Here is a 57,671-nt window from a genome sequence, read left to right as displayed (position 1 = left end):
TGAAGGAGGAATTGGGGAATTATATCTTTCAAGAATGCGTGTTATAGCTGCTTCTTGGAAAGAGTTTTTATGAATAAAAGAGACAATGTAATGGATAAGAGCAGAAGCTTCTTTTTCTAGTCCTAAAATGCCATGTTTACCGAGGAGTTCTACCTCTGTTGAGGAAAAGAATTCTGATAAAAAGCTGATAAATTCGTTGATTGAGTAGATGGAAGACCAGGTATTAGGGTGGCTTCTTCCATGGGTAAATAGTATGCGAAACCCTGCAGGAGAATCCGCATACAGGTGCGAGAATTCTTGGATAAAGGCATCATAGGAACTACGGAAATATTGAGGGATTATCTTTGTGTAGAAGGAGAGTAAAAAATTCGGAAGGGCAAAAAGTTTCTTTGCCTTTTCTTGAGCAGTATCCCAATCATAAAGAGCTGAGTTTAGCTCTTGTCGAAACCGCATGTGATCCATAATTAAGATCTTATTATCTTGTTCATTTAGCGGATTCCTCATGCGACTTTCTATATATTCTAGTTGAGCACGGGCTTCGTGATATGTCTGTTCGCATTGTTGTATATGATCACGAGTCTTATCGATTTCTTCTTGTGCGAAAGTTTGGATAACACGAGCTAAACTATTAGGATCATCAGCATCCCATCCTAAAGCTACGCGAATATGATTTAGAGTTGATGAATCATTAGCATCAGAGAGAGTAGCTAACGTATATTCCCAAGATTTTAGTAAGGGGTTTTGCGTGTCACGTATAAACGCAGATTTAGCTAGTTCATAAGCAGAGAGATAACTATACACTTTTTGTGTTTGAGAGAGCTTATGAGAATGTTCTATAGAGAAAAACACTTGTTCTTTGCTGTAGAACCCTTCCTGAAATAAAGTTGCTCGTACAGAGTGCTCGGTAATTTGGTAATGATGTAGTAATGTACTTTGAATGACTTCATTAGCTGTTAAAGTGTCATCGACATGCTGAAGCTTGCTCAATAGATATTCGTGAGCAAGGATTTGCTGTAAACGCACTTCTGGATCATCTAAAGTATCTATAATGCCAACTGCTGTAAATGCTTTTTGTAAACCTGGAGATGCCGAAAGTTTGGCAATAGGGTCTGGGTATAAGTCCAATACTCGTAACGGTTTAAACAGTTCGCCAATACAGCCTGACAAATTCATAGGCACAGAGATTTCTTGTGTGCCTATGATTCTTGTAAGCTTCCCCGAGGTAAGCAAATCATCGAGATCTTTGATAAACAGAGTGGGATATTCTTGATGAATGATAATAGCAAAAGATGTTGCAAAACAAGACCCGACGTCTTGGCGTAAATAGGAAAACATTGCTGCGAGAGCTGCCTGACGCACATGAATAGGAGTTAGCTCTATTTCAGTAGGGAGAGCTAGGGTATTGCGAATAAGATCTTGAATAACCCTATAAGAGGGAACAAAAAGTTTTTTGATCCTTTCTCTAATTTCTGATTTTTGTTTAATGGCTTGCAGTGTTTTTAATAGGTGCTCTCTAGGTTTAGCTTCATTATGTCTATGAGGACCTAAAGGATAGAGACACTTTGTTAGGTGATCGATAGCGGAGACAACTCTTGTGATATCGATTTCTCCGTTTTCCGTAAGGACATACCGTGCAGCATTTCTTGCTATGGTGAGATTTTTTGCTGCTAGGGGAGACTGTAGAGAAGTTGTCTGATAAGCACGAAACAGATCGTCATTTTCTGAGCAGAAAATCTTTTCTAACTCATTATGCTTTTGCTTAAGAACTAAAGAATCAAAAACAAAAAAATCCAGTCGTGACATAGGAAATACGAGGAAAACTTTGGGCTTTTTCTACTTCTTATCATGAATTCTAGGTTTCTGTCAGCAAGCGATTCCCTGAAGAAAATTTCAGAATAAGGTAACTTTAAAGCAGTAGGAGCACTAGTGCTCACAGGATGAGAAAGATGGAATGCAATGCGATTTATAAAACAAAAAAAGCTCTTAAGCATATTGAAAATAGGTTTTTATCATTTGGTAAGAAAAGGCGTACATGAATAAGATGTTTCGTTTAAATTTGTGGCCTGCTGAGTAAAAAGAATGAGTATACAGGAATACCTAAAATCGTACTGCCCTACAATTACACAGTTTGGGCAAAGTCACAAATCCACGTTATCAAAAATCAGTAAAAGTTCCGTAGCGCTTGTGATTGTCGGTATAGCTTTAGTTTTTATCAGTCTTACTGTTACTTCTCCGGCATATGTAATCATCGTCTCTGGATTCACCATAATAGGTGTCATTGCTCTTGTAATTTCAAGAATGCTGTTATGGTTAGGCAAAGAACCTGGGTTAATTGAAGAGCCTGGAAGTGAAAGCATAACCATTAGGAATCTTCATTTAGGTGAAAGATAGGAAGCTTAAGGTTCCATCTATTTTTGATAGAGTTTCTTTGTTTAGCATTTCTGTAAGAATTTCTATAAAGTTGTCTGAATTTAGAGGTGCTAGAGGGTCTCTAATCAAATCTTCTATTGGTAAGCGCATAAGATATTCGGTGAGTTCTGTATTTCCTGTAATACACACAAGGACATCACCAGGTTGTATATTTCGGACCGAAGGCGAAATAAGACGAGAAAACGTTTCTTGTCTTTTTAAAAAGGCGACAGGAGGTGTTTCTCCTGCTGATAATATCGATAAATTCCTATCAGCTGCACAGTAGCGGATAAATGTCATGGAGACGGTAGCTTCGTCTCCTTCCGTAGTTTTACCAAAAGCTTCGAAAGTATCAGAGCAAATTTTTTCTAGAGAAGAAGAAAGATTCGCGTAAGCAAGGAATAAACTGCGTGCTGATAGAGCATAAAGATAAGAAGGAAGTCCTATATCTCCAGCAAGGCCTATAACACCTATTAAACTTTGGTCAGAACTTGAGGTTTCCCAGCCGTAAAAATGACCTGATCTTTGCATGCCTTGGAGATGTTTTGAGGTAAAAGAAACATTAGGAAAGTCTGGGAAATCGGGACTCAGTAATGTTTCTTGCAGTGAAGCAAGAATGGCTAATTCTTTTTGTAGCTTATCTCCAGACAGATGTTCGATTTCAGCTTTTTCTCTTGAGTTGAGTAATAACAATAGCGTGCAGTTAAAAATGTTCCCTAACTCGTTAATTTCATATCCGTAAGGTTGAGGTTCGTAACGGATATTATGATTTCCCCTCCATGCCGCTTCCATGCATGTTGTAAGTTCTTGAATAGGTTGATTTAATCGTTTGTTAATTTTAGAAAGTATCCACCCCATTAAGATAAAAGCTAGCGAATAAAAGAAAATTACATTTAGGGGGAGGCGTATAGCTTTAAAAATAAACCAAGAGAGCGGAATGATGGATAGAGTGTAAGTTCCTTGAATAGGAAGTTTGTTTAAAACGATTCCTAAATAGTGTTTATTTTTTATTTTTACACTTATGAGTTTTTGTTCGCGGAGAATTTTAGGCGCGACTTTCAAGGGGATTGCTTGTTTCCTAGTAGTGATTTTAGGAAGATCAGCAATATCTATTGAAAATGTTTCCGAGGAGAATTTGGGATCTGATGCGAAGAGGACCTCCCCGTATTTGTTGAGCAGGCAGATGACTTCCTCTTTTAAGTGTAGGGATTTAAAAAGATCTCTTTGTAAAAAATCCATAGGATAGAAACTGACAAGTAGACCCGAACTTATCGGCGAGTTCCATACTTCGATATTTTCAGTAATCACCAGATAATTTTTAGGATAAGTGTCGGTTTCTGGCGTGATAGTAATGATACATGCCTTTCCTACAGACATGCTGAGCTTCTTTTTTATCTCAGGGTGCTCTTTTAAATAATAGATAAAAGGATCGTGGGGTGTTTTTGTTTTTATATTTCCTTCTAATAGAGGAATGAGACACAGCGAGAAATCTATGTTGGATAGGGCAAACATTTCGTTATAAGCTTGAGAATAGAAATCTTCCGAAGATGAAGAGTAGGCTTTTAATGCTAGGGTGTTGGCAAGACGTTTCAGAAAAATTTTATGGATAGTAAGTTTCTTTTCAAATTCTAAGCTAAAATTTGTCGCATGGGTATGGAGGTTTTCCATAAGATTACTTTTTGCTGCTGAAAAAGAAAATAACGATAGGACTACCAGATTCAAAATCAAAGGAATCGGAATTACCAAAAAAAGAAACAGCAAAATGCGTTTGGTAAAAGTTTGTTTCATGAGTCCGATATTTTAAGGATCAGTAGGGTAATATCATCATGTTGATGGCAATTCCCTACGAAGGTTTTCACAGATAGTATTAAAGAATGCATAGCATCTTCTGCGCTTTTACCTACTAAGGTTTTCATAACGTCTTTTAGGCGTTCTTCCCCAAACATTTCAAAAGCTTTATTATGGGCTTCTGTAATTCCATCTGAATACAAGACAATTAGGGATCCCGGATCAGGCTTAAAGCTTTCTATGGGTGTGTCGGGAATATGGGGAAGGAATCCCAAAGCCATACCGCGATGAGATAGGAAAGAAACGGTGCCGTTCGGGGATAAATAACATGCAGGATTGTGACCACAGGAATAAAACTCTATGATGCCTGTTTTGTAATTGTAGCTATAGACGCATAGGGTGACAAACATCCCTGAATCAGCAGTATTTTTGTAAAATAGGGAGGAAGTTTGTTCTATGGCTTCTTTTATCGAAGGCATCTGCGCTAGAAATGAGCGCAGCATATTCTTAAGGAAAAGAGAGTACCCACAAGCCTGGACGCCTTTCCCAGAAGCATCAGCAACAATTAAAAATAGTTTCGCTTGGTCTCCTTCACCAACGATAAAGGCATCGAAAAAATCGCCGCCTACAGTAATGGCTGGGATGTAAGCTTTTGCTAATTCTGTATTTGGATAATTAGGAAGCGTATTAGGGAGGAGCCTTTGTTGTGCTTGTTCCCCAAGACGTAGGGCATTTTGTGCGCTTTCTTTTATTTCATAATTTTTTTCAGCAAGGCTTTGTTGTTGGTCTAAACTTTCCACCATGGCATTAAAAATATGCCCCAACCTATTAACCTCAAAGCCTAGGGAATCATCTTCATAGGGTTTGCGGATGTTTTCTCTCGTTTGTATGATGACTGTGGCAAGTTTGCGTATAGGCTGAGAGAGGCGCTTTGCGGCCAGATAGGCGATAACGCTTCCTAATACAACGCATAGAAAATAAGCGAAATAGATTAATGTCCGTTTCCAAAATGTGGAAAATAGTTCAGACTTTATTCCGTATGAAAGTACGCTTAGATCCATATTAGGAACATGGGCGAGGTAGCCCCAAGTTTCATGTTTCCCATTTTTAAAAGAGAAAAAGTTTGGTTCTATGGGTAATGGGGTTAACTGAATTGGCTTTAAAGAAATCTTTTTTGGGCAGGTGCTTTCGTCAAGAAAAGTATCACAGAATTGTTTTTCGGTAAGGTTAGAATAAATAGCGCGTAAATCTAAAGCAGGATCAGAGGCTTTTAAAATGATTCCGTCTTTAGATAGCAGGGCTGTTTTTACATTAAAGTATGCTTGAGTATTTACGAGAATGTCTTTGAGAAATTTTTCAATATTATGAGTTGTATAGAGAATACCTAAGAGTTCGTGAGTTTCATTATCAAAAATATTTGCCTGCATGACTGAGAATACTTCATGATTATCAGCAGACTGTTTGAATGTTGCTGAAAAAGCTGCTTGGGTAGAAATATCTATTTTATTTTGGTAGTTTTCTCCAAGGCGTTGAGGAACACTAGAGGCAACGACGATTTTTTCTCCATTAGGAAGCAACTTAATTAAAGAGATCTCGTCATATGATAAGCTAAACATTCTTTGCATCTCGTTGCTAAGTTCAACGTTAGGTGCTGAGGGAATTCCTTCATCGAGATCTAAGACTTCTGAAAATAGAGCTAAAACATCAGCATTGAGTGGAACGATTTGCATGAGAGTATCCACTTTAAATGTAGCATTTTCTTTAAATGCTAAGGTGACTGATGAAACTGTAGTACGGTATTGCCTGAGGTTGAGTAGAACAATGTTAATCCCTAAGGGAATTAATATTGCTGCTACGCACGCTAACCACAAACGATAACCTATCGTTTTTGTGAAAGGGATCATCTAAATTAAATTAGTAGTTATAAGACAACATTTTAGAAGATCTTAGGAGGCTACAAATGCTTCTCTATTGCCTATTTTCTTTATTTTTTAAGTATATAGAAAATTTTGCTTAAGCAGACATCTACTATTTAACATAAACAAGGAGTTTTTTATTTTTAGAAGGGTTCTAAACAACAGAACCACTAGTTTCATGGAAGGAAATCTTAAAAAGGTAATCGCTTCCTAGAAATAACAAGAAAGCGATTGATTTGATTCTATTCTCCAGAAAATGGATTGGAATCTTTAAATAAACCTTCAGAACCAAGTTCTTCTTCTATAGCCATGAGCCTATTGTACTTGGCAATACGTTCCGAACGTGATAAGGATCCAGTTTTAATTTGCCCAGTATTGAAAGCTACGGCAAGGTCTGCAATTGTTGTATCCTCGGTTTCTCCAGATCTATGAGAAAGGATAGTTGTATATCCTTGACTATGGGCAAGCTGTATCGCTTCTGAGGTTTCTGTTAACGTTCCAATTTGATTAGGCTTAATGAGTACCGCATTAGCTAACCCTTTGCTTATGCCATCTGCTATCAATTCTGGATTGGTCACAAAGAGGTCATCGCCTACGATTTGTATACTTTCTCCAAGTTCTGCGGTTAGCAGTTCCCAACCGTCGAAATCCTCTTCAGCAAGACCATCTTCTATAGAGTCAATAGGGTAACGATCACAAAGATCGGATAGCACACCTACTTGTTCTTGATAGCTTTTCCCTTCATAAGTTTCTGTTTTTGTATCGTAGAAAGAAGACGCAGCACAGTCAAGGGCTAGAGAAATCTCTGTCCCAGGTTGGAAGCCAGCTTTTTCAATAGCTAGCAAAAGAAGGTCTAAAGCTTCAGAGTTAGATTGTAATTGTGGAGCAAATCCACCTTCATCTCCAACTCCTGTAGCGAGATATTTATCATTAAGAATGTTTTTCAATGTATGGAAGACATCAGCACCCATACGTATCGCTTCTTTTAGAGAATGAGCTCCTATAGGACGAATCATAAATTCTTGAAATTGGAGTCCATTGTTTGCATGCATACCCCCATTAATGAGATTCATCATAGGGCAGGGAAGAACATGCGCGAAGCAACCCCCTACGTAACGGTAAAAAGATCGTCCTAAGGTTGCGGCTGCTGCTTTAGCAGCTGCTAAGGAAACTCCTAAGATAGCATTTGCTCCTAATTTCTCTTTATTTGGTGTGCCATCTGCTTCTACCATAATAGAGTCTATAAGGATTTGATCAAATATGCTGACTCCTTGTAAAACAGGAAGCAGAACTTCTTTCACGTTTTTTAAGGCTTGTAAAACACCTTTCCCTTGGTATCGAGAGGTATCTTGATCGCGAAGCTCTAAAGCTTCTTTAATTCCTGTGGAGGCCCCCGAAGGCACACAAGCTTCTCCAAAAGTGCCTGTGTTGGTAATTACTTTAACATATAGTGTGGGATATCCTCTGGAATCTAAAATTTCTCTGGCTTGGATATCGGAAATGACAACTTCTAGCATGAGTCTTTAATCTCTTTTGTCAAGGGGTTGGAAACTAGCTCCCAAAGATCTATTTAACACAATATGAGCCATACGGATCATATGATCACAATGAGGTTGCGGGGAGGTTAAGGCAATATTAGGTTCTGATTTTACAAAAAGCAAGCAGATTTCGTTTCGGTTTTTCTTAATGTTTTATGAGAGATAAAGAAGTTGTTCTTTAGCAGCTTTCATTTTGTCACGATATTTAGCAGCTTCATCAAATCTGAATGCGTTGGCAGCTTGCTGCATGAGATTTTCGTATTTTTTTATAAGCTTTTCTAATTCTTGTGTAGATAAAGGTTTTTGAAGGGTATCTTGAACTTCCTTTTTTCCCCCTTGCGGAATAGGATTGGCAAAGATCGCTTTGATGATTGGTTTTGGTGTAATTTTATTTGCTCTATTGTATTCCAACTGTATTTGTCGACGACGTTCTGTTTCTTTTAAGGTTTTTTCTATCGAGGGAGTTTTATGGTCAGCATAAAAAATTACTTTTCCATCAACATTTCTTGCCGCTCTTCCACAAAACTGTATTAAGGACGAGGTGCTACGTAGAAAACCTTCTTTATCGGCATCAAGAATAGCGACTAAAGAAACTTCAGGGAGATCTAATCCTTCACGGAGTAAGTTTACACCTATGAGCACGTCAATATTACCTAAACGCAAGTCAGATAGAATACGAGTGCGCTCTGCTGTTTCTATTCCAGAATGCAAATAGGCGGCAGCGATATCTAATTCTGAAAGGAAAGCCGCGATATCCTCGGCAAGCTTTTTGGTGATGGAGATTACTAGAATCTTTTCCTGAGATTTAGATAAGTGTTTGCGAATTTCTTCTAGGAGATCGTCTACTTGCCCTGTTGCCGGACGGATTTCTGGAATAGGGTCAGGAATTCCTGTAGGGCGGATAATTTGTTCAACAATATGACCTTGACTTTCGTTTAGTTCTGTCTCTCCAGGAGTTGCAGATACATAAATAACATTATGGAAATATTTCCTAGCTTCTTCATAGGTCAGAGGGCGGTTGTCATAAGCAGAGGGAAGACGAAAGCCATATTCTACTAAAGATTGTTTCCTAGAAAGGTCCCCGCGATACATAGCGCGTATCTGAGGTAGTGTTTGGTGTGATTCGTCAATAACCAGTAAAAAGTCATCAGGGAAATAATCTAATAGGCAGGCGGGAGGAGCTCCTGGAGGAGTTTTTGTAAAGTGGCGAGAATAGTTTTCTATTCCTTTACAAAATCCGGTTTCTTTGATCATTTCGATATCATGAGTAGTTCTATGAAATAAGCGGTCTTGTTCTATAGGACGATCTTGGAAGAATACTAAACGTTCTTCTAGCTCTTCTCGTATAGAACGTATTGCTTGTTCGCGAACAGCTTCAGGCGTGACATAGTGTGATCCCGGATATAAAATAACTGAGGTTACCGATTCCTTAGGAATCATAGTTAGAGGATCACTGTATTCTATGGAAGTTAATGTGTCATTGAAAAATTCTAAACGAATTGCGAGTTCGCTTTCATAAGCAGGGAAAATATCGATCACACTACCGCGTTCGCGAAAAGTTGAGCGTTGCGCTACTGAGGAAGCTTGATAATTCATTTTTACAAGCTGGGAGGCAAGTATTGCTCTTGGATATTCCGTTCCTACTTCGAGTTCTAATGTCATGGAAGTGTAGTTTTCGGGAGAGCCAATACCATAAATACAAGATACAGAAGAAACAATTAAAGTATCTCTGCGCTCTAGAATAGATCGCGTTGCGGATAAACGCAGTTTATCGATTTCACTATTGATTAAGAGACTTTTTTCTATGTAGGTATCATTACGGGCAATATATGCTTCGGGCTGGTAGTAATCATAGTAGGAGATAAAATATTCAACAGCATTATTAGGGAAGAATTCTTTGAATTCTTGATACAGCTGTGCGGCTAGTGTTTTATTATGTGCTAATACTAGTGTAGGGCGATTGACATTAGCAACAACATTAGCAATGGTAAATGTTTTTCCTGATCCTGTAGTGCCTAACAACACCTGAGATGGAATGTGATTACGTATGCCTTGAGTAAGTTTAGCAATAGCTTCGGGCTGATCCCCACAAGGCGAAAAAGCAGCTCGTAATTCAAAGGTCATAGGAGTGTATAACAATTAAGGTAGTAAACGAGAGCGCCATTTATGGCTTAACCTTAAGGTATCATGGACTTCTTCCATAGTTTCTTTTGCTACAGCACGCATTTTTTCTGTGCCCAGTTGCAATGCGTCTTGAAGGGCTTGAGGTTTTGCAAGTAGTTCGGCACGTTTTTCTTTAAAAGGTTGTAAAAAGAGAATAAGTTCTTCGGCAAGGCGTGCCTTTACCTCAACATCTTTTATACATCCTTGACGGTAGCGTGTTTTAAATTCTTCAACTTCTTCTTTATTAGGATTGAAAATATCATGATAGATGAATAAAGGGTTCCCTTCGACTCTCCCAGGGGTCGTAGCGTGAATCCGATTTGGGTCGGTATACATTTTTCTGATCTTGTCTTTGATAGTTGCATCATCATCAGAAAGGTAGATTGCGTTGTTTGCGGATTTACTCATTTTCCCTTGACCGTCAATGCCGACTAGAGAGGTAAGTTCTCCTTGTAGAGTCTCTGGTTCGGGGAATATCTCTCCATATAAACGATTAAAATTGCGAGCAATATCACGAGTTAGTTCTATATGGGCCTCATTATCCTTACCTACGGGAACGAGTTGCGCTTTGGCAAGAAGAATATCCGCGCTTTGTAAAACTGGATAGCCCACCAACCCAAAGGACAAACCACCCTCTTCTATAGAAGCGTTCTTTGCCATTTCCTTAAGACTCGGAATCCCCATGATTCGATTGATCGAAATTAACATGGAAAACAGTAGGTAGAGTTCGTAGATTTCAGGTACGGCTGACTGTAAATAGATGGTAGATTTATTCGGATCTATCCCCACACTTAACCAGTCTGCAAGAACTTCATAAATATGGTTATCAACATCTAGCACTTGTTCTTTACGTATTCTGGTTGTAAGAGTGTGGAGATCCGCAACGATGAAAAAGCAGTCGTACGCCGGGTTATTCTGTAAGTCTAAACGATTTTTTATAGAGCCTACCCAGTGACCTAAATGCAGCTTGCCTGTTGGTCGATCACCGGTAAGTACGCGCTTTTTTTTGTTCATATAATTTTATTTTATTGAAGAGATTTTTCTAGTTCTTCGAAGTGATTCTTCAATGATACGATATCTTCTTGAATTTCTAGGAGGTTTTTCTCCCCTATAGGATTCTTTTGTGCTTCCAAAAGTCGTGCTAATAGATGACGAATCAAATGGCAGGTATTTTGTACATCTGTCATTATTAGAAATTCTTGGCCGTCTACTCTAGACAAACGATTTAAAAACACGCAACGTTCTTGCTGAGAGAGCATATCCGATGTGATGAAGTTAATAAATTCACCACGTTCGTGAATGTCTTTAGCAACACGAATCAACATCATGAACTCGGCTATTAAGCTTTGAGATGCTTGTTTTTGTTCTGTAGGAAGATCATGGATGAGTTTCCCATTAATGAGCATTTCAAAAAAGAAATTTGCTATTTCCTGTTGGCCATTAGAGCAGTTAAAAACAACATTTTGAAATTCTCGGAATGTTGTGTAGCCAATAGCGGTGGCAAAAATTCTTTTTAAATTTCCTTCAAGAATAAGAAAAACATTATCTTCCAGTTCCAGTGTTTTTGATTTCGCTGCCATATTTAGACCTTTGTATTGGGAATGAAATTACTTTTAACTTTTTGAAGCTTTTTTATCAATTTTTCAAGGGCAGCCTGATCCTCAGGAGACAATTCTGAGCATTTTTTTAATAATTCTGAGCCTTTGGAAAGCATAGATAGTGCTTGTTTTGCTAAGCATATCTGACGACGATCTGTAGAAATTAGAGGAAATTCCCTTCTGATAATATCTAGGAGTTCTCCTTTACTTTCTCCGCGGTAATTCCGGATAATAGCTTCTTTTTTTTCTTGAGACCCTTGGCGAGAGGCTAATGTGTAAATAGCCTGCCTTGGCATTTTTTCAGCTTCTATTTTCAAGGGTTCGGGGAGAGTAGAAAAGAGTTCGTAATAGACAAGAAAATTATAAGGAGTTTGACGGTTGCCATAGGTAAGTAGTAGCCAAGCTGAAAAAGCCCCTTCTCGGTAAATTTTTAGTAAATCACGCACTTTTTTTATACGTTCGCCATGCAACAGTACTGCTTGATGGTGGATTTGTTTGATTTGGGCAGAGAGATTACAAAGACTCTTGAAATCTTCTTCGGAAATCTGATCCTCGAACGTGTAATGTTGTAACAATTGGCGGAATTTTTCTTCTTCTTGTGGGGATAATTTTACATCGGAAAATCTGCTTAAGAAAGGGGAGTGCTCGCCTTCCATACGTTTACGTGTAAGCGTTTCCATTTTATCTTGTGTATTTTTCTTGAAACGGCTCTCCAACAACGTTTTTAAATTTCCCATAGGATTACATATCCCTCAGTAAAATTAACAATTCTTTGGTTAGATTGAGATAATCTTCGGAAGCCCGTGCTGAAGGCGCGGTAGCAAAGACAGGTTTCCCGTGAATAGCGGCTTCAGAAATCGTAATGTCTCGACGAATCTTAGTATTTAAAAGTCTTCCAGGGAATGTCTTATGGATTAAGTCAGCAAAAGCGGCGTTATTTTTACCACGATAGTTCCAGAAGGAAAGAGCAACTCCAAGGATACTCAGCGGATGGCGTGACGAAATGCCTTGAATAAATGATGACAATCTTTCTAGACCCTTAACACTGTAAAATTCAGGAGTGGCACAAATTAAGGCATATTGTGCTGCAATTAATGCAGACTCTGTAAGCCAGCATAGAGAGGGGGGCGTATCAATGATCACATAGTCGTAGTCATTTCCTACAGAGGTTAGAATATGTTTTAGACGTTCGTGAGAATAACGGTCAGCGGCTAAATTTCCGGAAACTTCTATACGCTCTAACCAAGTATCAGCAGGAATTAAATCTAATCCTGTATCCTCGATGGGGCGAATAACTTCACGAATATTTTTTTCACCCTGAAGAACGACAGCTAAGCTGTCGTAACAATCGGGGTCAAGACCCAGTCCTGAAGTAAGATTTGCTTGAGCATCAAAATCAATGAGGAGCACGCGAGCGTTGTGGTATTGCGCTAAAGCTGCACCTAAATGTAGAGTTGTCGATGTTTTTGCTGTTCCACCTTTAAAGCTATTGACAGCGATGGTTTTCATTGGAGATGCTCTTCCTTGGATCTGGGTTTTCTACAATAGTGGAGTTAAACTCAAAGAGTTCTTTTCTTCAAGTATAGTATTTATGAATTTGTCCTCTGTCATGTCATTTAAAACTCGGTTGTCTCGGGTACGTATTGCTAAGGTGTTTTGCTCAATTTCCCGATCTCCCAAAGTAACCATATAGTTTACTTGCATATTTTGTGCGTTCCGTATTTTTTTACTTACAGATTCATTAGAATCGTCTACTGTAACTACAAAGCCTAATTTTTGCCACGCTGTAGCAAGCTTTTGAGCTCGAGGTTGATGGCGGTCTGCCACAGTAATTAATCTGATATGTTCAGGACTGAGCCATAAGGGGAATCTTCCTTTGAAATGCTCTATAAGAATACCTAAGAATCTTTCAATAGAACCAAACAAAGCGCGATGCAACATAACTGGAGTGCTTTTTTCTCCCTGAGCATTTGTGTATTCTAACTCAAATCGTTCGGGTAGGAACATATCGAGTTGGATTGTTCCACATTGCCACGTACGTTGGATGGCGTCCTTCACATGAATGTCAATTTTCGGTCCGTAAAAAGCTCCGTCTCCAGGATTGATAATGAAAGGAGTGTTTGAATTGACAAGAGCACGCTCCAAAGCTGCTGTCGCTAGCTCCCATAGTTCATCACTTCCAATTGTTGCTTTTTCTGGGCGTGTTGACAACTCTAAATGATATTCTAGTCCAAATGTTGAGTATAATTCAGAAACTAGGTGTAAAATATTTAATGTTTCCTCTTCTACTTGTTCGGGGGTTAGAAATACGTGAGCGTCATCTTGATGGAATGCACGTACTCGCATAAGTCCTGAAAGAGCTCCAGAGATTTCGTAGCGATGTACGTGACCAATCTCTGCAATTCTTAAGGGAAATTGCTTATAGCTATGCAGACGTGTTTTATAATACAACATGCATCCAGGGCAATTCATGGGCTTAATTGCGTAGTCTTCGTCCTCTATCTTTAGAGTATACATATTTTCTCTATAGTTACTCCAATGTCCAGAAACTTCCCAAAGGCTACGGTTCATAAGCTGAGGAGTTTGGATTTCCTTATATCCCGCAAGTTGATGTAAGCGTTTCCAATACCCTATAAGGGCGTCCCAAATAATCATTCCTCTCGGATGGAAAAAAGGCATTCCTGCTGAACACTCCTGTTGAGAAAAAAGATCGAGTTTGGTTCCTAAAACACGGTGATCGCGTTTTTTTGCCTCTTCCAACTGGTGTAGATGTTCTTTTAATTCTTTTGTTGTAGGGAAGGCCACGCCATAGATTCTTACTAAAGATTCTCTTTGAGGATCCCCCCTCCAATAGGCTGCTGATGTGCGTAAAAGCTTAAAAGCTTTTACAGGGGCGGTGGAGGGCAAGTGGGGACCCCGACAGAGATCCATAAATTCCCCTTGGGAGTAGGCGGTAATACTCTCTCCTTCTGGGAGCTCTTGTATGAGTTCTACTTTAAAGGGATTATGGGCGAATTCTTTTAGGGCCTCTTGTTTGTTGTGAAATGTTTTTTTCTGCACTACAAACTTTTCTTCAGATATTTGGCCCATCATATTTTCAATCATTAAGAAGTCGTCTTCGCTGATAGAAAGATTGGCGAAATCGTAGTAAAATCCCTGATCGATAACAGGACCTATAGTGGGGATAGCGTCTGGCCATAAACGTAGTATAGCCTGAGCTAGAATGTGAGCAGAAGTATGTAAAAAAATTTCTCTTCCTTCAGGGTCCATAAAGGTAACAAATCTTAAGGTGTCTCCTTTGTGTAGGGTTGTAGACAGATCTTTAATTTGATCGTTTATAACAACGCCAGCAAAGTAATGAGAATTTTTTATTTTGCTCGCGAAATCAGCAGCTGTGGTGCCCTCAGGCAGCTCATAAGTTTCATTGTTGCAAATTACGCGGATCATCTTCTCTCCATTAAGAGTTTTTCTAAGCCTGTTATTGTAACGTTTTTCTGGATCAAAGCAAGGGAGTTTTCTTAAAAAAACTGTGTATTTAAGTGGGGGAATCCTGAGTTTTTTAGAGATGTTTAATGATAAAAGTATATTTGAGTTGGAGCCAAAGTTTTATTCTTTTATAATAGCATGTTTTCTATTCCAGAAACTACTTCTTCATGTCTATTTTTTTAGTATTTTTTACTGCTTTTATCTGGTCCTCGTCTTTTGCCTTTAGCAAATTAGCAATGGAGGCTTCGGCTCCTTTATTTGTAACAGGCAGTCGCATGCTGATTGCTGGTTTAGTGTTGGTGGGAATCGTATTGTGGAAAAAAGGGTCGTTAAAACTACCAAAACAGGCGTATGTTCCCGTTTTGATTTTATCAATAGTTGGGTTTTATCTAACGAATGTTTGTGAGTTTCTAGGTTTGCAGAACTTATCTTCTTCAAAGGCTTGTTTTATCTATGGACTTTCTCCGTTTATTTCCGCATTGTTTTCTTATATCCAGTTGCGAGAGACTGTAACATTAAAGAAGTTGGGGGGATTGATTCTGGGGCTATTTGGTTATCTTTCCTACCTATTCTTTGGGGGTAGTGACACAAGTACGTGGAGCTGGCAGTTAGGTATTCCTGAAATTTTATTATTACTTGCGACGTGTTTTTCTGCTTTTGGGTGGACGTTGTTAAGAAAAATAGAAAAGAACTCCTCTCTGTCAGTAATGGCAATCAACGCTTACGCTATGCTTGTTTCCGGAGTTTTATCTTTGGGACACTCTATGGTTGTTGAAACTTGGAACCCTATTCCTGTCAGTAATGGCATTCTCTTTGTTCAAGCAATTTTCTTTCTTATACTGTTTTCTAATCTCATTAGCTACAATTTGTATGCTAAGTTGTTGAGGAAATATTCTTCAACGTTCCTTTCTTTTTGTAATCTTGTTATGCCTTTATTTTCTGCATTTTATGGCTGGGTGCTTTTAGGGGAAAGCCTGTCGGGAGCATTACTTCTTGCTGTGGTGTTTATGGTTGTAGGTTGTCGTTTAATCTATCATGAAGAATTTCGCCAAGGCTACATAGTTTCTTAATGTAAAGCGGATTTACATAAAAAGGGCTCAAATGAATATTGAGCCCTTTTTATTATCTTAAGAAGAAAAGCTATATTAGCTAAAGATTGCGGAAGTTGTTTGTGTTTGAGAATCAGCTATATTTTGCAGAGTTTGCAAAGCAGAGTTGAAGCTTTGTTGTGACTGCTCTTGAAGCTGTTGAGCTTGTCCTGCATATTGGCTTTGAATAGAAGATAATTGTTTTAATTCTTCAGCATGAGCTTCCGCCATACCTGCTTGTTTTTGGTGGTGAGCGATCTCGGCACCCATAACACCCCCAACGATCCCATCAATACCTGCGGTAAGCGCGTGAACCATCTGAGACATCTGCATAGACGTAGACAGGGCTCTACCAGCGAAAGCTGCAGCGCGACCCCCCTGAGTTTTTACTACGTTCATACCTCGGGCAATTTTGTCTTTCCATCCGGGGGTATTTAAAGCTTTACCAAACAGGCCACCGCTTTTTCCTGCAGCGCCTGCTGTAGCTTTTGCAGCAGCGCCTGCCATGTCGTCTACTAATCCTGCGGCTGCCTTTGCTGCGCTTTGAGCAGCAGAACCTGCAGCAGTGGAAGCAGCTGCTGTTGCTGTTTTAGTAGCAGCGCTAGTGGCATCTGCCGCAACTTTTGAAGCTTGAGACGCTGCAGAGCTGGCTGCGGATCCAGCAGCACCTGCGGTTTCTTTTGCAAAAGCTGCAGATTTTAATCCACCTAAGCTTTTTGCTGCAGAAAGGATACCGCCACCGACGGCAACGGCAAAACCTACGATATTTACAATACCAGAGATCATGCTTTGTTTAGCTTGCGCTTCTGTAGCAGCAGCTTGGTGATTCGCTTGAGTTCTAATAGCGTTCCCGATTTCTGGAGCCATAGCTACTTGGTTTTGGATAGCCTGGTTTTGTTGTTGGAACTGCGAAGACCAGGATTTTGCACTAGCTTGTGCAAGTAGTGTCATGATTAATCCCAATAGGGCAAGAGTTCCCATGCCTTTTTTAATCACAACACCGTTGACTTCTGTATTCTCAGGAATGGGAAGCTGTGGTAGCTCATAGTTATTTTGTTGAAGTCCTTTTGGCCCTTTTACAGCTTGAGCTGTAACAGTACTCGAGGCACTGGATACTGATGTAGAAGATGATGATTTTTCAGATTTATCAGTTTTAGAACTTTTTGATGTTTGCGAAGTAGCTTCTTTTTTAGAAGTTCCCTGAGCTTGAGTTTCCTGAATTAGATCCTCAAAACCTGCGGCGACCTCTTCTTGCGTACCTTGTGTACTCCCTGTTTTACCTTGTCCTTGAGCTTTAGCAGCTGCTAGACTGGCATTTTGTGCAAGCTGAGCAGCTAATGAAGGATCAGTATTGTTATTTCCACTAACTCCTGATGTCATAGCAAAAATGTCCCCTTAATAAATAATTTTTATACTGCTGATGCTAAGCCTGAGCTAATAGCTTGGAAGGCTTTAGCAATTTGAGCACCTAATTTAGTTGCTTGTTGCTGCATTTCGTTAGCACTGTCAGTTTGTTTCGCGGCGATTTTACTGGCTTGTTGCCAAAACATAGTGAACATCTTCATCATTTCTGATTGTGCTGTTAGCATTCCTGTTTTTTTCTGTATGTCGGCAAGTTCGGTTTGTAGTTCGGATAATTTGAGATCCCCAATACCTTTAACTAAAGCTGGCACAGCTACAACCAGACCCATGCCTGCAGCTACCCATTTGTTTCCTAAAGCATTGATTACTTTAGATAGTTTAGGGAAGGATTTAGAAAGAGCTTTTTGCCCTGTTTGGAAGATCTTAGACATGTTTTTCATAAGAGTCTTCACAGCAGCTTTCACAGCTTGTTTGATAATTTGTTTAATACCTTGTTTTACAGCTGTTTTTACAGCTTCCATGATTGCTTGCTTAACAGCTTGCACAATAGCTGTTTTTATGGCTTGCATCACTGCTTGCACAGTAACTTGTGTTGCCACAGTTGTTGCTACGGAAGTTGCGGCGGCAGCACCAGCAGTGGCTCCAGCAGTTGCGGCAGCTGCCGCTGCGGTGGCTCCAGCAGCAGCAGTTCCTATAAGACCCAAACCACAGGTGAATAAAGCTGCAACAACTGAGACTACGGTGATTGTTACTGAAACAGCTATCATCACAGTGTTTACTGTCTCGAGAGTCTTGTTGCTTCCTGCCTTACTTTGAATCTCTTGCATTTTTCGGTATTCTTCGCGTTCTGAGTCAATCTTGAGTCCTTGAGATTCCAAAGATAAGCGGTTCATAGTTGAGGCTTGCGCTTGTGTACTTTGATAATCGGAAAGAGCAGAAGCCGTTGCTTCTCCAAGGGAGGCGATAGCTTTTGCTAGAGCCATGCTGATTTCCATAACTTCCTGTCTAGGGGTTATGGAGGGTTTAGGAAGATCAGGAGTTTCCAGTGCTTGAATTGTGGAGTTAGATGTTCCGTTGACAGCAGAAGCTACTAATGCTTGGATTTCTTGTAATTGTGAAGAATCCACAGAAGATAAAGAAGAGAGAGTGGTCTCTAATGTTTTGTTAGTCTCTTCAATAGTAGACTGGAGGTTTACAGCCTGGAAAGCAGAAGCTCCGGCGGCTTGGTTAGCGCCGGCTGCAGCTTCTGCGGATACAGTCTCTTGTCCTGCGGCAATCCCTTGTCCTGCCATCAGATTCTCTGAAGATTGTGCTTCAGAAACAGCCCCAGTTTTTTCCTTGCCCTGAGTTCCAGCGATACTAGCATCGCTCTGCATTTCAGCGTTTTTTCCCTGGCGAGTATGCTGAATTTGCTTAGTTTCATTACCAGCGAGTTTGTCTGGGTTGGGTACTGCTTGTGGTGTAGAAGCTAGCACCTGAGCCAGGATATTTTTCTGATTGGAACTATCTGGACCTGAGGTAGAAAGAGACATCTTCTAATTACCCTATGTTATCTAAAATTATTGTAAAACTAACGTCTATCAGAGATATGTTTGTTTACTGTTGAAGATAAGTTTTTTAAACCATGAAGTACTGAGGCGAGATCTTTAGCAAACTTAGCATCTTCTTTAGGATTGTTAAACAAGCCTTCAGTTAAACTCTCGATAGGTAGAGAATCTAAAGTGCCGTTTAGAGCAGCCATTATCTGAGCTAGTTGTTTTTCATCTTGAATCCCAGAAAATGTCTGAGCCAAAGGTAAATCTTTATAGATCGAGGAAACTAAATTCTCTAAGTTTGAGATAGCTTTTTCTTGTTTGTCTGTTCCCTTAGAAACTAAGGCTGGAGAGGTGTTAGTGTGTTTTGTAGACGTCTTCTTAGCCGTAGTCGTAGTTTTTTTTGTTTTTCTAACTTTTTTATTCATATTGGAGTTCTCCTAACCCTAGGTTAATTTTTTTTCCCGGAGGTTTTTTTTGCCGGCGTTTTTGATTTAGCAGAGGTAGTTTTTTTCTTTTTTGGAGTTGTGTCCGAGCTCTTCCCTTTAAGAGAATCTTTCATGATGTTACAGCGTTCTTTTAAAATTCTGTACTCGGGTTTGTTAGCACAGATATCAATAGTGATATCTAAGAAATCTCTAGATTCTTCGGTTTGGTCGATCTTCATTAAACTGTCAGCTATGTAATAGGGAGGGATGGGGTTATTAGGCTCCGCATCAAAAGCAAGGAAGAAGCCAAAGGCCGCTTCATTGTACATTTTGAGTTGATGATAACATGAGCTTAAGCCTAGGATATACTTGTAGCACTGGGGTTTTGAGGCTGTAAGGATTTGGAAAAGGCCAATGGCTTCATTGTATTTCCCTTGGGAATAAAAGCTGTAAGCTATTGTATAGATCTCTTCTAATAAAACGTCGGATAACCCTAGGATTTGCTGGAGAGTTAATCCGGCATCAAGTCCCTGTAAAATTCCCATTAAAGCTTGTTTTGTTTCTTCTTCTGTTGGGACAGGATATTTCTGTTCTAAATCATTAGCCTTAGCTTTTTTTTGTGCAGCAAGCTCAGCGAGTCGGCTACGTGTTTTTTTATTAAACGAGGCTGATGGCTTTTTAGAATTATTTGAAGTAGGCTTGCTCATTAATATAATTCCTAAAATTAAAATTATTTAATTCATAAATCAATTTTAAAATTAATTATTTTGAAAAAACAAGTTATTAATTGGATATAATTCAAGCTCTTTACAGATTATCATTTGATAAGTTGTTCTTGTTTTGTCTCTTAAGGATTATAAAAATTACGTGTCTTGACATTAGTTTTTGGGTATTTTACTTTTTGCTTTCGCAAGATCCTTTATTAGAATTTTCTATGGCTGCAAGACCCCTTATCCAACTACTCGATACAATTACCATCAATCAGATAGCTGCGGGAGAGGTAATTGAAAATGCTATATCTGTTGTTAAAGAGTTGGTAGAGAATGCTTTAGATGCTGGGGCTGATGAGATAGAGGTAGAAACACTTGGGGGAGGTCAGGGCCTTATTGTTGTTAAAGACAACGGCTGTGGGATGAGCTCTGAGGAGGTGACTTTAGCTCTTAAGCGTCATGCTACCTCAAAGATAGAAGAGTTTTCTGATGTGTTTTCATTATCAAGTTTTGGCTTTCGAGGCGAAGCTCTCCCTGCAATAGCATCTATTTCTAAAATGGAGATCCTTTCCTGTCCTAAAGGAGGAGAAGGGTCTAGAACAATAATCCACGGAGGAGAAGTTATTGCTGCAGAGGCAAAACCACGTCAGCTAGGAACAACTATTTCCGTAGATTCCTTATTTTATAACGTTCCTGTGCGTCGAGGGTTTCAAAAAAGCCCTCAAACAGATCGGGTAGCCATGAGAAAGCTGTTAGAAAATAGGATTTTATCCATAGAGGGTGTGGGTTGGTCTTGGATAAGCGAAAGACAGCAGGAATTTCATATACTTAAGCATCAAGGCCTTGCTGAGCGTGTCGCGTTTGTTATGGGCGAGGGTTTCATGCAGGAGGCTTTTAGAGTAGATAGGGTAGAGGAACCTGTACGTCTTGTAGGTTTTTTAGGTTCGCCGTCTTTCCATCGCCCCACGCGTTTAGGACAGCGGATTTTTATCAATGATCGTCCTGTAGATTCAGCGCTGATATCCAAGCAAATCAGTGAGGCGTATGCTATGCTCTTGCCTCCACAAAGATATCCTGTTTTTGTTTTAAAACTTTATCTTCCTCCAAAGTGGTGTGATTTCAATGTGCATCCTCAAAAAACAGAAGTAAGAATTCTTAAGGAAGAATTTGTTAGAGAATTCCTTTCAGAGTCTATAGGGGAGGTGTTAGCACGCTCTCAAGAATCTTCAATTTGTGAAAAAACATCCTTTACTTTGCCTACGCTGCGATTTTTTGATGGGCAACTTCTCGAGACCTCTTTAGAACAACAACCTTGGGAGCCTATGAGCTTACCCGTGACACGATTAGCAACACCTTCCATACGATCTGTTTCTTCCCCTGATTGCCAGCAGGAGATCCCTTCTATAGACACGCAGACAGAAATAGTTTGGGGAGAATCTCAAGGAGTGCGTTTTTTAACTTCATTAGGAAAAATAGTTCTTGCAGAGGACTCTGAAGGAGTTCATGCTATTTTTACAGAAGCTGCGCGTAAACATTTATTTTACCTATCTTTGCTGGAGAGCCAACAAGAATGCTACAAGAGCCAGTATTTTTTGGTTCCGTTATGTTTGGAGGTTACGCCTCAAGAGAGAGTTTTTCTTTTATCTCACATCGAAGAATTTAAACAATTGGGAATAGAAATCTCTCAAATAGGCCCTTGTGTATTTGCTATTGAAAGTGCCCCGACGTTCATAGGTGAAGAAGAGTTGAAATCTTGGATACTTTCTTTAGCAGCAGAAAGTCATACAAAAGTTGATAAAAAAGCAATGGCTCTTTTGATCAAAGAGGCTTTAACTCAAACCATATTTTGTAAAACACTACGAACATTCGATATTTCTTGGCTATCTTTGCTCTGGCAGATAGGTAAGCCGGAAAAGGCGTTTGATGGGGCGTTAATACGTCGATTAATTTTAGACGAAGATTTTATTAAGGAGTAAATTATGTTCCGAGATCGTATTGAAAGAGCTCAGGCGGCTCTCGTAGATTATGGTATTGACGGATTTATCGTAGAAAGAAGCGAGGATCTTGCTTATTTTTTAGATGATAAAGTGACCTCAGGAACTCTTCTTATAGGGAAAAATGAAGTAGTGTTTTTTGTCTATCGTATGGATAAAGATCTCTATGCTGATCTTCAAGGTCCTTCTCTTGTATTTTGTGATAGAAACATAGCAGAATTTCTCCTTCCTTATCTTGAGACAACAACATATCAAATTTTAGGTTTTGATAGTTTTCATACTTCATTTCATAGGTATCAAGAAAGAGAAAACGCCTCATGTTCTTGGGTGCCCATTAATCTATTTACAGAAAAATTGCGCAGCATAAAATCTGCGGATGAAATTGAAAAGATGCGCCAGGCGGCGACCCTCGGTTCTGAAGGTTATGATCATGTTCTCTCTGTGCTGCAAGAGGGCATAACAGAGAAAGAAGTTGTAAGACTCCTTCGTGTATTTTGGGCAAAGGCTGGCGCTGAAGGTCCATCGTTTTCTCCCATTGTTGCTTTTGGTCATCATTCTGCCTTTCCTCACGCAGTTCCTACCGATAGAGCCCTACATAAAGGAGATATCGTACTTATTGATATAGGAGTTTTGTATCAGGGATATTGTTCAGATATGTCCCGCACAGTAGCGTGGGGGCGTCCTGATTCTCGTCTTGTAGAAAGTTATCCTGCAGTAGTAGAGGCACAGCAAGAGGCTATGAAATTATGCCGAGCGGGTGCTCTATGTCTAGATATTCACGAAGAGGCCGCTCGCATTCTTAGGAAATATGAGCTGGAGGACTATTTTTGTCACGGCGTAGGCCATGGTGTGGGAAGAAATATTCACGAATATCCTTTACTATCTCCAAAATCTGGTACAACTACTTTAGAGACAGGAATGACCGTTACAGTTGAGCCCGGAGTGTATTTCCCGGGGATTGGCGGTATACGCATTGAAGATACGGTGTTGATAGATGGAAATAAAAATTTTAGTTTAACCAATCGACCTGTATCTACAGAGTTAGTTTTCTTATAAAAGTATTCTCTCTTTGTTTAGTTGTTTTTTAATGTTAAATACAGATGCTTTTGTTTGTATAAATTGATTTTTTTTCTCTAATCGGTTATCTTTTAACTTTATTTTTAGTTTGTTTCTAATATGCACCAGCTTTTTTCGATCGGATACAGCCTGATGAGTATCGCTGCTTTGCTCTGGATGGTGTGTGGCGTTCCAGATCATTTGGAAAATTTATATAATATTTCTTTGAATTTTGATGGTGCGAAAGAGAAACAAGACATGTTCCCTCAAGCTCAAAATGTCTCTAAAGGGATTTGGTTTTTGGATTTCCCGGAACTTAGGGAAAAGTTGCCAGATCTTAGACGAGAGCTTGTGTTTTTAGGAAGCAACAAACGCCCTGACGCGTGTGGCGGTAAGTTTTTTTTGGAATTAGCTACTTCTAAGGACGCTTATGTTGCTAGCGCCAATGAAAAAATTTACTTGCAGGTTGTTCCTTCTCCTGAAGGGGGGGTGTTTACTTTTAGCCCCGAAGGAAAGCCTACGGACTTATGGTTAGAGTGCCGTCCTTTGAGTACGGATAACCGTATAGAGGTAAAAGTCCGTTTGATGGGTGTAAATAGAGAGATGATTACCTCTCCTAAAGAAAGAGAAACCCTGTTTTTAAATGCTCCTGCTAGGGGGATTGAATCTTGGGAAATTGGTGGTGTTCGTGTGGATGCGAGTTTCCCTGTGAAGCAAAAGATTCGTCGTATAGGCTGTGACAAGTTCCTTCTTATGCACGGTGGCCCAGCTTACGCCGATAAAGCTGTTAAAGAACGCGTGGATTTTGTGTCTTTGTCTGATGAGAACTACAGTCGTTACCTCGCTGTTGGTGATATTTTACTTTGGAATGGAAATTGTTGGCAGACATGCGGGGAATTTCGCGGAGAGAGTTCTGAAGTGCCTCTTTTAGAGGTAAAGAAGATAGATGAGAAAGTCATGGTCATAGAAGTATGGAATGTTGGGGGAACAGCCCGGCAGTCTATGAGTTTGGTAAAAACTATGAGTTCTCCTATAGAGGTTGTTGAGATTATTAAAGAATTTGAATTTGTTGGGATGCGTTCTTGGTCCCGTCCTATCATACAGGCTGGCGGGCAGAGAATGATTCTTTCTCCTGATGATTGGGTGGTATACACAGGAAAGTCTTGGGAAAAGATCACACGAAAAGAACAGTTGGAAGATTATCTTTCAGGAAAGACTCAAGGGCCGTTATTGGTTTTTGATAAATTAGAAAAAGACTCGAGGGAGTTTGTTTTGCACGCTCATGTATTTAATGCGCAAAGGACTTTAGTAGAGGCTGTGACACTGCCATTAAAGCAAGGTTTTGATACTGGGTATTCGACTTCCAAAGAAGAGGCAATTCCAGGAAGGCAAGCTCTTGTGGGCAGCGAGGGAACTAATCGTGGGGGATCGTAAATGCGTTTTTGGCGTACTCCTTTAGTTTATTTCTTTGGATTGTCGGGTTTAGCTTGTTGCACTCCCGGCCTAGCTCTAACCGTTGCGGAAAAAGCTGCATCTTTAGAAAAATCCAAAGACTCTATAGATAGTTCCTTGGGTTTGGCTTCATTTAACGCAGACATGAAGGAATATAACCTTCAATTAAAGAGTCTTTATGAAGAAGCCGCCGCTTTACGTGCATCAGGTTGTGAAGATGAAGCTCAATGGAAAGGGCTTTTAAATAAGCTAACTGATGTAAAAAATCAAATTAAGCGTATCGAAAATCTTTGGTCTGCGGAAATTCGAGAACGAGGAGAAAATCCCGAAGATTATGCTTTGTGGCATCACCCCGAGGCTACGATTTATAATTTGGTTTCAGACTATGGTGATGATAATGTTATTTATCTGGTGCCTCAAGATGTTGGTTCGATCAAAGTTTCTTCATTATCAAAATTCACTGTTCCCAAAGAAGGTTTTGAAGAGTGCTTGACGCAGTTGCTCTCTCGTCTTGGAATTGGTATACGTCAGATAAGCCCGTGGATTAAAGAGCTCTATACAACGCGCAAAGAGGGATGTGGAGTTGCCGGTGTTTTCTCTTCTAGGAAGGATTTAGATTTACTCCCCCCCACCTCTTATATTGGTTATGTATTAAATTCTAAGAATATTGATGTACGTGCGGATCAGCATATTTTAAGAAAATTTGCTAATCTTGATACCATGCATATTGATGCGTTTGGAGGGAAGTTATGGGTTTTTGGCTCTGTTGGAGAAATTAACGAGCTGCTTAAAATCTATGACTTTATTCAAGCAGATAGTGTGCGTCAGGAATATCGCGTTGTTCCTTTAACAAAGATAGAAGCTTCCGAAATGATTTCTATACTTAAAGCAGCATTTCGAGAAGATATTACCAGAGAGGGTGATGAAGAAGGATTAGGTCTTAAAGTTGTTCCCCTGCAACATCAAGGGCGTTCTCTATTTTTAAGTGGCACCGCAGCTTTAGTACACCAAGCTATAGATTTGATTAAGGATCTTGAAGAGGGAATAGAAAATCCTACAGATAAAACAGTCTTTTGGTATAGCGTTAAGCACTCTGATCCTCAAGAATTAGCGGTCTTATTATCACAAGTACACGATGTGTTCTCTGGTAAGGAGGGAGGAGCCCCCTCATCTTCTGAAGCTATCCTTCGGGAAGCTGCCTCTACAATAAGTATCGATACCACTTCAGTGGGTTCTGTAAAAGAGGGTTCTGTAAAATATGGCAATTTTATAGCAGATTCTAAAACAGGAACTTTGATCATGGTTGTAGAGAAAGAAGCTCTGCCCAGAATCAAGATGCTATTAAAAAAGCTGGACGTTCCTAAAAAAATGGTGCGTATAGAGGTTTTGCTGTTTGAAAGAAAGCTTTCTAGCCAACGTAAGGCCGGATTAAATCTTTTGCGCCTTGGAGAAGAAGTTTGTAAAAAAACCTCTTCTACTATCTCTTGGACCAGTTCTGGGATTTTAGAGTTTCTTTTTAAAGGGAACACAGGTTCTTCTTTAGTTCCTAGTTATGATCTTGCTTATCAGTTTCTAATGGCTCAAGAAGATGTGCGTATCAATGCCAGTCCTTCTGTAGTTACCATGAACCAAACTCCTGCAAGAATAGCGATTGTAGAAGAGATGTCAATAGCTGTTTCTGCGGATAAAGAAAAGGCCCAATACAACCGTGCGCAATATGGTATTATGATCAAAATGCTTCCCGTAATCAACATAGGGGAGGAAGACGGGAAAAGCTATATTACCTTAGAGACAGACATTACTTTTGACACAACTGGGAAAAACGCTAACGAGCGCCCTGATGTTACTCGACGTAATATTACCAACAAGGTACGTATTCCTGATGGAGAGACAGTAATTATCGGAGGATTGCGTTGTAAGCACGCTTCAGATTCTCAAGATGGCATTCCATTTCTTGGGGAGATCCCTGGTGTAGGGAAGCTGTTTGGTATGAACTCTACAGCAGATAGTCAAACAGAAATGTTTGTATTTATTACGCCGAAAATTTTAGATAATCCTATAGAAAAAAAAGAACGGCATGAAGAAGCGATTCTTTCTTCACGTCCTGGGGAAAATACGGAATTTCGCCAGGCACTGTTTGCTGGAGAAGAAGCTGCAAAGGCGGCTCATAAAAAATTAGAACTCATTTCTGCTATAGAATTACCCGCGTCTCAAGTACAGGGGCTAGAGTATGATGGTCGGTAAGTCTTTACTCTCTCAAGAGCTTCTTAACGCTCTACCCTATAGCTTTCTAAAAAAACATTGTTTACTGCCATTAGAAGAGCAGGAAAACGGCATAACGATGGCTTATGCAAACTCTACCTCTCTTATGGCGAAAGATGAGGTGCAGCTGCTTATAAAGAAGCCTGTGCTTTTTATCCTTAAGGATGAAACGGATATCTTAAAAAGTTTACAAAAGATCTATTCGAATTTAGAAGGGAAGGCTTCTGACATGCTGTTAAGCATGAAAGAGGGGGGGGTCTCTCAAGCAAGTGAAGAAGAAGATCTTTTAGAAAATACAGATGCTGTTCCTGTAGTGCGTTTTTTAAATCTCATTTTAAAAGAAGCTATAGAAGAACGTACCTCGGATATTCATTTTGAACCTTTGGAAGATTCTTTGCGCATACGCTATCGTATTGATGGAGTCTTACACGATCGTCTTTCTCCACCCGCACATCTACGTTCGGCTTTGATCACTAGGATTAAAGTTTTGGCAAAGATGGACATAGCAGAGCATCGTCTTCCTCAAGATGGAAGAATAAAAATCCAAATAGGCGGCCAGGAAATTGACATGCGTGTGAGTACAGTTCCTGTGATCCATGGAGAGCGTGTTGTTTTGAGGATTTTAGATAAGCGTAATGTGATTCTAGATATCTCTGGATTGCAAATGCCTAAGAATATCGAAAAGTCTTTTAAAGAGGTAATTGCTGTTCCTGAGGGCATCCTCTTGGTGACAGGGCCTACAGGAAGCGGAAAAACAACAACTCTGTATAGTGTGATACAGCATCTTTCCGGCCCCTTTGCCAACATTATGACAATAGAAGACCCTCCTGAATACAAGTTGGCAGGAATAGCTCAGATTGCTGTGAAGCCTAAAATCGGTTTGTCTTTTGCATGTGGTTTAAGACATTTGCTTCGTCAGGATCCCGATGTTTTAATGGTTGGGGAGATTCGTGATCAGGAGACAGCAGAAATAGCGATACAGGCGGCACTAACAGGACACCTTGTTGTTAGTACATTGCATACTAACGACGCTATTTCTGCAATCCCCCGTCTTTTAGATATGGGAGTAGAACCCTATTTACTTTCGGCAACAATTATAGGTGTTGTAGCGCAAAGGTTAGTAAGGAAAATTTGTCCCATCTGTAAGGAGCGTTGTGCAGCAAGTGTTCAGGAGCAGGCGTTTCTACACTCTATAGGTATCGATGCTGATGTGCCGTTATATTGTGGAAAGGGATGTGCTCAGTGTTTCCGTTCAGGATATAAGGGTCGTCAGGGAATTTACGAATTCTTACATCCTGATGCAGCCTTGCGTTCAGAAATAGCTATGCATAAGCCCTATCACGTGTTGCGAGAATATGCTGAACAGAAAGGATTTCAACCTTTATTACAACATGGTGTCGCTCTAGCTCTTTCAGGAGAGACGACTTTGTCGGAAGTTTTCCGTGTTACGAAACGGTATGACTAAGTAGGGGGATAAAGATATGCCAAGATATCGCTACACCTACCTCAATGCTAAAGAGCGACGTAAACAAGACTGGATAGAAGCACTACATCTTCAGGAAGCGAGAGAAAAACTCTCTCAACAGGGTGTACAACTTTTGTCTATTCGAGAGGTTCCTCCTCGTCGTGTACGATTAAAAAATAGTGAATTGATCATTTTCTCAAAACAAATGCTACTTCTTCTTCGTTCGGGGTTGCCTTTATACGAAACTCTATCTTCACTTCGAGATCAATATCAAGGACAGGCGATGTCCGGATTGCTGACAGTGTTTATGGAAAACCTCCGTGGAGGTGGATCATTGTCACAGGCAATGGCAATTTACCCAGGGATTTTTGACAATTTTTATAGCAGCGCCGTTCTTGCTGGAGAAAGTGTAGGCAACCTAGATGGGTGTTTACAAAACATCATCATAGTTTTAGAAGAACGTGAGCAAATGACTAAAAAGCTTACAGCGGCGCTTAGCTATCCGATAGTTTTGTTAGTATTTTCTCTAGCTGTGATTCTATTTTTCCTTACGGGGGTGATTCCTTCGTTGAAGGAGACATTTGAAAATATGGAGCCCAACACTCTGACTTCTATAGTATTCGGTCTCAGCGATTTCGTGTGTAAATACAAGTATCTTATGCTAGGCCTTTTGGGATCGGGAATTGTGAGCATAATAGCTACACGACGCAAACCCTTCTGGAAAAAATGGTACGAGAACACTTTATTTTCTATTCCTGGAGTGAAGAATTTTTTTGTCAAATTGGGATTTAGTAGGTTTTGCTCTGTAGTTTCGGCGATTCTTCGTGGTGGTGGAACCTTGATAGAGGGATTAGAGCTTGGCTGTGGGGCTGTTCCTTATGACGTACTACGTGAAGATATGCGACAAATGATTCACGCCGTCATAGAAGGGAGTTCGCTAAGCAAAGAGTTGGCAAAAAGATCATGGGTGCCGAAATCAGCTTTGGGGATGGTTACTTTGGGGGAGGAATCCGGAGATCTTGCTGATGTTCTCGGACATGTCGCTCATATTTATAATGAAGATATTCAAAAAACACTAACCTGGATAACCTCGTGGTGCCAGCCAGTGATTCTTGTGTTTCTTGGGGGAATTATAGGGATAATTATGTTGGCAATACTTATCCCATTAACAAGCAATATTCAAATTTTATAGACAAACAGAGCAGAAGTTATGAAAAAACACAAACGTAAACAATCCATTACATTGATTGAAATGATGGTTGTTATCACATTGATCGGGATTGTTGGTGGAGCTTTAGCTTTTAATATGCGCGGTAGCATTCAAAAAGGCAAAGCTTTCCAATCAGAGCAAAACTGTGCCAAGGTGTACGACATCTTAATGATGGAATATGCCACAGGAGGAGCTTCTTTAAAAGAGATCGTAGACCGTAAAGAATCAGTTCTTGAAGGAGCTGCGTGGTGTAAAGAAGGGAAAAAATTATTGAAAGACGCCTGGGGTGAAGAAATCATTGTGAAGATCAATGACAAAGGTGACGACTTGATAGTGTTTTCGCAACGAGCAGCAGGAACAAATAGCAAGGATAGGTAAAGGTTACTATGGCGCTGCGTAAAAAGAAGATAAAGCGGGGTTTTCTGCTTATCGAGGTATTGATGTCACTGTCATTAGTTTGTCTAGTGCTTATGCCTTGTATTCGTTTTTACTGTGGGGTGCATAAATCTATCCAAGATGATGTTATCAATTTACAGTTGCCCGCTGTGATTGATTATTGTTTTTTTGCCGTTGAAGACAATATGCGAGAGCAAATGCTTAATGGAAATTTCCCTACATCAGGTTCGGGTGAGCTCTCTTGTGTTGTTTATACAAGCCAAGGGAATGGGATAAGGGTTCCCTATGTGTATTCTATGGAGATTCGCAAAGGAATGCGTGTAGAGACGAACACGGTAAAAGCTTGTTTTGCCGACGTAATCGTTGAGATTTTCCCTAATCAAAAATATACAACATCGGTGCAACGAAGTGTATGCGTAGTAGTATAACCTTTTTAAAAAAACAGAAAAGGTCCTTCCTTCTTATGGAGGTTTTGGTATCCATCACCTTATTAGCCGTGCTATTCGGTGTTTTAGGGTTTTGGCAAAGACACATGTTTTGCTCTACCAAACGCAATGAGCAGGCATATAAAACATTTTTACAGGAAAATTACGCATATAAGCAATTGCGGACTATATTCCGCGCTACATCTCAAATAGAAGAGATCCCGGGAGCACTATGTTCTGTAGTTTTTGATCGTGGGGTATACCGGGATCCTGATCTTGCTGGAGAAGTCGGGGGCTCGCTATACTATCATAAAGAGCAGGGAAGACTAGAACTTCAAATACGTAGTCTAAGAAATCACGGTAAGGTAGAAACCTCCTTACTTTTAGATAACGTCTCCCAAGTCGACATTGTTCCTCGGAGGAACAATAGTGATCCAGAGCTTCCTGAGAGGGTGCTGATGGTCATCCATCGCCATTTTCCTAAGAGTACTGAGCGCGTGTTGACATATCAATTTGCCTTGGGGAAATAACGATGCAGTCTTACATTTTCACTTTACTATGCCTGGCTTCTTTAGTTTCTATGGTGTCTTTTGATGCTGTAAATGCAAGAAAACGCTCAGTTTATTCGCGCATTGTAGAAAATAGTGAAAATCTCTTTACGGCACAACGCTCAGCCTGTGCAGAGGTAGAATATCAGGAAAAATCTAAAAAAATCTCTGCTGTGGAAAAGATTTCTAGAGATTCCGAAAATTCTTCTCCAAAAAAGACAGCCAAGGTAGCTACCACGAAAAAACGTAAATACCGCCTTCTAAAAGTTCCTTTTTCACGACCACCAAACAACTCTAGGTTTAATTTATATGCTCTTATGCAAGAGTCTCCTGAGGATTACGCGGATTCAGTATCCTGGCATGCATTATTTATACGCTTGTTGAGACGTGTTTATGTGGATACGGGATGCGTGCCTCCAGGTTCAGAGTATGCGGTTACGAAAGCTTTGCTAAATAAAAAAGAAGAGATTTTGCAAAGGGGGAAAAAATTTGGGGCCGATGTCATTGAAACTCTTACATTGCCCTCACAAGAGGCAGAGATTCTTTATATTATGCTGCGAGGCACTAAAACTGCCCAACCTCTACTTAATTTTCTCCATTATGAGGAGAAACCTCAAGGGATGATAAAGTTAAACTTGATATTTGCTGATCCCCTACTCTTAGAAGCCATTATAGATCACCCTAATGCTTATCGAGAGCTGGAAGCTCTCCGGGGGGGAATTTGGGAAAGTGTAAAACGGCAAGAACAATCCATTCAAGAGCATGGAGAAGCCGCTGCTTTAGAGCTCTTTAAAACACGAACGGATTTTCGTATGGAGTTAAGAGATAAGACTCAGATTCTTCTCTCACAATACGATCTGCTCCCTTTGCTTAATAAAAAGATCTTTGACTTCACCTTAGGAAATGCCGGAGACTATCTCTATCTCATTGATCCAGAAACAGGAGCTGTTTCTCGATGTCGCTGTTCTCTAAAGAGTAATAAATTATAATTAAAAATTTCTTATTTATCTTTAAATATTTTTTTTGATAATTGTGTATTATAAGTATTTTTAATAAAAAAAAGATTTTTAAAGGTAAGGCTATGGCAGATGAGACACCAAAAGAAAACTCTTCTTCAAAAGAGTCGTCCTCTCAGTTTGAGTCTTTGAAGCGTAAGGTGAAGGATTTGCATGCCAATCCTAGAGTAGGAAGAATGAAGAGGTTCTTTTCTCATCACGCTCGAGAAGCCGTCAGTGGAGCGCTAGTTCTATTTGGTATTATTACCGATTTTGTATCTTGGGTGGGTGGATTATTTGTCGCTTGCGGAGTAGTTTTAGCTTTTTATTCTGAGATTCGCGCAGTTTTGAAAAATCTTCAGAGCTATTATGCGAAAAATGGTCCTGCAAAGAATGCTCTTCTTTGTGGCTTATTGTTGTTCTTCCTTTTGAATGTTTTCCCTTTTACACTATCGTTTTTAGTCCTATGTTTGATTCTTATTTTACTTGGGGACAATAAGAACAATGATTCTTCTCAGAAACCTCTATAAGTTTGTAGAGTCTTAGCGAAATAAGCCGCTGGAATTTCGTGGCTTTTTCGCTGCATATTTTCTCAATATAAGATATTTTAGACGGTTCTCTCTAAAGGACTTTAGGGTTAGATCCAAGAAGCATGATAGGTGTTTCTTTAAACCACGCTAATGTGAAGTAGTCGATTTGTTTGACTATGAACCACCAAGAAAGAGTCAGGAATAATAGACCCATGAATGCTTTCAAGGCAGAAAGGAGATAGATAACCTGCACTTGTGGAGCCATTCTATTAATAATTCCTAAGAATAAGTCAGACATGAGCATAGCTACAGCTGCTGGAGCACTAAGCTGAATAGTCATAATAAGACATAACTGACACATTTTAATTAAGGTAATCCAAATAGGAGCATCTAGAGACATCATCTCCATAGGGAGAAATTTATGAATAGGAATGACCTCTAGAGATTGTAGTAAAATCGTTAAGACAATTCTATGTCCACCTGATAACCAGAAAACTATAGTCACAAAATAGTGATAAAAGATCCCATGAGGCGAGGTTTGCTCAATAGAAATTAACGATGTCGCTCCTTCTAAACCCTGAATACCTTGTTGGTTGGTAATAAAGGAGCCTGCAGATTGTGCAGCATAAAAAGGAAAAGAAAGAATAAAACCGATTAATGTGCCAATACAAATCTCTTTTACAATGAGAATATAGAACACATCGTCATCAAGATAATTGGCTATATGGGTGCTCATCAATACTTTAGGAAAGATGATCGCCACCCAGGAAAGCGCAATGCCAATTTTAATAGGCGCTGGGAATAGTTTCCCCCCAAGGAAGGGAACTATAGCAAATATAGGAAGTAATCTAGACAAAAGCAGCAAAAACACACTCCAAACATAAGCCGGAGGCTTTTGCAAAATGTAATCAAGGTATTTAGAACCAAAAACAGAAACAAGCTCTGGTAAAGAGATTGCCATAGCTGTTTATTTCCATTTATAAAAGTTTTGGAAGATCTGAGAAGCAAAACGGAAAATCATATTGCTTAGCCACCCCCCGGAAATCATCAAAGTGCCAAAAATAACAACTAACTTAATAGCAAACGCAAATGTTTGTTCTTGGATTTGTGTTGCTGCTTGGAAAATGGCAACCATGATACCAACAATAGAGGCAAGGATAATAGGAGGCGCAGAGATAATCAAAATCAGTAACAATGACTGATATGAATACTCAAAGAGCATGGATTTAAAGCTTGCGGCGAGTGTTATCACGGCATATCCCTATTTAAAGCTAATCATGAGACCTTGAAGTAATAACGTCCAACCATCCACCATCACAACAAGAAGTAATTTTAAAGGTAACGAAATAGATAATGGCGAAAGCATCATCATTTGCATAGCTACCAAAACGTTGGCTGTTACTAAATCTATTACAAAGAATGGTAGGTAAATGAGAACGCCTATTTCAAAAGCATTTTTAATCTGCCCCATAATAAAAGCAGGAATGACAATCACAAAATCCGAAGCAGTCATATGTTCTCGGATCTCTGGGGGAAATGTTTTTTGAGAAATCTTATAAAAACTTTGGATCTGACTTTTTGGCGTATTGCGTATTAAGAATGACCGTAAGGGTTCTTTGGATTTGTTTAGTGCTACGAAAACCGTTTCCGCTCCTTCTGCTGAGAATAAATCTCTAGGGATAGTATTTCCTTGAATTTCTTTCCTAGCGTCATTGTACATAGCAACTCCGGTAGGGAACATCACGTAAATAGAAAGAATCAATGCTATCCCATTAAGGACCTGGCTGGGTGGAGTTTGCTGTACGCCTAAAGCGTTTCTTAACAGAACTAGCGTAATAATAATTTTCAAATATGATGTTAGCAGCATCATCAGGAAAGGTGATAATGCTAGGAAAATTAAGATGACTGCTTGAGTAGTCAGATCAGGATAGGTATCGGAAAAACTTCCTTCGGACAGGTGTTCCCGAGGCAGAACATCGTCAGCCGTGACTCTTTCTCGAAATGTAGGTTGGGGGTAAGTTTTGTTTACTTCAGGTTGTTGAGAAATAACAGGTAACTCTGTAGGTTTAGAGGAATTACAACGAGACGAACAAGAGGTATCGTATAATCCGTTATCTGCAAGACACCACGGTGCGCTCAAGATAAACATACACAGGAAAGTACGAAAAATGAAACGCATGATGTCAAATACCTTTATTCTTGCTTGTCCTGAGCTTCATCTGCAGACACTTCTTGCTTAAGTTGAGCTTCATCTACAGGATTTTGTTGTTTTAGTATAGTAGAGAACGCTTTTTCTAAAGCAGCTAATTGTACATCCAACTGAGCGTTTACTATACCCGCTTCTGTTTCTATGACACAACCTCCTTGTGTCACATCCGCTTTAGGAGCAATGATTAATGTATCAGCATACTCAACGATTTTCTTCAATTCAGGGCGGTTTTGCTCAACAATTGCAAAATCTTTGGGGTTTACGTGGATAATAATTTTTTTATGTTGAGTGAGTTCTTTTAATGCTTTAGCAATAATAGAAACAATGGCTTCTGAATGGATTTCTAATTCTTTACCAAGAATCTTTTTTACACTAGCAATGGCTAAAGGAACAAGAGCTTCTTTAACTTTATTACGAAGACTGTGAGTTTCTTTTTCTAAATAGGCAAGTTGAGAATTCCATTGTTCACAGCCTTCTTTAAAGCCTTGCTCTTTTGCATTTTTACGTAATACTTCACATTCTTCTTTTGTTTCATTAGTGTAAGATTCACTATCTTCTTTTGTTTTTTCTAAGAGTTCTTTAGCGTCAAGCAGAGCTGAAAAAGCCTCCGGAGCAAGGACTTTTTTATTCGGTACGACTTCGTCATGTTTAAAAATTAGACTAAAAAACTTCATTCATTTAACAGCGCATAAAACCCTAAGATTTTTTAATGTTTAGAGAGGAAACGCTGCTCCTTTTTTTCGTTATTTTCATTCCTTATTATTAATGCTCAACTCATATGCAAGGGAAAAAGAGAAAGTCTCCATTATTGTTTGTTCATGCTCTGAGTTTTGGAGATCTTACTGTACTAAGATCTTAATGCATAATTCTAACTGGCTCTTAAAATAGTCTCTGTGGGGATGTTCATAGGATTTTCGTAGAGCTTGTTCAAAAATATACCCCCGACCGATATCCAATCTTCGTAGAAAATACCAAAGGAAAGAGGCATCTTCTTTTGCTAATGCTATAGCAAGAAATTGGAGTCCTTGTTTGTGAATAAAATTGCGGAAATCATTATCACTATCCCAAGAGACAAGAAATTCTGTAGTTTCAAGATGTTTCATAGGGTGCGATTGGCAATAAGACAAAAATAGTTGCTCTGTAGGAGAAAGGATCTTATGCACGCGATCAATAATTACTTTATCAACAATGTTTCTTAGTTCTTTCGCTATTGCAAACAATCCTAAGCAATTAATCAACGTCATCTTTGTCGTTCCGGAATAATACAGCATGGCATTGAACGGCGAAGCAGGAAGAAATATCTCTTCGATAATCCCCGGAGGACGGATTTTTTTGCTCAACATATCTAATAGGTAGAACGCACCAAAATTAGAGCATCGTTGTTTAGTAATAGAAATTCCTGGTAGCAAGGGAAGCAATTCTTGAACTAAAGAATCAGGAAGCCAAGAGAGTAGTTGGCGTTGTATTACTTCTGGAAAATCTTTAATAGCAACGCTAATCCATGAAGGATGAATTGTTGCCAACCAACACATAGTGAAGGATAAAGAACTAAGAGGAACATCCTCATGATGTGTAGGTGAGATTAAGAGATCCTCTGGCAAAAAATTTGCAAGATCGTCTTCTTTGGAATACTTCATTAAGATGTTCAACGTTCCAAAAGTGTTGGCGGTCACTAGACACCCTCATTTTCTTCGTTTCCTTCTGTTGCCTCTGGTGCATTGTCTTTAGGACCTTCTGTATCCTCTGGATTAGGTTGAGCTTGTCCTTCTTTTTTCTCTCCAGCACCTTCTTCGGGTTTCTTAGTCTCTAGGGCAACTTTAGAATAGGGAGCTGGGTCGAAAAAACCTTTTGCTCCACCTAAGGAAAGAATCAATGTATGCGTTTTCCAAATTACCCAAAGTAATCCACAAGAGATAATAAATAGGGTAAGTATTAAGAAGTAAAAGATTAAACGGAATTTACCCAATGAAGATTTTGCTAGGATGATGCCCCATACGGAGACATAGTCAATTTCATCCGTCAATCCCCAAGGGCCATTAATAGTAATATCACTATAGGAGGCTCGGTCACTAATTACAGAAACGTTCTCTGTAGACAGCCCTGGAACAGCACTGGCGACCAAGCGTTTAATTTTAGAGACCATAATGCTATTAGGGTTATCTAAAACTCCACGATGCTTAATGTAAACTGATGCAGTTAAAGGAAGATTGTCTTCAGCTTCCGTTGTGAAAGAAATTTGTACACTAGCGTCAACAATCCCGTCCATTTTTCTAATGGTAGAGGCCATTTGCTCAGAAAGACCTTCTTGATACCGGATCTTTTCTTGCATTTCTGATGGGACAAGACCTTGTTTGGCAAATAGATCTAAGAGGCTTGTGCCTTTCATTCTAGGAAGACCAGCCTGATTTAAAATTGCTAATGCTTCTGTAATTTGCGCTGCAGGAACAGAAATATCCCATAGTTGTTCTGTAGAGGCTCCTCCTGTAGAAGCAGCAGCCTGTGGTTGCTTTTGTGCGGCGACACCTTTGCTAACAAGAAGAACGACAATCTCATTAGCTTCTCTTCCTGGAAGCCCATGAACGATGAGCGATCTGCTGTTACAACTTGTACAGCAAAATAAGGTCATTATAAAGAATAAGCAACAAGAAATAGAACTACGAAACATAACCCACGCATACCTTTTTACTCACCATAACAAAAGGGGGGATTAGTGCCAATCGTGAACATTAAGCATTAAATATGTTTTTGATTTCTATCAATATGAGATCGAAAAAGTTCTTTAATATGAAGTTATAGTTATATAAATTTAGATCTAAAAAAGCCTTTTAAAAACACAGTCGCTTTTAAGAAAGTGAGAGCGGAAATGCACATGAGTTCTAAATTTTTTCTGTTTCATGTTGTTTATTTTCCATATCGTGTAAAACAATATCAGCGTTGAAGCTCGATCTTACGAAAGGCCCTGCATAAACAAAGAGGCCTAAAGATTCTCCTACTCTCCGGTAGTAATCAAAAGTCTCAGGAGTAACATAGCTCTTTACTGGTATGTGCAATCTTGAAGGACGTAAGTACTGCCCTATTGTGACAATACGTACACCATGATTTGCAAGATCTTTTAATGTTTGTTTTACCTCGCTTTCTTGTTCTCCCAGACCCACCATGATTCCTGATTTGATTTTAAGATCTGGGAGGTATAATGCGGCTTGCTCCAACATAAATAAAGAACGCCGGTATGTTGCTTTATGTCGCACTACAGGGGTGAGACGTTCGACAGTTTCAACGTTGTGATTATAAATGGTTAATCCAGAATCTAGCAGGGTATGCAATGCATCGACATTGCCTTGAAAGTCGGAAGCAAGCATTTCTATAGTAGATTCAGGGAGCTCTTGATGAAGAGTGTCAATAATACGTACCAAACAACTCGCCCCTCCATCTTCTAAGTCATCGCGAGCTACCATAGTTAATACAATATGCTTAAGCTGAAGGATCTTTGCTGATTCTGCTATTTTTCTAGGTTCATCAGGATCCGGAGGTAGAGGTTTTTTTGTGAAATCAATATTACAAAATCCACAACGTCTAGAGCAAGCATCTCCTAGAGCTAAGTATGTTGCTGTCTTTCTTGACCAACAGCGAGTGCGATTAGGGCAGAGCGCTTCCTCGCATACTGTAGCCATGCCAGTCCGTTTTATAGTTGTGCCGGTATAGTCAAAGACTGAGCCTTTAGGTAAAACTTGCCTTAACCATTGAGGGAGACGTTCTGAGAGACGCTTGCCTTGTTTGGGTTTTTGTATTTCATTAGGAGTGTCATTCATAGTTTTGGAGGAGGTAAATGAAGAGGGTGATTTGTTGCTAATAACGCACTCTCAGCCCAAACCTCAGCAAGTGTTGGATGAGCGTGTATAGTTTCATAGATACAAGGTAATGTAAGTTCATTACGTATAGATAGGGTCATTTCTGCAATTAATGATGCTGCGTGCGGACCGACAACATAGGCTCCTAGAATTTGTTGTGTAGTCTCGTGGCTGATGATAGCTGCAAAACCATCAGCTTCTGCCATGGCAACAGCTTTCCCAATGGCTTTAAAAGGAAACTTTGTAAGTTTCGCAGGAATGCCTTGTTGTTGTGCGGCTTCTAAAGAAAGACCTACCATAGCAACTTCGGGGAAGGTGAAAATTACTGCAGGCACTGCAGAATAATCCATAATTTCATTGTGGCCTGCAGCATTTTTTCCTGCGACAATCCCCTGATGAGAGGCAACATGAGCAAGTAACCATTTCCCTGTAATATCTCCAATAGCGAAAATATTCGTGACATTGGTTCTCATAGTCTCATCTACAGGGATAATACCACGGTCATTACGAATGACCCCTGCATTATCTAAACCTATATCAGTAGTATTGAATTGACGTCCGATCGCGACAAGAACATAATCATATTCTTCTGTTTGTTCGTTTACAGTGATTCTTACACGATCTCCCATATCTTCAAGTTCATTAATAGAAGCTTTAGTGATTATGCGGATTCCTTGTCGTGAGAATTTGTCCAACATGGTTTTGGAAATATCCACGTTATTTACCGAAAGGATCTGATCAGCGACTTCTATGATAGTAATTTCTACTCCTAAAGTATTAAATAGGGAGGCAAATTCACAACCAATGACACCACCACCGATAATAGCGAGTTTTTTAGGAAGTTCTGTAAGGTTTAAAATGCCCGTAGAACATAGAATGCGAGATGAAAATGGCACACCGGGGAAAGGGCGGGATTCTGAACCTGTAGCTATGATAATATACTTACTTTTAATTACTGAAGTATCTTGACCTTTTACTCTTACCTCTGTGGATGAGATTAGCGATCCTCGACCATTCAATACAGTAATTTTATTACTCCGTATCAGACCTTCTAATCCTTGACGTATTCCGTTGATGACCGCATTTTTTCTTTGAACCATTGCGGGATAGTCTATGGAATAGCCGTCAATATGTATTCCAAATTGCTTTGCATGTTTAATTTGAGAAACAATTCCTGCACCTACTAATAGGGCTTTAGATGGAATACAACCACGATTTAAACATGTCCCGCCGGCTTGTTGTTCTTCAATAAGTGCTGTCTTTAATCCTTGTTGCGCAGCAGTAATTGCTGCAACATAACCACCAGGTCCAGCACCAATAACAACACAGTCAAAATCTGTACTCATATTTTGTTCCCAATTCTCGTAAGTATCGAAATTTAAAAGTCCTTAAGAAGATGTTTTTAAGACGCTAGGTCTTAGTATTATTTTATGAGGAGCTTTTTGCTTATTCTAGATCTAAAGATTAATTTTCAGCATTGATTTTTTCCCAATAGAAATTATAATTTAAGTTATGTACTGTAATTATCTGTAATGCGTACAAATTGACATAGAAGAAACTTTCTGTTTCTTTGTATTAAACCCTAAGTTGGGGAAGGTAGGTTGCCATGCCGTTTGCTAAAGAAGCAGAGATGCAGCGCACGTGTTGGAAGTGTGAAGGTAGCGTATCCATGCACATGCCCCAGTGTCCTTATTGCAGCGCATTCCTTCAAGATCCTCCAATAGCTTCAGGAGGATTTTCTTCGTGCCACATTTCTTTCCCAGAAGGCTCTGCAAAGGGAGAATCTGAAGATCTTTTTGCTGTTTCTTCAGAAGATTGGGAAGCTGTTCTTAGTGATCAAAATACTTTCCAAAAGCCTACCGAACAATCTGAATCTGATTGGAGTTGGTTACAGCATTGGCCACTTGTTGCGCTATTTTTAGGGGCAGGGCTTCTTGCCTTTGCGATGATTATCCTGTTGTTTGCTACCGATGCTGGATTGACTTTGACGTGGCCTAAAAATCGTGCCTATGTTTATGGACTTTTAGGTGCTATATTTACTTATCGGGGCTACTTAAAGCTTTCTCAGTAAATTTTTGCAATTTTCCCTGAGTTTTAGAACAGAGATGCTTCATCTTCTTCTGAGGTATTACTTATAGTCCCATCTACTCCACCACGTTCGTCTTTGTATGATAGAATGGTAATGAGGTCTTCTCGATTTAACATGTGGAGAATGTTCGAATCTTGAGTAGAAATCACCTTGTCTAATAGACGAATTTTCTTTTCAATCAAGTAGTGGATACGTTCTTCTAATGTATCCTCAGTCATGAGTTTATAAATAAATACAGTATTTTTCTGTCCTATTCTATGGACACGATCCAAAGCTTGATTTTCTTTGGCAGGGTTCCACCAACGGTCGTACATAATTACGACATTTCCAGCAGTGAGGTTAATTCCTGTTCCTGCTGCGAGTAACGAGCCTACGAATACTCGACACTCTGGATCTGTAGTAAAGTATTCTATTTCCTCTTTTCTATTTAAGGATTTCCCTTGAATAGAGGCATATTTCACCCCGATCTCTTCAAGATATAACATGATAATGCGAATCATGTGAATGTATTGTGAAAAGACAACCACTTTATAGCCTGATGATAATGAATCATGGAGAAGACGTACAAAAGCTTCCCATTTCCCTGATTCATGTTCTCTGTATTTATCAGGATTTTTAAAGAAAATAGCAGGATGGTTACAAATTTGTTTTAAGTGATTCAACAATGCAAATACGTGGAGGTAGTTGACTGTTTGTTCTTCTGGGGATTCCAGTTGTGCAATTTGCGCTTTTTCTCTTTTCAATGTAGATAGATACAACTTCTTCTGTTCTGGAGACAAAGTGCAAGGAATAATCGACTCTACTTTTTCAGGAAGTTCAGGAAGAACAAGTTTTTTCGTTCTTCTTAAGATGAAAGGCCGAGTTAATTTTAATAACAAATCTTGAGAAGGGATAATTTCATCATCTACTTCAGCAGTATGCTTTTTTGTGAAGAGCTTTTTAAATAAAGCATCTGATGGGAGGTAGTTGGGGAGAATGATATCTAAGAGACCTTTAAACTCTAGAAGGTTATTTTCTATAGGGGTGCCTGTTAAACCCAATTTCATTTGGGAGTCCAATCGACAAAGAATCTTGTGAATTTGGCTATTTTTGTTCTTAGCCATATGAATTTCATCGAATACCGTTACGGTAAATGAAATCTTGTAAAACTTGGCATAGTTTTGTCTTAGAGTGCCATATGAGGTGATAATCACATCGACAGGAGGCAGATGTTCAGGTTTATTCGGACCATGAAAAGAAAAAATACTTACTGTAGGCAAATGCGTTGCTAATGTGTGTTCCCAGTGAGGGAGAACGCTTGTTGGACAAACAACAAGAAACTTGGGACGTTCTGTAGGTTCTGCAGATTGGAAAACGATATCTAATAGGGCTGTAGCTTGGTGTGTTTTCCCTAATCCCATCTCATCACAAAGTAGTCCAGATAGACGGTGGTTGTACAAGAACCATAACCATAATAAGCCACTGTTTTGGTACGGGCGCAGCTTATGATCAGTAGAGAACAGACTTTGTGGAATAGGAGGAAGACATGCCGCTTTAAGTTGCGAGAAGAAAGCTAGATCAGATTCACTGGCTTGAATTTTTTCATGAGTAGATAACGGAGCTAAAGCATCCAATTTAAAAATATCAGTAACTGTCGCTATTACGGTGTTTTCAGGGATTAGACACTTTTGAGAAGAAATGAATTGTTTTAAAAATTGGAATAGGCAGTCTTGGAAATTTAAGAAACCTGCCTTAGTAAAAGCAAAAGCTCTTTTATTTTTTAGGGCTTGTAGTGCCGTACCTAAAAGTATAGAACCGATGTTCGTTTTGAGTTCTAACTGCAAATGCAAAGGAGAGGATGGGTGAGGACGTGTTATGGATCGTATAACAAGCTCAAAAGTTTCAGGTAGACAAAGCTGAGGATTTACAAATATCAGCTTATCGTTTTGGAAATTCTGATTAATAAAATCAGGGACTTGTTCTGGAGGAATTTTCTTTGGTAGGGAACATAATGACTGCAAAGGAGTTGGGAGTAAGTTAAATCCGAGATTTTCTCGATAAAGGAAAACACCAAATAACCGACAATTTTCTTCTTCGAGCCCTTGAAATACTGGCTTTAAATATAACCCAGACCCCTTAGTTTCTTTATGTACTTCAAACAAGAGATTTTTTAATGGTGGTGTAGGAGCAAAGAAGTTAGGAATAGTCCTTAACACAACCTCATGCTTCATAATGAAGCTAGGAATTTGGTCGGCCTCTACGATTAAACCATCTTGAATCTCTAGATCAGCTTTTCTTTGTAAGAAGAAACCTTGCCCCGAGTAATATGTCCAAGGGCCATAATGAATGTCGATAGCGGCAGGATCACCTGTATTGTAATGGAATAACAGAACGCCTTGTTGTGTAATGTTATATGTTAGTTGCCCTTTAGGAACTTGGTCAGTAAATACTTCGAATCCTGGTTCTCGAATTAACGAACCCTCGTTATTTAAAAACTCTTCAACTTGATCTGCTTTAATAATAAATGAGATTTGAGGAGAGAGTAGTCCTTCTATTGTGAATAGTCCTCTTTCGGGCACATAGCAAAAATCCGGGTAGATTAATTCCCCATTTTCTAAATCGCCAGGGGTGTCTAAATATGCTGAAAAAGATAAAGAAGAATCCCTTAAGAAATGGATGGAGTAGCGGATAGGTCGTTTCTCAGCGTCATAATGTAGTAGAGATAGTATCTGTTTTTTCAATGTTGCGGGAAGCAGGGAAATTACATAGATAGAAACAGAAGTTTCTTGTGCAGGCAAAATTACCAGTTGAGATCCTGCTATATAACCGACGGAACCCAGTTCTGTTATAGTCTGAGTTTTATAATCCTGTTTTACAGGGTTAATTGTGAAATATATTTTAGATTCTTCAGGAGCTACACGCACGTTTGTGACAGAAAAATCTTGATAATTTCCAGGAAGAGACGTTTGTGCGAAATTGATTTTAGGAAATAGGTATTCTAAAGTAGCGAAATCTAGAATCTCTCCTTTTAGAGAGATCCCTTCCCATTGTAAAGAAAATCGCGAAGGGAATCCTTGATTATTTTCAATAAGATCTAACTGTGCTCCTGCTTCGGCGAAGAAAAAGAAGCGTTTTGCTATACGATATAGGGCGGATTGTGGGAAGGTTTTCTCAGTAGGGGTGTTAGGCTCTTCAGATTGATGGACGATAGGCAACCATTCTGTAAAAGCTTCGGGAGACAGTGCGGAAATCTCTAAAGTGACATGAGAAGATGTTATAGAATAGTGTTTATCACCATCAGCGTGTAGCCGCGCTTCCTCTATGAATAACTTAAAGAATAGTGCATACCAGAAAGATAAGTTAAATTTATGGTGTAGGGGTAACCATCCGTGTGCGTCATAAGCAGAGAAGAACGCGGTCATCAAATGAACACAACAATCCCCATCAGGGCAACTGCATGAGGCAAAGGTCAGATTGTCTATGTTACTGAATTTTAACGTGCTGACCCAATCTCCATCGGGAGAATCTTCATCAGGAATTCGGATATTGTAACAATCTCCAGAAAAATCTAAAGCAATGTCGTGGCGATTCGTAGCGAGGTAATCCATCGCTGTTTGACGAAAGCCAGCTAAAGCGTTTAAAACCATAACTTTATGCTAGTTAGCAAATACAAGCGTTAACTCAACTCACCAATCGTAAAACGATTGTAAGAGAGAGGGTTAAATAAAACAAAGCTTGGACGTGTCGGAAATTCCACAACTTATAAGCAATACTTCCGCAAGTCAAAGCGATTAATGCAGGATAACTTAGCTGTAGTAAAGGTAATAGAAGGAGACTGATATTTTCGAAGTTTAAAATAGAAATTAGGTATGAGGGTATCAGAGTGAAAATTACTGCATTAGAGTACGTCATTCTTTTTGATGAGATGATGCGGGCTACAAAGTCAGCAAAGATCCCAACTAAAGCTATCTCTGTCGTTAAGCAAGCTACAAACACACATACACCGGTTAATAAACTATTTGGTCCGAGAGCAATAGCAGAAATTCTTCCTAAAATCTGTCCTTTACTTACATGGGCTAGCAAACCTGCGTGCCGAGAAGCACACAACGCAAATCCTAGATAAATTAATCCGAGAAGTGCTGCAGCTAAAGCAAAAGCTAAACCTAAAGTGCGTTTGTCTTTTTTATTGATTTTTTGAAAGTTTAAAGGTGTTTCATCACTAGCTTCTCCATTTTCTAGTAGTTGTCTTATAGAAATTAAAACAATAGAGCAAAAGAAGAAGGCTGCAAGAAGGTCCATAGTATTGAAGCCTTCTATAATCCCCGCTAACCAAGCTTCTCTGGGACTTGCTGATGCCATAAAGCTAGGATTTGCGGGAATTACTAATCCTTTAAAGATTATCCAAATAAGAGTAACTAACATCACTGGGAAAAATACAGACCCTAACCATTGGATAAGTTTACTGAGTTTGCAAGCAAATAGATAAATCAAAACACAACAAATCAAACTAAAAACAGGAAGATTAGGAATTAATGTTGTTTTTGAATCCGATAGCGACACTAAAGTGGCATGCGAAACGGCGATCGCTCTAGGTATCCCTCCAAAAGGACCTATCAAACATAAAATTGCTATGATGAAAAACATTCCAGGCATTTTTCCAATGGAAGAAAAAAAAGTTTTGTAATCTCCGGAATACAATAGCATACTGAATAAGCCTAGTAGGGGAACGCAGACTGCGCTAAGGATCATGCCGAAACAAGCAAACCAGGGATGAGCATGGTAATGATAACCCAAGGCTAGTGGAAATACTATATTGCCCGCTCCAAAGAACATGGCGAAAATAGAGCCTCCTATCGACCAAACAGAGAGCTCTTTTTTAGAACTAGCCCTATTAGAAGCGTTTTTATTCATTATATTAAAAATTGCGATATCGAGGTAGTAAGTAGGTGCCCAGTCTAAAAGATTTCTGCGTTAGAAAGCAAAGTAAATTTCATTCATGACATATACAGAGGGAAAACTTTATATGAAACTATTTCTATTTTTAAAAACGGAACATATTATTTCTCAAGGGGTTTTGTTTGTTTTTTTTATAAGATCTTCTGATTAAATACGCGCATATTTTGCATTTGTTTGTGTCGTGGTAGAGAGCAGGGCAGTACTCTCTGGCGTAGTAGATGAGTTGTAAATGGAGTTTTGGAGAATTAGCTTCTCCGAAAAAAAGAACAAGATCTTTTTCTGCTGCTGAAGGACTTCGTTTATTAGAAATCTCCCAACGTTGGGATAATCTTAAGATATGTGTGTCTACAGGAAAGGTTGGTATTTCATAAATAATTCCTAAGAAAACAGATGCAGTTTTCCTCCCCACTCCTGGCAATTGTGTTAATAGCTCTAGAGAAGCCGGGGGCTCCCCATTATATTTTTCTAACAATATCTTTGTTAAATTATGTAAGTAGGCAGCTTTTCTCCTGCCGAGGCCGCAAGGCGAGATTATGGAGTATAAGTTTTCTAAGGGCAGTTGCACTAAAGTCTGCGCATCAGGAGCAAGGGAGAACAACCTTGGGGTTACAGCATTTACAGCTTTATCGGTAGAATTTCCTGAAAGTAAAATAGCAACAAGGAGCTGAAACGGAGTTCTCCACCCCGTTAACGACGGTTGCGGATCAGGAAATAGCTCGTTTAAAGTGGAAAGAATAAAATTTTTAATACAATCTCTATTTCCCAATACAAAACCTGCTAAAAATTTCTCCCAGTATAGTTTCATTAATTTCAGATCCAGAAAGATTCCCTGTAGTCTGAAGAGCTTGTCTTAATTCTAAAGCAATAAACTCAGGGGGGGATTGACGCTGCAGTCCTTCCTGAGCTGAGAGCAAATATGCACGCATTTGTTGTAGTATTGTATGATGTCGCGAAGAAACAAGAAAGACTTTTGCATTCTTGCCCAACTGTTGTTTTTGCATCCATTTTTGGATAAATTGTTTGAGCTCAAAAATACCCGCCCCTGTTTTTGCTGAGACAGCTAATTGAGGTAAGGTAGTTTCAATATGAGGTGGTGTTGCTAGATCTGATTTGTTCCAAAGAAGGAGGGAAGGTTTTCGCATTAAGATTTCTGGAAGAGGTGGTGGAGGTTGTGTGACATCCATAACCCAAAGAATTGCTTCGGACTCTTCCATAGCAGCAATTGCACGCTCAATACCTTCTTGTTCTATAGGATTATTGGTTTCTCGCTGTCCTGCAGAGTCGATAAGTCGAATACGTTTCCCTTGTAACATCCAGGTTTCTTCTAATGTATCTCTTGTAGTTCCGGGGATATCCGTAACGATGGCGCGATTTTTATTAGTCAGTGCGTTAAGAAGAGAAGATTTTCCTGCATTAGGGTGGCCTGCTAATATAATACTCGTTCCTTGAGCAATCCTTTGCCCTTGATCAAAACTAGCAATGAGGTCTTCGATGATCAAAATAGCCTCATTTAGTCGATTCATCGGTTCCTTCATATCCGGCTGTTCTTCTTCAGGGAAATCCGCAAGAACTTCAATAAAGGCTAAAGATTCAATAATAAACGAAGAAATCTTCTGAACTTTCTTTGAGAAGTGTCCTTGGAAATGGTTCTGCGCTATATGAAATGCGTCTAAACTATCGGCAGCAATAATATTTTGAATAGCTTCTGCTTGAATAAGATCAATCTTTCCATTGAGAAATGCGCGTTGAGAAAATTCTCCAGGGAGAGCAGGGCGAGCTCCTTCGGCTATCAAAGCTGCTAAGATTTGGGAGCAGGAAAAATAGCCTCCATGACACTGTAGTTCGACAACATCTTCCCCTGTGAATGAACGCGGGGCTCGCATGATTAATAAAAGGGTTTGATCGATTTGCTGGCCATTGTAACTTACCGTGCCTAGATGTGCCGTATGGGAAGAAAAAGATGGTACGGATCCGGAGAAAATTTTGTCTGTGATTTGAATAGCTTCTGGGCCCGATATACGGACAATAGCAATACTTCCTTCTCCTGGAGGTGTGGCTATGGCAGCAATAGTATCGTTTTTAATCATGAAAATGGATGAAAATAAAACTAAATTGAGAGTTAGGATATCAGGTCCCCCATTAAAGATGTAGACAGGTTTTTTAACGATTTTTATTTAATTAGTTTGGAATATTTTTAATAACTTTCTATAGTCGCCTGTTTTGATCTCATAGGTCGAGGACAAGTGAAGAAACTGCAGTATATTGATCGCTTAACTAATCAAAGAGTAACGGAATCCGTATGTTATGAAAAAACTATGACGTTTCTATATAGATCTAAATTAGGAAAAAGACTATCCACGCTATTATCTAGATCTCCAATTCTGTCACGTATCTATGGTTGGATTCAAAAACGTTCTTGGACACGTAGAAAAATTCCCGGATTTGTAAAGAGAAATCATATCAACACAAAAGACTTCAAAAAATCTCTTTCCGAGTTTTCCTCTTTTAATGATTTTTTTACTAGAGAGCTCCTCCCTGAAGCGCGACCTATTGCTCAAGGAGATAATATCTGTGTGACACCTGTAGATGGTGCATATCTGATTTACTCGAACATAGCTGAATTTGGAGAATTCGTTGTTAAATCCAAGCGCTTTTCTCTTTCAAAACTTTTAGGAGACCCGAGACTTGTTGAAAAATATGCTTCCGGTAGTGTGGTTTTTGCCCGTTTAGCTCTTTTTGACTATCATCGTTTTCACTTCCCAGTAGATTGTTTACCGGGGCCAACGCGCACTATCAATGGATATTTATTTTCTGTACATCCGATGGCATTAAAAGATAATTTTAATATTTTTTGTGAAAATAAACGTACACTAACTGAGCTGAAAACTGGGGCATTTGGAGACGTACTTTACCTAGAAGTAGGGGCATTGAATGTTGGCTCTATTATTCAAACCTACAGACCTGGGGAAAAGTATTCTAAAGGTGATGAGAAAGGCTTTTTTGAGATAGGTGGCTCTACTGTTATTGTGTTGTTTCAACCGGGATCTGTGCAATTTGACGCAGACTTATTGAAGAATTCGCGAATGGGATTGGAAACGCGTTGCCTTATGGGACAATCTTTAGGGCGTTCTTTGAGAGAATAATTTTAAAGACTTTAAAGGTTTTTTTTGGTATCGCAAAGAGAGAGAAAAGAGAGAGTTGGCGAATTATGTGGCTAGTCATCCTATGGGCTTTAGTTGCAAGTTTGACAACAGCTTTAGTTTTTAAAGTCTATTGTCACGTTTCCCGTTTCCGTCGTTATGCAGCTCAGGTGATTCGAGAGGTTCATTTGAGCATGGAGCTGAAGGAGTGGTCTGTCGCAGAACAAAAACTCTTGCCCATCTTAAAAAAACGTTGTTACCGTCGTCAGTGTTTATTTGATTACATGCGTATTCTTCGCAATTTGAGTCGCTTTGACGAGGTAGAAAAACTATTAGACGAAGCACGCAGGTTAAATTTACGCGGGCCTCAATTTTTGTTAGAGATAGCCTACAAAGCGTACCGTCATGGTGCGTATAAAGAATCTTGTCACGCCTTTTCTTTAGTTTCGAAAGATATATTTGAAGAACAAGATGTCGCGAAGTATGCATCAGCTTTAGTGCATGTAGGGAACTTAGATGCTGCGTGTAGTGTGATTGAACCGTGGATTTCTCCTCTATCCCATCAAGAGACCTACATTACTGTTGGAGATATTTATTTTATATCTAAGCGGTACAAAGACGCTATAGAGTTTTATAATCGTGCCTATACTTTAGGCCCGTGCCCTTTAAAAGTTATCTATAATTTGGCTCACTCTTCTCGTATTTGTGGTAATTATTTAGAGGCAGGAAAGCTATTTCGCAAGTTATTGTCAGAGCCGGCTTACAAAGAGGAGTCTCTATTCAACATCGGTTTATGTGAACAAAAACAAGGTCGATCTAAAAAAGCTTTACTTATTTATCAAAGCAGTGATTTGTGGTCCCGAGGAGATGCTCTGTTGATGAAGCACGCTGCTTTAGCAGCTATGGATCAAGGTGATCACCATCTAGCTGAGTATTGCTGGAATTTAGCATTTCAATGTTGTACATATGCTGAGGATTGGCAATGTAGTTTAGGTTATGGCTTTAGTTTATGTTGTTTGAAGAAATATTCTGATGCCGAAAAGATGTACCTTAAAGTGATTCAGAAGTTCCCTAATTGTCCTACGGCATGCAAGGCTTTAGCCTGGCTGTCAGGGGTTGGATATGCATCAATAGTGACAGCAGAAGCTGGTTTAGAGTACGCAAAAAAGGCTCTGCAGCTCAATCATTCCTCAGAAACTTTAGAATTATTGAGTGCTTGTGAAGCTCGTTCAGGGAATTTTGACGCTGCTTATGAAATACAAGCATTTTTGTCAGCACAAGATGTTTCTTTGCAGCAAAAGAAGCGTCGTTCGCAAATTATGCGTAATTTACGCCGAAAGCTACCTTTGAATCATCAGCATGTTGTAGAAGTAGACACGCTACTTGCTGCTTAAATTCTTTTTTTATTTCTCTATCTTTATGACAAAAGTTTTTTGTCTCCTTTTCTGGAGAAAGAAGAATATAAGAGAGGGAACTTTTGTTCCTTTTATTCACCATAATCGAGTATGGTATTAGCAGATGAGTTTTCATAGGAATTAATAGATTATTTTCCAAGCAATTATATTAAATTAAGCGACGTATGTTAGATTTTCTTAAACGTTTCTTTGGATCTTCTCAAGAGCGCACCTTAAAAAAATTTCAAAAACTTGTGGATAAGGTAAACCTCTATGATGAGATGCTAGCTCCTTTGTCTGATGAGGAGTTACGTAATAAAACAGTAGAGTTAAAAAAGCGTTATCAGGAAGGCGAATCCTTAGATGATATGCTTCCCGAGGCTTATGCCGTAGTTAAAAACGTATGCAGGCGTTTAACAGGAACTCCTGTAGAAGTGTCAGGTTATCATCAAAATTGGGACATGGTTCCCTATGATGTGCAGATTCTTGGTGCTATAGCTATGCATAAGGGCTTTATAACCGAGATGCAGACAGGAGAGGGGAAAACTCTTACTGCTGTTATGCCTCTATATTTAAATGCATTAACAGGCAAGCCTGTGCATTTAGTCACAGTTAATGATTATCTTGCTCAAAGGGACTGTGAGTGGGTTGGATCTATATTGCGTTGGTTAGGTTTAACTACCGGAGTATTGATATCCGGATCTCCTTTAGAAAAAAGAAAAGAAATTTATCGTTGTGACGTTGTCTACGGTACAGCATCAGAGTTCGGGTTTGATTATCTCAGAGATAATTCTATTGCAACTTCTGTTGATGAGCAGGTTGGTCGTGGGTTTTATTTTGCTATTATCGATGAAGTGGACTCAATTTTAATTGATGAAGCTAGAACTCCTTTAATTATTTCTGGTCCCGGGGAAAAACATAATCCTGTTTATTTTGAACTTAAAGATAAAGTTGCTGACCTCGTTCAGTTACAAAGGGAGTTATGTAACCAGTTAGCTCTTAAAGCTAGACAGGGACTAGAATTGTTCTTGGATATGGATATCCTCCCTAAGGATAAAAAAGTTATTGAAGCTATCTCTGAATTTTGCCGTAGCTTATGGTTAGTTAGTAAGGGAATGCCTTTAAATCGTGTTTTGCGTAGAGTGCGCGAACACCCTGATTTGCGAGCAATGATAGATAAGTGGGATACTTATTATCATGCTGAGCAAAATAAAGAAGAGAGTATAGAGAAGCTATCTCAGCTTTATATCATTGTTGATGAACATAATAATGATTTTGAATTGACAGATCGTGGCATGCAACAGTGGGTTGATAAGGCTGGAGGTTCTGCTGAAGATTTTGTCATGATGGACATGGGGCATGAATATGCTCTTATAGATAGTGACGATTCATTATCTCCGACAGATAAAATCAATAGAAAAATAGCTATTTCCGAAGAAGATACTAGGAGAAAAGCTCGAGCTCATGGCTTACGGCAACTATTAAGAGCGCATCTTCTTATGGAACGCGATGTGGATTATATTGTTCGTAATGATCAAATTGTCATCATTGACGAGCATACGGGCCGCCCGCAACCAGGTCGTCGTTTTTCCGAAGGACTGCATCAAGCAATAGAAGCAAAAGAACATGTCACTATCCGTAAGGAATCACAAACTTTTGCTACAGTTACCTTACAGAATTTCTTCCGTCTGTATGAAAAACTCGCAGGTATGACGGGAACAGCAATTACTGAATCTAAAGAGTTTAAAGAGATTTATAATCTATACGTATTGCAGGTTCCTACGTTTAAAGCATGTTTGCGTGTAGATCATAATGATGAATTTTACATGACAGAGCGTGAAAAGTACCACGCGATTGTTAAGGAAATTGCCCGTATACATGAAGTGGGTAACCCCATTCTCATAGGAACGGAGTCTGTAGAGGTGTCTGAGAAACTTTCTCGTATTTTGAGACAAAATCGCATAGAACATACAGTTTTAAATGCGAAAAATCATGCTCAAGAAGCAGAGATTATTGCAGCGGCAGGAAAGCTGGGCGCTGTGACCGTAGCCACTAATATGGCTGGCCGTGGTACAGATATTAAGCTGGATGAAGAAGCTGTAGTTGTTGGAGGTCTTCATGTTATTGGTACTAGTCGGCACCAGTCACGCCGTATTGATAGGCAGTTACGCGGGCGTTGTGCACGTTTAGGAGATCCTGGTTCGGCTAAATTTTTCCTATCTTTTGAAGATCGGCTGATGCGTTTATTTGCATCTCCCAAGTTAAATGCATTGATTCGTCATTTCCGTCCTCCTGAAGGAGAGGCTATGTCGGATCCTATGTTCAATAAGCTAATTGAAACAGCGCAGAAACGGGTTGAGGCAAGAAACTATACTATTCGCAAGCATACTCTTGAATATGACGATGTTATGAATAAGCAAAGGCAGACTATCTATGCTTTTCGTAATGATGTTATACGCTCTGAAGATATCTTTAGTTTAGCTAAGGAAGCAATATATCATGTTGCATTAATGATCGCTTCATTGATAGTCAGCCATGATCATCCTACAGGGAATTCTCTTCCTAAGCTAGAAGAATGGATGAACTATTCTTTCCCTCTGCAGTTGAATATTGAAGAATTGAAAAGATTGAATTCTATAGATGCCATTGCAGAACAGGTTGCTGATGATCTCATAGAAGTTCTCCAGAATAAGTTTGCTTCTATGGTGCAGGAAATTACAGAAGCAGCTGGAGATGAAGTAGATGCTAGTGGTATCTGTAAAGATATTATTCGCTCGGTCATGATTATGCATATCGATGAGCAATGGAAAATTCATCTTGTAGATATGGATTTATTACGTAGTGAAGTAGGTTTACGTACTGTAGGTCAGAAAGATCCTCTTATCGAATTTAAACATGAGTCATTCTTACTATTCGAAAGTCTTATTCGAGATATTCGTATCGCTATTGTAAAGCATTTGTTCCGTTTAGAGTTGACGATGACTAGAGAACAACGGCCTCAAAATGTGGTGCCCGTTGTTGCCACATCTTTCCAAAATAATGAAAATTTCGGTCCTTTGGAATTAACAGTTATCAGTGATTCTGACGATGAATAAAAAGAGCTTTAGGGCTGGGCTAGCTTCCAGCCTTTTCCCTTACTTTACTAATTTATAGTTTTAAATAAATATGGACCACTCAGACCAGGATTGTGCGTCGTGGTGACGTATCCAAAATGTTCTGTGATTATCCCCAATCAGAAATTGTACATGATGATCGCGATTGCGAGTTGTCATGCAAATGATAATGTTACTTAATGATTCCGATCCTTTCGGAAAATCTTTAGGGGCATTAAGAAATGTTTCTACATTTGTAGTGAGAAGGAAGTCTGATTCTAATAAAGAGTTAAAGTCGTAAGTTTTGCTTTCGATAGTTTTTGGAGGAATATTGAACCATAGGTCCCATTCCCCATTTAGACAACTACGAGTATAGGCGTGATTGTCGTCACTAATGTAGAATTGGCGTATTACGCCTTTAAGGATTGATTCTCCAAGCACTATAAGGAGATCACCATTATCTTTCTCTTCTTCAACATAAACACCAGTCTCTTGGTATTTGTCTAAGGAGAAGGCCTCTTCTGATTGGTAAAGAAGCTCATCAAGTGAATGGTGGTAATCAGCTTCTGATGTATCGTAACGATCATGGTTCATGGTTAAAGTCTCCAAGAAATAATTAATTTGTTATTATTATTTTGTAATAATAATATTTCATTTTTTAAACAAATTAATTTGTTCTTTTCGTTTTTTCTTTAAATTCTAAATCAAAAGGAATGCCGTATAAATTAAATGCTGATTTCAAAGTGTTTTTTAAATAACACTCATAATGCTTAGTTAATAATGATTTTGCATTAATAAATAGTAAGAACTGGAAGGGTGTTGCTGTTTTATGAATAGCGTAATAAACACGTAGTCTTCTTCCGTTAATTACTTGGGGATGATGTTTCTGGAGAGCTAAGGCGAGTGTTTTGTTAACTACCGGTGTAGGGACTTTACTTGATACTGTTTCATAGAGTTCATCAATAGATGAAAAGATCCGACGTAGGTTGCGTTTTGTTACCGCAGATATGCAAAGGATCTTCGATTGACCAATATAAACATCTGTAGCACGTAAGTCGCGAATATAATGTTCCATGCGCACGCCTTCAATCAAATCCCATTTGTTAACAAGAATAATGTGGGGCTTTTTCTGTTTAGATATCAGAGAAAGAATACGTTTATCATAAGAAGATAGGTGATGCGTAGCATCAATGACGAGTAAGCAAATATCAGCACGCGCTATGGCTTTTTCTGTTCTAGAAGAAGAGATCCATTCTATAGAATTTTTCACGCTTTTCATTTTTCTCAGACCCGCGGTGTCTATAAACAGATACGATCGGTCATTATGAGAATAAAGAATATCGATATTATCACGAGTGGTTCCAGGGATATTATCAATGATGCAACGCTCTTCATTTAATAGTGCGTTAATGATAGAGGACTTCCCGACATTAGGACGACCTATAAGAGCGATTTTTAGGGGTTTATCTGCTACTGAAGACATGGAAAAGGAGGAGTCTTCGTTTTCGTAATCGGATAGAAACTCTTCAGTTTCTAAAGACTCCATGACAGGAACTTCTTCCTCATGAATGTCTTCTATAGGCTCTTCAGCAACTTCAGGAACATTAGCGAGAGTTTTAATTCTGTGTATAAGCTTATCGATATGTTTATCGTGACTTGCGGATACAGTAAGAATCTCAGAGATTCCTATTTTATATAGTTCGTGAACACGGTATTCATCTTTTAGTGTATCTGCTTTATTTGCGACGAGAATCAAAGGTTTTTTTAAGCAAAGAAGCTGTTTGGCAATCTCCGCATCTAATTCTGTAATCCCACAGCGGATATCAATGACAAGCAGTAATATATCCGCTTCGTTTGCTCCAGCTAAAGCTTGCTTATAAATATGTTTTTGGAAGTGATCTTTAGAATCTTTATCTACTCCTCCAGTATCGATGACTTGTACAGGGATTCCCCATCCACATATTTCTCCGTATAGTCGGTCTCGTGTCGTTCCTTCTTGTGAGTTGACTATAGCCAAAGATCGTTTGCACATGCGATTGAAAAGAGAAGATTTCCCTACATTGGGTCTTCCTAAAATAGCAATCCGTAGCATGATAAGCTCAATTAATCTAAGTTTTGAATAATTATAGGAAAAATAATAAGAGCTAAAAAATTAAATCTAAAGAAATAAAATCGATTGAGTGTTTAAGGGAAAAGTTTATTTTGCGATATATCTTACTTCCAGAAACCCTTTTCCTTTAGCAGGGTTAAAATTTTTTCTTTGTCATGACACTCATTTTCTATAGAGAGTATCTCAGCTTCTTTTAATAGATCTCCGAGTAGTCTTCCTGGTGCAATCCCTCTAGAGATGAGATCGGGAGCAGAAACCAAGGGAGACGCAGTTTTGATTCTGACAATGAATTGTTCTAAGCGTTCTTCTAGTTCCTGAACGCGGGCGATGAAATTTTGTTGTTTAGCAAGATCTTTTTGGGTTGCTGAAAATAGAGATAGAAATAGATTTGCTGTCGGAGAAGCTAGAAAGTGCGCCCAGAAAACACGATTATTACTGACATTCTGGAAGTGAGGAAGTGCTTGATACCACAGTTGTATTAGTTTCAAATCTTTGTTTGAGATTCGTAAACGAGTAAAAGCTACACAAGCAGCTTCTTCGCTCACACCTTGAAATAGAGGAAGTAGAAAGCAAATTTCAGGGAAATCTAGAGGGTTAAGTCTTTTAGCAAATTCGATACTTGTGCGCAGTAAGCTCGGAGGAATATCCCGAAGCTCGGGGAAAATTACAGTAATGATTTTAAGTTGTATCAGTAAGGATAAAGCTTCATAAGGATTTTTTTTCAGCATTTTCTTGAGTTCCTGCCAGATTCTTTCTGGAGATACGGAACATACTAACGAAGGGGCTTCCTTAATAATGGCACGTTCTGTAGCAGGATCTAAAGTAAATCCTAAAGAAGAACTAAAACGTATAGCACGTAATATACGGAGCTTATCTTCGGAGAAACGTAATTTAGGATGACCGATAGCACGTATTACACGCTTGTCGAGATCTCTTCTTCCTTCAACAAGATCAAAGAGCTTTTCTTCAAATGGATCGTAATACATCCCGTTTATTGTAAAATCACGGCGTAAAGCATCTTCTTTCATTGATGAAAATATCACACGTTCAGGATGCCGTCCGTCTTTATAATTTTCATCACTACGAAATGTAGCTACTTCGAATAAGAGGTTATTTTCTTTAACAACGATAATACCGAAAGCGGCTCCTAAGGCTAGTGTGTCAGGAAAGATAGTAGAAACAATAACAGGAGGAGCGCTAGTGGCTATGTCAATTTCTTCTATGGGCTTGCCCATGAGCATATCGCGAACGCAACCACCAACAAAATATGCTTGATAGCCGGCATTACGTAACTTCAGAAGAATCTTTTTTGCAGCTTCTAGGGCGATTGTTGTCATTACATCCCTAAATAGAGAAGAAGAGAAATTTAAGCTATAGCTTCTGGAGCTCTTCTGATAATCACCGGAGCTTTATTCTCTAAGATCGTGTCTTCTTGAATCCTTATAGCTTCTACTGTAGGATCAGAAGGGATCTCAAACATCAGATCTCGGAGTAAGTTTTCTAAAATCATACCTAAAGCTCTGGCTCCAGTTTTTGCCAGCTTTGCTTTTTTTGCTATAGCATATAGAGCTTCTTTTTCGAATATCAACTTTACATTTTCTTCTGAAAATAACTCGATATACTGCTTCACAATTGCATTTGTGGGTTCGGTAAGAATAGCAACGAGTTCATCCAAGGAAAGCTCTTCGCAGTTAACAATACAATTGAATCGACCAACAAATTCAGGAATCATACCAAAAGCAATAAGATCCTCTGTTTCTACTTTTGTGAGTAGGTGATCACGATCCTTTTGAGAGAAATCTCCGATGTCATCAGAGAAACCTATTGTAGTTTTTCCTAATCGTTTGGCGATAATCTTATCTAAATGAACGAAAGCACCACCAACTATGAAAAGAATATTCTCTGTATTTACACGGATATATTCTTGATTAGGATGTTTACGTCCTCCTTTAGGGGGGACATTTGCGGTAGTACCTTCTATTATTTTTAATAAAGCTTGTTGAACACCTTCGCCAGAAACATCTCGGGTAATGGAAACATTAGCTGTAGTTCTACCAATTTTATCAATTTCGTCGATGTAAATAATTCCCCGCTCTGCTCTTGCGACATCGTAATCAGCAGCTTGTAACAGTCTTAAAACGATGTTTTCCACATCTTCACCGACATAGCCCGCTTCGGTAAGTGTGGTTGCATCAGCAATTGTGAAAGGTACATCTAAGATTTTTGCTAGAGTTTTAGCAATAAGGGTTTTACCCGATCCTGTAGGACCCAAAAGCAAAACATTGGATTTGCCATAGCTGACGTGTTTGTTGTTTAATAAAGCACGTATGCGTTTGTAGTGATTATATACAGCGACAGCGATGGTTTTCTTTGCCCTTTCTTGCCCGACAACATATTTATCAATATGTTTTTTGATCTCTTTTGGAGTAAGTACTTGAAGATCCGGATGCTGAGGGGCTGTTTCTGTGGATGCTCCTGAGGATGATGTAGACGTTGGCTTTTT

General features: G+C 39.2%; 47 protein-coding genes (2 of these 47 cut by a window edge). 17 read left to right on the top strand and 30 right to left on the bottom strand.

Annotated elements, in window-relative coordinates; all coding sequences use genetic code 11:
• Nucleotides 1-1,803: the 5' portion of a TroA family protein gene (locus E1N70_RS01740; protein WP_131743854.1), read on the bottom strand. The gene continues 1,089 nt to the left of window position 1, outside the view; only the first 1,803 of its 2,892 coding nucleotides appear in the window; its start codon is at nucleotides 1,801-1,803; its stop codon lies beyond the left edge, outside the window.
• A gap of 276 nt (nucleotides 1,804-2,079) precedes the next feature.
• Between E1N70_RS01740 and E1N70_RS01735 the strand changes: the two genes are divergently transcribed.
• Complete coding sequence (locus E1N70_RS01735; protein ID WP_244201094.1) at nucleotides 2,080-2,391, top strand: hypothetical protein; 312 nt, start codon at nucleotides 2,080-2,082, stop codon at nucleotides 2,389-2,391.
• Here E1N70_RS01735 and E1N70_RS01730 read toward each other — a convergent pair.
• From E1N70_RS01730 to thrS, 9 genes are all read right to left on the bottom strand, one after another.
• Nucleotides 2,377-4,197 carry a PP2C family serine/threonine-protein phosphatase gene (locus E1N70_RS01730; RefSeq protein WP_131743853.1) on the bottom strand — a complete coding sequence of 607 codons (1,821 nt, stop codon included), beginning with the start codon at nucleotides 4,195-4,197 and terminating at the stop codon, nucleotides 2,377-2,379. The two genes, E1N70_RS01735 and E1N70_RS01730, sit on opposite strands and share 15 nt — an antisense overlap.
• Nucleotides 4,194-6,101: a PP2C family protein-serine/threonine phosphatase gene (locus E1N70_RS01725; protein WP_131743852.1), complete on the bottom strand. Its 1,908-nt coding sequence runs from the start codon at nucleotides 6,099-6,101 to the stop codon at nucleotides 4,194-4,196. The genes E1N70_RS01730 and E1N70_RS01725 overlap by 4 nt, the downstream gene beginning before the upstream one ends.
• A gap of 254 nt (nucleotides 6,102-6,355) precedes the next feature.
• Nucleotides 6,356-7,630, bottom strand: a complete 1,275-nt coding sequence (eno, locus tag E1N70_RS01720) for a phosphopyruvate hydratase (RefSeq protein ID WP_131743851.1) — start codon at nucleotides 7,628-7,630, stop codon at nucleotides 6,356-6,358.
• 174 nt (nucleotides 7,631-7,804) lie between these two features.
• Nucleotides 7,805-9,775 carry an excinuclease ABC subunit UvrB gene (gene uvrB / locus E1N70_RS01715; protein WP_131743850.1) on the bottom strand — a complete coding sequence of 657 codons (1,971 nt, stop codon included), beginning with the start codon at nucleotides 9,773-9,775 and terminating at the stop codon, nucleotides 7,805-7,807.
• A 15-nt stretch (nucleotides 9,776-9,790) separates the two neighbouring features.
• The gene (trpS, locus tag E1N70_RS01710; RefSeq protein WP_131743849.1) at nucleotides 9,791-10,828 is read right to left on the bottom strand and encodes a tryptophan--tRNA ligase; all 1,038 of its coding nucleotides are present in this window, start codon (nucleotides 10,826-10,828) and stop codon (nucleotides 9,791-9,793) included.
• 11 nt (nucleotides 10,829-10,839) lie between these two features.
• Nucleotides 10,840-11,394, bottom strand: a complete 555-nt coding sequence (locus E1N70_RS01705; protein ID WP_014945399.1) for a CT584 family type III secretion system tip protein — start codon at nucleotides 11,392-11,394, stop codon at nucleotides 10,840-10,842.
• Between the two features lie 2 nt (nucleotides 11,395-11,396).
• Nucleotides 11,397-12,149 carry a pGP6-D family virulence protein gene (locus tag E1N70_RS01700; RefSeq protein ID WP_131743848.1) on the bottom strand — a complete coding sequence of 251 codons (753 nt, stop codon included), beginning with the start codon at nucleotides 12,147-12,149 and terminating at the stop codon, nucleotides 11,397-11,399.
• A 4-nt stretch (nucleotides 12,150-12,153) separates the two neighbouring features.
• Nucleotides 12,154-12,921, bottom strand: a complete 768-nt coding sequence (locus tag E1N70_RS01695) for a ParA family protein (protein WP_131743847.1) — start codon at nucleotides 12,919-12,921, stop codon at nucleotides 12,154-12,156.
• Nucleotides 12,922-12,951: 30 nt separating this feature from the next.
• Nucleotides 12,952-14,859: a threonine--tRNA ligase gene (gene thrS / locus E1N70_RS01690; protein WP_131743846.1), complete on the bottom strand. Its 1,908-nt coding sequence runs from the start codon at nucleotides 14,857-14,859 to the stop codon at nucleotides 12,952-12,954.
• A gap of 206 nt (nucleotides 14,860-15,065) precedes the next feature.
• On the opposite strand from thrS, the gene E1N70_RS01685 reads away from it, so the two are divergent.
• Nucleotides 15,066-15,968: a DMT family transporter gene (locus tag E1N70_RS01685; protein WP_131743845.1), complete on the top strand. Its 903-nt coding sequence runs from the start codon at nucleotides 15,066-15,068 to the stop codon at nucleotides 15,966-15,968.
• Nucleotides 15,969-16,043: 75 nt separating this feature from the next.
• Here the strand turns inward: E1N70_RS01685 and sctE are convergent, their stop codons facing one another.
• The 4 genes from sctE to E1N70_RS01665 are packed head-to-tail and all read right to left on the bottom strand — an operon-like array spanning nucleotide 16,044 to nucleotide 20,015.
• Nucleotides 16,044-17,366 (bottom strand): type III secretion system translocon subunit SseC family protein, encoded by a 1,323-nt coding sequence (gene sctE, locus E1N70_RS01680; RefSeq protein ID WP_131743844.1) that lies wholly within the window; start codon nucleotides 17,364-17,366, stop codon nucleotides 16,044-16,046.
• 29 nt (nucleotides 17,367-17,395) lie between these two features.
• A complete protein-coding gene (locus E1N70_RS01675) occupies nucleotides 17,396-18,880 on the bottom strand; it encodes a secretion system protein (RefSeq protein WP_131743843.1) in 1,485 nt (494 codons plus the stop codon).
• 38 nt (nucleotides 18,881-18,918) lie between these two features.
• Nucleotides 18,919-19,308, bottom strand: a complete 390-nt coding sequence (locus tag E1N70_RS01670; protein ID WP_131743842.1) for a hypothetical protein — start codon at nucleotides 19,306-19,308, stop codon at nucleotides 18,919-18,921.
• A gap of 23 nt (nucleotides 19,309-19,331) precedes the next feature.
• Nucleotides 19,332-20,015: a SycD/LcrH family type III secretion system chaperone gene (locus E1N70_RS01665; RefSeq protein WP_131743841.1), complete on the bottom strand. Its 684-nt coding sequence runs from the start codon at nucleotides 20,013-20,015 to the stop codon at nucleotides 19,332-19,334.
• Nucleotides 20,016-20,242: 227 nt separating this feature from the next.
• Here E1N70_RS01665 and mutL point away from each other — a divergent pair, with 227 nt between their 5' ends.
• The 11 genes from mutL to E1N70_RS01610 all read left to right on the top strand — a co-directional run bounded on the left by mutL (nucleotide 20,243) and on the right by E1N70_RS01610 (nucleotide 32,351).
• On the top strand, nucleotides 20,243-21,994 hold the full coding sequence (gene mutL, locus E1N70_RS01660) for a DNA mismatch repair endonuclease MutL (RefSeq protein ID WP_131743840.1): 1,752 nt from the start codon (nucleotides 20,243-20,245) through the stop codon (nucleotides 21,992-21,994).
• A 3-nt stretch (nucleotides 21,995-21,997) separates the two neighbouring features.
• Nucleotides 21,998-23,068 (top strand): aminopeptidase P family protein, encoded by a 1,071-nt coding sequence (locus E1N70_RS01655; RefSeq protein WP_131743839.1) that lies wholly within the window; start codon nucleotides 21,998-22,000, stop codon nucleotides 23,066-23,068.
• A gap of 120 nt (nucleotides 23,069-23,188) precedes the next feature.
• A complete protein-coding gene (locus E1N70_RS01650) occupies nucleotides 23,189-24,502 on the top strand; it encodes a hypothetical protein (protein WP_131743838.1) in 1,314 nt (437 codons plus the stop codon).
• Nucleotides 24,503-26,764 (top strand): secretin N-terminal domain-containing protein, encoded by a 2,262-nt coding sequence (locus tag E1N70_RS01645; RefSeq protein WP_131743837.1) that lies wholly within the window; start codon nucleotides 24,503-24,505, stop codon nucleotides 26,762-26,764.
• Nucleotides 26,751-28,247 carry a GspE/PulE family protein gene (locus tag E1N70_RS01640; protein ID WP_420836553.1) on the top strand — a complete coding sequence of 499 codons (1,497 nt, stop codon included), beginning with the start codon at nucleotides 26,751-26,753 and terminating at the stop codon, nucleotides 28,245-28,247. Before E1N70_RS01645 ends, E1N70_RS01640 begins: the two co-directional genes overlap by 14 nt.
• 16 nt (nucleotides 28,248-28,263) lie before the next feature.
• On the top strand, nucleotides 28,264-29,439 hold the full coding sequence (locus E1N70_RS01635) for a type II secretion system F family protein (RefSeq protein ID WP_131743836.1): 1,176 nt from the start codon (nucleotides 28,264-28,266) through the stop codon (nucleotides 29,437-29,439).
• Nucleotides 29,440-29,457: 18 nt separating this feature from the next.
• A complete protein-coding gene (locus tag E1N70_RS01630) occupies nucleotides 29,458-29,835 on the top strand; it encodes a type II secretion system protein (protein ID WP_131743835.1) in 378 nt (125 codons plus the stop codon).
• 8 nt (nucleotides 29,836-29,843) lie between these two features.
• Nucleotides 29,844-30,281, top strand: a complete 438-nt coding sequence (locus E1N70_RS01625) for a type II secretion system protein (RefSeq protein ID WP_131743834.1) — start codon at nucleotides 29,844-29,846, stop codon at nucleotides 30,279-30,281.
• Between the two features lie 35 nt (nucleotides 30,282-30,316).
• Entirely contained in the window at nucleotides 30,317-30,808 is a 492-nt protein-coding gene (locus E1N70_RS01620) for a DUF1494 domain-containing protein (RefSeq protein ID WP_244201099.1), read from the top strand.
• 2 nt (nucleotides 30,809-30,810) lie between these two features.
• Complete coding sequence (locus tag E1N70_RS01615) at nucleotides 30,811-31,815, top strand: hypothetical protein (protein ID WP_131743832.1); 1,005 nt, start codon at nucleotides 30,811-30,813, stop codon at nucleotides 31,813-31,815.
• Between the two features lie 92 nt (nucleotides 31,816-31,907).
• Complete coding sequence (locus E1N70_RS01610) at nucleotides 31,908-32,351, top strand: hypothetical protein (RefSeq protein WP_131743831.1); 444 nt, start codon at nucleotides 31,908-31,910, stop codon at nucleotides 32,349-32,351.
• Nucleotides 32,352-32,442: 91 nt separating this feature from the next.
• Here the strand turns inward: E1N70_RS01610 and E1N70_RS01605 are convergent, their stop codons facing one another.
• The 8 genes from E1N70_RS01605 to lpdA all read right to left on the bottom strand — a co-directional run bounded on the left by E1N70_RS01605 (nucleotide 32,443) and on the right by lpdA (nucleotide 39,754).
• The gene (locus E1N70_RS01605; protein ID WP_131743830.1) at nucleotides 32,443-33,312 is read right to left on the bottom strand and encodes an EscT/YscT/HrcT family type III secretion system export apparatus protein; all 870 of its coding nucleotides are present in this window, start codon (nucleotides 33,310-33,312) and stop codon (nucleotides 32,443-32,445) included.
• Between the two features lie 6 nt (nucleotides 33,313-33,318).
• Nucleotides 33,319-33,603: a type III secretion system export apparatus subunit SctS gene (gene sctS / locus E1N70_RS01600; RefSeq protein WP_117274675.1), complete on the bottom strand. Its 285-nt coding sequence runs from the start codon at nucleotides 33,601-33,603 to the stop codon at nucleotides 33,319-33,321.
• Between the two features lie 9 nt (nucleotides 33,604-33,612).
• Entirely contained in the window at nucleotides 33,613-34,530 is a 918-nt protein-coding gene (gene sctR, locus E1N70_RS01595) for a type III secretion system export apparatus subunit SctR (RefSeq protein ID WP_131743829.1), read from the bottom strand.
• A gap of 14 nt (nucleotides 34,531-34,544) precedes the next feature.
• Complete coding sequence (locus E1N70_RS01590; protein WP_131743828.1) at nucleotides 34,545-35,234, bottom strand: HrpE/YscL family type III secretion apparatus protein; 690 nt, start codon at nucleotides 35,232-35,234, stop codon at nucleotides 34,545-34,547.
• A 165-nt stretch (nucleotides 35,235-35,399) separates the two neighbouring features.
• Nucleotides 35,400-36,233: a hypothetical protein gene (locus tag E1N70_RS01585; RefSeq protein WP_131743827.1), complete on the bottom strand. Its 834-nt coding sequence runs from the start codon at nucleotides 36,231-36,233 to the stop codon at nucleotides 35,400-35,402.
• Complete coding sequence (sctJ, locus tag E1N70_RS01580) at nucleotides 36,233-37,225, bottom strand: type III secretion system inner membrane ring lipoprotein SctJ (protein ID WP_131743826.1); 993 nt, start codon at nucleotides 37,223-37,225, stop codon at nucleotides 36,233-36,235. Before sctJ ends, E1N70_RS01585 begins: the two co-directional genes overlap by 1 nt.
• Nucleotides 37,226-37,436: 211 nt before the next feature.
• Nucleotides 37,437-38,369, bottom strand: coding sequence for a lipoyl synthase (gene lipA / locus E1N70_RS01575; protein ID WP_131743825.1), 933 nt, complete (start codon nucleotides 38,367-38,369; stop codon nucleotides 37,437-37,439).
• A complete protein-coding gene (gene lpdA, locus E1N70_RS01570; protein WP_131743824.1) occupies nucleotides 38,366-39,754 on the bottom strand; it encodes a dihydrolipoyl dehydrogenase in 1,389 nt (462 codons plus the stop codon). Before lpdA ends, lipA begins: the two co-directional genes overlap by 4 nt.
• A gap of 260 nt (nucleotides 39,755-40,014) precedes the next feature.
• Here lpdA and E1N70_RS01565 point away from each other — a divergent pair, with 260 nt between their 5' ends.
• On the top strand, nucleotides 40,015-40,479 hold the full coding sequence (locus E1N70_RS01565; RefSeq protein WP_131743823.1) for a phage holin family protein: 465 nt from the start codon (nucleotides 40,015-40,017) through the stop codon (nucleotides 40,477-40,479).
• A gap of 23 nt (nucleotides 40,480-40,502) precedes the next feature.
• On the opposite strand, the gene E1N70_RS01560 is transcribed toward E1N70_RS01565, so the two are convergent.
• From E1N70_RS01560 to mnmE, 4 genes are all read right to left on the bottom strand, one after another.
• Nucleotides 40,503-44,123, bottom strand: a complete 3,621-nt coding sequence (locus tag E1N70_RS01560) for a DEAD/DEAH box helicase (RefSeq protein ID WP_131743822.1) — start codon at nucleotides 44,121-44,123, stop codon at nucleotides 40,503-40,505.
• 34 nt (nucleotides 44,124-44,157) lie between these two features.
• Nucleotides 44,158-45,387, bottom strand: a complete 1,230-nt coding sequence (gene brnQ / locus E1N70_RS01555; RefSeq protein WP_131743821.1) for a branched-chain amino acid transport system II carrier protein — start codon at nucleotides 45,385-45,387, stop codon at nucleotides 44,158-44,160.
• Nucleotides 45,388-45,517: 130 nt separating this feature from the next.
• Nucleotides 45,518-46,237, bottom strand: coding sequence for an endonuclease III domain-containing protein (locus E1N70_RS01550; protein ID WP_420836552.1), 720 nt, complete (start codon nucleotides 46,235-46,237; stop codon nucleotides 45,518-45,520).
• Nucleotides 46,188-47,519 carry a tRNA uridine-5-carboxymethylaminomethyl(34) synthesis GTPase MnmE gene (mnmE, locus tag E1N70_RS01545; protein WP_131743819.1) on the bottom strand — a complete coding sequence of 444 codons (1,332 nt, stop codon included), beginning with the start codon at nucleotides 47,517-47,519 and terminating at the stop codon, nucleotides 46,188-46,190. Before mnmE ends, E1N70_RS01550 begins: the two co-directional genes overlap by 50 nt.
• 156 nt (nucleotides 47,520-47,675) lie before the next feature.
• Between mnmE and E1N70_RS01540 the strand changes: the two genes are divergently transcribed.
• The 3 genes from E1N70_RS01540 (at nucleotide 47,676) to secA (ending at nucleotide 53,061) form a co-directional block, all read left to right on the top strand.
• On the top strand, nucleotides 47,676-48,575 hold the full coding sequence (locus tag E1N70_RS01540; RefSeq protein ID WP_131743818.1) for a phosphatidylserine decarboxylase: 900 nt from the start codon (nucleotides 47,676-47,678) through the stop codon (nucleotides 48,573-48,575).
• A 65-nt stretch (nucleotides 48,576-48,640) separates the two neighbouring features.
• Nucleotides 48,641-49,966, top strand: coding sequence for a tetratricopeptide repeat protein (locus E1N70_RS01535; protein WP_131743817.1), 1,326 nt, complete (start codon nucleotides 48,641-48,643; stop codon nucleotides 49,964-49,966).
• A 185-nt stretch (nucleotides 49,967-50,151) separates the two neighbouring features.
• Nucleotides 50,152-53,061 carry a preprotein translocase subunit SecA gene (gene secA / locus E1N70_RS01525; protein WP_131743815.1) on the top strand — a complete coding sequence of 970 codons (2,910 nt, stop codon included), beginning with the start codon at nucleotides 50,152-50,154 and terminating at the stop codon, nucleotides 53,059-53,061.
• 60 nt (nucleotides 53,062-53,121) lie between these two features.
• Here secA and E1N70_RS01520 read toward each other — a convergent pair whose 3' ends face one another.
• From E1N70_RS01520 to clpX, 4 genes are all read right to left on the bottom strand, one after another.
• Complete coding sequence (locus tag E1N70_RS01520) at nucleotides 53,122-53,652, bottom strand: hypothetical protein (RefSeq protein WP_131743814.1); 531 nt, start codon at nucleotides 53,650-53,652, stop codon at nucleotides 53,122-53,124.
• Between the two features lie 73 nt (nucleotides 53,653-53,725).
• Entirely contained in the window at nucleotides 53,726-55,150 is a 1,425-nt protein-coding gene (der, locus tag E1N70_RS01515; RefSeq protein ID WP_131743813.1) for a ribosome biogenesis GTPase Der, read from the bottom strand.
• A 122-nt stretch (nucleotides 55,151-55,272) separates the two neighbouring features.
• The gene (locus tag E1N70_RS01510) at nucleotides 55,273-56,505 is read right to left on the bottom strand and encodes a CCA tRNA nucleotidyltransferase (protein WP_131743812.1); all 1,233 of its coding nucleotides are present in this window, start codon (nucleotides 56,503-56,505) and stop codon (nucleotides 55,273-55,275) included.
• A 29-nt stretch (nucleotides 56,506-56,534) separates the two neighbouring features.
• Nucleotides 56,535-57,671, bottom strand: the 3' portion of a protein-coding gene (gene clpX / locus E1N70_RS01505) for an ATP-dependent Clp protease ATP-binding subunit ClpX (protein ID WP_131743811.1). Its footprint extends 129 nt past the window's final position; the window shows 1,137 of its 1,266 coding nt (coding positions 130-1,266); its start codon lies off the right edge, out of view — the gene reads right to left on this strand; it ends in the stop codon at nucleotides 56,535-56,537.

The organism is Chlamydia buteonis (assembly GCF_900634605.1).
In the GTDB taxonomy this organism is placed as follows: Bacteria; Chlamydiota; Chlamydiia; order Chlamydiales; family Chlamydiaceae; genus Chlamydia; species Chlamydia buteonis.
The sequence above is the reverse complement of the archived record's forward strand: the minus strand, read 5'-3'. Positions and strand labels throughout refer to the sequence as shown.

Bases quoted from the DNA above. Each gene is read 5' to 3' on its own strand.
- E1N70_RS01735 (WP_244201094.1), top strand. From the start codon at position 2,080: ATGAGTATACAGGAATACCTAAAATCGTACTGCCCTACAATTACACAG.
- E1N70_RS01730 (WP_131743853.1), bottom strand. From the start codon at position 4,197: ATGAAACAAACTTTTACCAAACGCATTTTGCTGTTTCTTTTTTTGGTA.
- E1N70_RS01725 (WP_131743852.1), bottom strand. From the start codon at position 6,101: ATGATCCCTTTCACAAAAACGATAGGTTATCGTTTGTGGTTAGCGTGC.
- eno (WP_131743851.1), bottom strand. From the start codon at position 7,630: ATGCTAGAAGTTGTCATTTCCGATATCCAAGCCAGAGAAATTTTAGAT.
- uvrB (WP_131743850.1), bottom strand. From the start codon at position 9,775: ATGACCTTTGAATTACGAGCTGCTTTTTCGCCTTGTGGGGATCAGCCC.
- trpS (WP_131743849.1), bottom strand. From the start codon at position 10,828: ATGAACAAAAAAAAGCGCGTACTTACCGGTGATCGACCAACAGGCAAG.
- E1N70_RS01705 (WP_014945399.1), bottom strand. From the start codon at position 11,394: ATGGCAGCGAAATCAAAAACACTGGAACTGGAAGATAATGTTTTTCTT.
- E1N70_RS01700 (WP_131743848.1), bottom strand. From the start codon at position 12,149: ATGGGAAATTTAAAAACGTTGTTGGAGAGCCGTTTCAAGAAAAATACA.
- E1N70_RS01695 (WP_131743847.1), bottom strand. From the start codon at position 12,921: ATGAAAACCATCGCTGTCAATAGCTTTAAAGGTGGAACAGCAAAAACA.
- thrS (WP_131743846.1), bottom strand. From the start codon at position 14,859: ATGATCCGCGTAATTTGCAACAATGAAACTTATGAGCTGCCTGAGGGC.
- E1N70_RS01685 (WP_131743845.1), top strand. From the start codon at position 15,066: ATGTCTATTTTTTTAGTATTTTTTACTGCTTTTATCTGGTCCTCGTCT.
- sctE (WP_131743844.1), bottom strand. From the start codon at position 17,366: ATGACATCAGGAGTTAGTGGAAATAACAATACTGATCCTTCATTAGCT.
- E1N70_RS01675 (WP_131743843.1), bottom strand. From the start codon at position 18,880: ATGTCTCTTTCTACCTCAGGTCCAGATAGTTCCAATCAGAAAAATATC.
- E1N70_RS01670 (WP_131743842.1), bottom strand. From the start codon at position 19,308: ATGAATAAAAAAGTTAGAAAAACAAAAAAAACTACGACTACGGCTAAG.
- E1N70_RS01665 (WP_131743841.1), bottom strand. From the start codon at position 20,015: ATGAGCAAGCCTACTTCAAATAATTCTAAAAAGCCATCAGCCTCGTTT.
- mutL (WP_131743840.1), top strand. From the start codon at position 20,243: ATGGCTGCAAGACCCCTTATCCAACTACTCGATACAATTACCATCAAT.
- E1N70_RS01655 (WP_131743839.1), top strand. From the start codon at position 21,998: ATGTTCCGAGATCGTATTGAAAGAGCTCAGGCGGCTCTCGTAGATTAT.
- E1N70_RS01650 (WP_131743838.1), top strand. From the start codon at position 23,189: ATGCACCAGCTTTTTTCGATCGGATACAGCCTGATGAGTATCGCTGCT.
- E1N70_RS01645 (WP_131743837.1), top strand. From the start codon at position 24,503: ATGCGTTTTTGGCGTACTCCTTTAGTTTATTTCTTTGGATTGTCGGGT.
- E1N70_RS01640 (WP_420836553.1), top strand. From the start codon at position 26,751: ATGATGGTCGGTAAGTCTTTACTCTCTCAAGAGCTTCTTAACGCTCTA.
- E1N70_RS01635 (WP_131743836.1), top strand. From the start codon at position 28,264: ATGCCAAGATATCGCTACACCTACCTCAATGCTAAAGAGCGACGTAAA.
- E1N70_RS01630 (WP_131743835.1), top strand. From the start codon at position 29,458: ATGAAAAAACACAAACGTAAACAATCCATTACATTGATTGAAATGATG.
- E1N70_RS01625 (WP_131743834.1), top strand. From the start codon at position 29,844: ATGGCGCTGCGTAAAAAGAAGATAAAGCGGGGTTTTCTGCTTATCGAG.
- E1N70_RS01620 (WP_244201099.1), top strand. From the start codon at position 30,317: ATGGAGGTTTTGGTATCCATCACCTTATTAGCCGTGCTATTCGGTGTT.
- E1N70_RS01615 (WP_131743832.1), top strand. From the start codon at position 30,811: ATGCAGTCTTACATTTTCACTTTACTATGCCTGGCTTCTTTAGTTTCT.
- E1N70_RS01610 (WP_131743831.1), top strand. From the start codon at position 31,908: ATGGCAGATGAGACACCAAAAGAAAACTCTTCTTCAAAAGAGTCGTCC.
- E1N70_RS01605 (WP_131743830.1), bottom strand. From the start codon at position 33,312: ATGGCAATCTCTTTACCAGAGCTTGTTTCTGTTTTTGGTTCTAAATAC.
- sctR (WP_131743829.1), bottom strand. From the start codon at position 34,530: ATGCGTTTCATTTTTCGTACTTTCCTGTGTATGTTTATCTTGAGCGCA.
- E1N70_RS01590 (WP_131743828.1), bottom strand. From the start codon at position 35,234: ATGAAGTTTTTTAGTCTAATTTTTAAACATGACGAAGTCGTACCGAAT.
- sctJ (WP_131743826.1), bottom strand. From the start codon at position 37,225: ATGTTTCGTAGTTCTATTTCTTGTTGCTTATTCTTTATAATGACCTTA.
- lipA (WP_131743825.1), bottom strand. From the start codon at position 38,369: ATGAATGACACTCCTAATGAAATACAAAAACCCAAACAAGGCAAGCGT.
- lpdA (WP_131743824.1), bottom strand. From the start codon at position 39,754: ATGAGTACAGATTTTGACTGTGTTGTTATTGGTGCTGGACCTGGTGGT.
- E1N70_RS01565 (WP_131743823.1), top strand. From the start codon at position 40,015: ATGCCGTTTGCTAAAGAAGCAGAGATGCAGCGCACGTGTTGGAAGTGT.
- E1N70_RS01560 (WP_131743822.1), bottom strand. From the start codon at position 44,123: ATGGTTTTAAACGCTTTAGCTGGCTTTCGTCAAACAGCGATGGATTAC.
- brnQ (WP_131743821.1), bottom strand. From the start codon at position 45,387: ATGAATAAAAACGCTTCTAATAGGGCTAGTTCTAAAAAAGAGCTCTCT.
- E1N70_RS01550 (WP_420836552.1), bottom strand. From the start codon at position 46,237: ATGAAACTATACTGGGAGAAATTTTTAGCAGGTTTTGTATTGGGAAAT.
- mnmE (WP_131743819.1), bottom strand. From the start codon at position 47,519: ATGATTAAAAACGATACTATTGCTGCCATAGCCACACCTCCAGGAGAA.
- E1N70_RS01535 (WP_131743817.1), top strand. From the start codon at position 48,641: ATGTGGCTAGTCATCCTATGGGCTTTAGTTGCAAGTTTGACAACAGCT.
- secA (WP_131743815.1), top strand. From the start codon at position 50,152: ATGTTAGATTTTCTTAAACGTTTCTTTGGATCTTCTCAAGAGCGCACC.
- E1N70_RS01520 (WP_131743814.1), bottom strand. From the start codon at position 53,652: ATGAACCATGATCGTTACGATACATCAGAAGCTGATTACCACCATTCA.
- der (WP_131743813.1), bottom strand. From the start codon at position 55,150: ATGCTACGGATTGCTATTTTAGGAAGACCCAATGTAGGGAAATCTTCT.
- E1N70_RS01510 (WP_131743812.1), bottom strand. From the start codon at position 56,505: ATGACAACAATCGCCCTAGAAGCTGCAAAAAAGATTCTTCTGAAGTTA.